General features: G+C 67.5%; 57 protein-coding genes (2 of these 57 running past the window's edge). 26 read left to right on the top strand and 31 right to left on the bottom strand.

What is annotated here, in order from left to right:
- From sppA to ACTHQV_RS04335, 3 genes are all read right to left on the bottom strand, one after another.
- Positions 1-830, bottom strand: the 5' end (the start) of a protein-coding gene (gene sppA, locus ACTHQV_RS04345; RefSeq protein ID WP_440488548.1) for a signal peptide peptidase SppA. 1,054 nt of this gene lie to the left of the window's left edge; 830 of the gene's 1,884 nt are visible here — the first part of the coding sequence; it begins with the start codon at positions 828-830; its stop codon lies off the left edge, out of view.
- A gap of 204 nt (positions 831-1,034) precedes the next feature.
- Positions 1,035-2,147, bottom strand: a complete 1,113-nt coding sequence (gene dnaN / locus ACTHQV_RS04340) for a DNA polymerase III subunit beta (protein WP_440488547.1) — start codon at positions 2,145-2,147, stop codon at positions 1,035-1,037.
- A gap of 163 nt (positions 2,148-2,310) precedes the next feature.
- Positions 2,311-2,970, bottom strand: a complete 660-nt coding sequence (locus tag ACTHQV_RS04335; RefSeq protein ID WP_440488546.1) for an outer membrane protein — start codon at positions 2,968-2,970, stop codon at positions 2,311-2,313.
- A 131-nt stretch (positions 2,971-3,101) separates the two neighbouring features.
- Here ACTHQV_RS04335 and ACTHQV_RS04330 point away from each other — a divergent pair, with 131 nt between their 5' ends.
- The 4 genes from ACTHQV_RS04330 (at position 3,102) to rlmN (ending at position 6,261) form a co-directional block, all read left to right on the top strand.
- Positions 3,102-3,767: a histidine phosphatase family protein gene (locus tag ACTHQV_RS04330; RefSeq protein ID WP_440488545.1), complete on the top strand. Its 666-nt coding sequence runs from the start codon at positions 3,102-3,104 to the stop codon at positions 3,765-3,767.
- A complete protein-coding gene (locus ACTHQV_RS04325; RefSeq protein WP_440488544.1) occupies positions 3,764-4,213 on the top strand; it encodes a hypothetical protein in 450 nt (149 codons plus the stop codon). Before ACTHQV_RS04330 ends, ACTHQV_RS04325 begins: the two co-directional genes overlap by 4 nt.
- Positions 4,214-4,426: 213 nt before the next feature.
- Positions 4,427-5,062 carry an NYN domain-containing protein gene (locus ACTHQV_RS04320; RefSeq protein ID WP_440488543.1) on the top strand — a complete coding sequence of 212 codons (636 nt, stop codon included), beginning with the start codon at positions 4,427-4,429 and terminating at the stop codon, positions 5,060-5,062.
- Positions 5,059-6,261, top strand: coding sequence for a 23S rRNA (adenine(2503)-C(2))-methyltransferase RlmN (gene rlmN / locus ACTHQV_RS04315; protein WP_440488542.1), 1,203 nt, complete (start codon positions 5,059-5,061; stop codon positions 6,259-6,261). Before ACTHQV_RS04320 ends, rlmN begins: the two co-directional genes overlap by 4 nt.
- A 51-nt stretch (positions 6,262-6,312) precedes the next feature.
- Here the strand turns inward: rlmN and ACTHQV_RS04310 are convergent, their stop codons facing one another.
- Positions 6,313-6,693: an HdeA/HdeB family chaperone gene (locus ACTHQV_RS04310; protein WP_440488541.1), complete on the bottom strand. Its 381-nt coding sequence runs from the start codon at positions 6,691-6,693 to the stop codon at positions 6,313-6,315.
- 160 nt (positions 6,694-6,853) lie between these two features.
- On the opposite strand from ACTHQV_RS04310, the gene ACTHQV_RS04305 reads away from it, so the two are divergent.
- Positions 6,854-7,672 carry a sulfite exporter TauE/SafE family protein gene (locus tag ACTHQV_RS04305; RefSeq protein ID WP_440488540.1) on the top strand — a complete coding sequence of 273 codons (819 nt, stop codon included), beginning with the start codon at positions 6,854-6,856 and terminating at the stop codon, positions 7,670-7,672.
- A 3-nt stretch (positions 7,673-7,675) separates the two neighbouring features.
- Here the strand turns inward: ACTHQV_RS04305 and ACTHQV_RS04300 are convergent, their stop codons facing one another.
- Positions 7,676-8,281, bottom strand: a complete 606-nt coding sequence (locus tag ACTHQV_RS04300) for a flavin reductase family protein (RefSeq protein ID WP_440488539.1) — start codon at positions 8,279-8,281, stop codon at positions 7,676-7,678.
- Between the two features lie 76 nt (positions 8,282-8,357).
- On the opposite strand from ACTHQV_RS04300, the gene ACTHQV_RS04295 reads away from it, so the two are divergent.
- Both ACTHQV_RS04295 and ACTHQV_RS04290 read left to right on the top strand, forming a co-directional pair.
- Positions 8,358-9,047, top strand: coding sequence for a cytochrome b/b6 domain-containing protein (locus tag ACTHQV_RS04295; protein WP_440488538.1), 690 nt, complete (start codon positions 8,358-8,360; stop codon positions 9,045-9,047).
- The gene (locus ACTHQV_RS04290) at positions 9,044-9,796 is read left to right on the top strand and encodes a molybdopterin-dependent oxidoreductase (protein ID WP_440488537.1); all 753 of its coding nucleotides are present in this window, start codon (positions 9,044-9,046) and stop codon (positions 9,794-9,796) included. The genes ACTHQV_RS04295 and ACTHQV_RS04290 overlap by 4 nt, the downstream gene beginning before the upstream one ends.
- Here ACTHQV_RS04290 and ACTHQV_RS04285 read toward each other — a convergent pair.
- The 5 genes from ACTHQV_RS04285 to ACTHQV_RS04265 all read right to left on the bottom strand — a co-directional run bounded on the left by ACTHQV_RS04285 (position 9,772) and on the right by ACTHQV_RS04265 (position 15,706).
- Entirely contained in the window at positions 9,772-10,869 is a 1,098-nt protein-coding gene (locus ACTHQV_RS04285; protein WP_440488536.1) for an NAD(P)/FAD-dependent oxidoreductase, read from the bottom strand. The two genes, ACTHQV_RS04290 and ACTHQV_RS04285, sit on opposite strands and share 25 nt — an antisense overlap.
- Positions 10,848-11,501 (bottom strand): methyltransferase domain-containing protein, encoded by a 654-nt coding sequence (locus ACTHQV_RS04280; RefSeq protein WP_440488878.1) that lies wholly within the window; start codon positions 11,499-11,501, stop codon positions 10,848-10,850. The genes ACTHQV_RS04285 and ACTHQV_RS04280 overlap by 22 nt, the downstream gene beginning before the upstream one ends.
- Positions 11,502-11,530: 29 nt before the next feature.
- Positions 11,531-12,610, bottom strand: coding sequence for a type III polyketide synthase (locus tag ACTHQV_RS04275; RefSeq protein WP_440488535.1), 1,080 nt, complete (start codon positions 12,608-12,610; stop codon positions 11,531-11,533).
- Between the two features lie 39 nt (positions 12,611-12,649).
- The gene (locus tag ACTHQV_RS04270; protein WP_440488534.1) at positions 12,650-13,258 is read right to left on the bottom strand and encodes a class I SAM-dependent methyltransferase; all 609 of its coding nucleotides are present in this window, start codon (positions 13,256-13,258) and stop codon (positions 12,650-12,652) included.
- Positions 13,259-13,417: 159 nt separating this feature from the next.
- The gene (locus ACTHQV_RS04265; protein ID WP_440488533.1) at positions 13,418-15,706 is read right to left on the bottom strand and encodes a CDC48 family AAA ATPase; all 2,289 of its coding nucleotides are present in this window, start codon (positions 15,704-15,706) and stop codon (positions 13,418-13,420) included.
- Positions 15,707-15,982: 276 nt separating this feature from the next.
- Between ACTHQV_RS04265 and ACTHQV_RS04260 the strand changes: the two genes are divergently transcribed.
- Positions 15,983-16,870 carry a LysR substrate-binding domain-containing protein gene (locus ACTHQV_RS04260; RefSeq protein ID WP_440488532.1) on the top strand — a complete coding sequence of 296 codons (888 nt, stop codon included), beginning with the start codon at positions 15,983-15,985 and terminating at the stop codon, positions 16,868-16,870.
- Positions 16,871-16,962: 92 nt separating this feature from the next.
- Here the strand turns inward: ACTHQV_RS04260 and ACTHQV_RS04255 are convergent, their stop codons facing one another.
- Positions 16,963-17,424, bottom strand: coding sequence for a peptidylprolyl isomerase (locus tag ACTHQV_RS04255; RefSeq protein WP_242120920.1), 462 nt, complete (start codon positions 17,422-17,424; stop codon positions 16,963-16,965).
- A gap of 125 nt (positions 17,425-17,549) precedes the next feature.
- Between ACTHQV_RS04255 and mgtE the strand changes: the two genes are divergently transcribed.
- Positions 17,550-18,941 carry a magnesium transporter gene (mgtE, locus tag ACTHQV_RS04250; RefSeq protein ID WP_440488531.1) on the top strand — a complete coding sequence of 464 codons (1,392 nt, stop codon included), beginning with the start codon at positions 17,550-17,552 and terminating at the stop codon, positions 18,939-18,941.
- Between the two features lie 31 nt (positions 18,942-18,972).
- Positions 18,973-19,371: a DUF1489 family protein gene (locus tag ACTHQV_RS04245; protein WP_440488530.1), complete on the top strand. Its 399-nt coding sequence runs from the start codon at positions 18,973-18,975 to the stop codon at positions 19,369-19,371.
- Positions 19,372-19,531: 160 nt separating this feature from the next.
- Here the strand turns inward: ACTHQV_RS04245 and msrA are convergent, their stop codons facing one another.
- From msrA to pabB, 5 genes are all read right to left on the bottom strand, one after another.
- Positions 19,532-20,185 (bottom strand): peptide-methionine (S)-S-oxide reductase MsrA, encoded by a 654-nt coding sequence (gene msrA, locus ACTHQV_RS04240; RefSeq protein ID WP_440488529.1) that lies wholly within the window; start codon positions 20,183-20,185, stop codon positions 19,532-19,534.
- A 60-nt stretch (positions 20,186-20,245) separates the two neighbouring features.
- Complete coding sequence (locus tag ACTHQV_RS04235) at positions 20,246-20,392, bottom strand: hypothetical protein (protein WP_440488528.1); 147 nt, start codon at positions 20,390-20,392, stop codon at positions 20,246-20,248.
- 150 nt (positions 20,393-20,542) lie between these two features.
- On the bottom strand, positions 20,543-21,706 hold the full coding sequence (locus tag ACTHQV_RS04230) for a GGDEF domain-containing protein (protein ID WP_440488527.1): 1,164 nt from the start codon (positions 21,704-21,706) through the stop codon (positions 20,543-20,545).
- An 88-nt stretch (positions 21,707-21,794) separates the two neighbouring features.
- The gene (locus ACTHQV_RS04225) at positions 21,795-22,994 is read right to left on the bottom strand and encodes a pyridoxal phosphate-dependent aminotransferase (RefSeq protein WP_440488526.1); all 1,200 of its coding nucleotides are present in this window, start codon (positions 22,992-22,994) and stop codon (positions 21,795-21,797) included.
- A 38-nt stretch (positions 22,995-23,032) separates the two neighbouring features.
- The gene (gene pabB, locus ACTHQV_RS04220) at positions 23,033-24,793 is read right to left on the bottom strand and encodes an aminodeoxychorismate synthase component I (protein ID WP_440488525.1); all 1,761 of its coding nucleotides are present in this window, start codon (positions 24,791-24,793) and stop codon (positions 23,033-23,035) included.
- A gap of 84 nt (positions 24,794-24,877) precedes the next feature.
- On the opposite strand from pabB, the gene ACTHQV_RS04215 reads away from it, so the two are divergent.
- The 9 genes from ACTHQV_RS04215 to ACTHQV_RS04175 all read left to right on the top strand — a co-directional run bounded on the left by ACTHQV_RS04215 (position 24,878) and on the right by ACTHQV_RS04175 (position 33,242).
- Positions 24,878-25,537 carry an MBL fold metallo-hydrolase gene (locus ACTHQV_RS04215; protein ID WP_440488524.1) on the top strand — a complete coding sequence of 220 codons (660 nt, stop codon included), beginning with the start codon at positions 24,878-24,880 and terminating at the stop codon, positions 25,535-25,537.
- A gap of 232 nt (positions 25,538-25,769) precedes the next feature.
- Positions 25,770-25,949, top strand: coding sequence for a 50S ribosomal protein L32 (gene rpmF, locus ACTHQV_RS04210; protein ID WP_110153286.1), 180 nt, complete (start codon positions 25,770-25,772; stop codon positions 25,947-25,949).
- 26 nt (positions 25,950-25,975) lie between these two features.
- The gene (gene plsX / locus ACTHQV_RS04205) at positions 25,976-27,007 is read left to right on the top strand and encodes a phosphate acyltransferase PlsX (protein ID WP_056455407.1); all 1,032 of its coding nucleotides are present in this window, start codon (positions 25,976-25,978) and stop codon (positions 27,005-27,007) included.
- Complete coding sequence (locus ACTHQV_RS04200; protein WP_440488523.1) at positions 27,004-27,972, top strand: beta-ketoacyl-ACP synthase III; 969 nt, start codon at positions 27,004-27,006, stop codon at positions 27,970-27,972. The genes plsX and ACTHQV_RS04200 overlap by 4 nt, the downstream gene beginning before the upstream one ends.
- Before the next feature lie 72 nt (positions 27,973-28,044).
- Positions 28,045-28,341, top strand: coding sequence for an integration host factor subunit alpha (locus ACTHQV_RS04195; RefSeq protein WP_440488522.1), 297 nt, complete (start codon positions 28,045-28,047; stop codon positions 28,339-28,341).
- A gap of 10 nt (positions 28,342-28,351) precedes the next feature.
- Positions 28,352-28,720, top strand: a complete 369-nt coding sequence (locus ACTHQV_RS04190) for a MerR family transcriptional regulator (protein WP_440488521.1) — start codon at positions 28,352-28,354, stop codon at positions 28,718-28,720.
- 67 nt (positions 28,721-28,787) lie between these two features.
- Positions 28,788-31,298 carry a penicillin-binding protein 1A gene (locus ACTHQV_RS04185; protein WP_440488520.1) on the top strand — a complete coding sequence of 837 codons (2,511 nt, stop codon included), beginning with the start codon at positions 28,788-28,790 and terminating at the stop codon, positions 31,296-31,298.
- Positions 31,299-31,354: 56 nt separating this feature from the next.
- Entirely contained in the window at positions 31,355-32,482 is a 1,128-nt protein-coding gene (gene prfB / locus ACTHQV_RS04180; RefSeq protein WP_440488519.1) for a peptide chain release factor 2, read from the top strand.
- A gap of 1 nt (position 32,483) precedes the next feature.
- A complete protein-coding gene (locus tag ACTHQV_RS04175) occupies positions 32,484-33,242 on the top strand; it encodes a class I SAM-dependent methyltransferase (protein ID WP_440488518.1) in 759 nt (252 codons plus the stop codon).
- A gap of 18 nt (positions 33,243-33,260) precedes the next feature.
- Here the strand turns inward: ACTHQV_RS04175 and ACTHQV_RS04170 are convergent, their stop codons facing one another.
- The 12 genes from ACTHQV_RS04170 to ACTHQV_RS04115 form a co-directional block, all read right to left on the bottom strand.
- Positions 33,261-34,688, bottom strand: a complete 1,428-nt coding sequence (locus ACTHQV_RS04170) for a TolC family protein (protein ID WP_440488517.1) — start codon at positions 34,686-34,688, stop codon at positions 33,261-33,263.
- On the bottom strand, positions 34,685-35,776 hold the full coding sequence (locus tag ACTHQV_RS04165) for an efflux RND transporter periplasmic adaptor subunit (protein ID WP_440488516.1): 1,092 nt from the start codon (positions 35,774-35,776) through the stop codon (positions 34,685-34,687). Before ACTHQV_RS04165 ends, ACTHQV_RS04170 begins: the two co-directional genes overlap by 4 nt.
- The gene (locus tag ACTHQV_RS04160; RefSeq protein ID WP_440488515.1) at positions 35,760-37,445 is read right to left on the bottom strand and encodes an ABC transporter transmembrane domain-containing protein; all 1,686 of its coding nucleotides are present in this window, start codon (positions 37,443-37,445) and stop codon (positions 35,760-35,762) included. Before ACTHQV_RS04160 ends, ACTHQV_RS04165 begins: the two co-directional genes overlap by 17 nt.
- Before the next feature lie 196 nt (positions 37,446-37,641).
- A complete protein-coding gene (locus ACTHQV_RS04155) occupies positions 37,642-38,055 on the bottom strand; it encodes a Na+/H+ antiporter subunit G (RefSeq protein WP_440488514.1) in 414 nt (137 codons plus the stop codon).
- A complete protein-coding gene (locus ACTHQV_RS04150) occupies positions 38,052-38,321 on the bottom strand; it encodes a K+/H+ antiporter subunit F (protein WP_440488513.1) in 270 nt (89 codons plus the stop codon). The genes ACTHQV_RS04155 and ACTHQV_RS04150 overlap by 4 nt, the downstream gene beginning before the upstream one ends.
- Positions 38,318-38,806 carry a Na+/H+ antiporter subunit E gene (locus ACTHQV_RS04145; RefSeq protein ID WP_440488512.1) on the bottom strand — a complete coding sequence of 163 codons (489 nt, stop codon included), beginning with the start codon at positions 38,804-38,806 and terminating at the stop codon, positions 38,318-38,320. The genes ACTHQV_RS04150 and ACTHQV_RS04145 overlap by 4 nt, the downstream gene beginning before the upstream one ends.
- On the bottom strand, positions 38,803-40,326 hold the full coding sequence (locus ACTHQV_RS04140) for a monovalent cation/H+ antiporter subunit D (protein ID WP_440488511.1): 1,524 nt from the start codon (positions 40,324-40,326) through the stop codon (positions 38,803-38,805). The genes ACTHQV_RS04145 and ACTHQV_RS04140 overlap by 4 nt, the downstream gene beginning before the upstream one ends.
- Positions 40,323-40,676: a Na+/H+ antiporter subunit C gene (locus tag ACTHQV_RS04135; protein WP_440488510.1), complete on the bottom strand. Its 354-nt coding sequence runs from the start codon at positions 40,674-40,676 to the stop codon at positions 40,323-40,325. The genes ACTHQV_RS04140 and ACTHQV_RS04135 overlap by 4 nt, the downstream gene beginning before the upstream one ends.
- The gene (locus tag ACTHQV_RS04130; protein WP_440488509.1) at positions 40,673-43,483 is read right to left on the bottom strand and encodes a monovalent cation/H+ antiporter subunit A; all 2,811 of its coding nucleotides are present in this window, start codon (positions 43,481-43,483) and stop codon (positions 40,673-40,675) included. Before ACTHQV_RS04130 ends, ACTHQV_RS04135 begins: the two co-directional genes overlap by 4 nt.
- A gap of 813 nt (positions 43,484-44,296) precedes the next feature.
- Complete coding sequence (locus ACTHQV_RS04125) at positions 44,297-45,166, bottom strand: MipA/OmpV family protein (protein ID WP_440488508.1); 870 nt, start codon at positions 45,164-45,166, stop codon at positions 44,297-44,299.
- A 68-nt stretch (positions 45,167-45,234) separates the two neighbouring features.
- Positions 45,235-45,648, bottom strand: coding sequence for a DUF2141 domain-containing protein (locus tag ACTHQV_RS04120; RefSeq protein WP_440488507.1), 414 nt, complete (start codon positions 45,646-45,648; stop codon positions 45,235-45,237).
- Entirely contained in the window at positions 45,590-46,402 is an 813-nt protein-coding gene (locus tag ACTHQV_RS04115; protein WP_440488506.1) for a sterol desaturase family protein, read from the bottom strand. Before ACTHQV_RS04115 ends, ACTHQV_RS04120 begins: the two co-directional genes overlap by 59 nt.
- A 115-nt stretch (positions 46,403-46,517) precedes the next feature.
- Here ACTHQV_RS04115 and crtY point away from each other — a divergent pair, with 115 nt between their 5' ends.
- The 4 genes from crtY to ACTHQV_RS04095 all read left to right on the top strand — a co-directional run bounded on the left by crtY (position 46,518) and on the right by ACTHQV_RS04095 (position 50,866).
- The gene (gene crtY / locus ACTHQV_RS04110) at positions 46,518-47,681 is read left to right on the top strand and encodes a lycopene beta-cyclase CrtY (protein WP_440488505.1); all 1,164 of its coding nucleotides are present in this window, start codon (positions 46,518-46,520) and stop codon (positions 47,679-47,681) included.
- The gene (locus ACTHQV_RS04105; protein ID WP_440488504.1) at positions 47,678-49,156 is read left to right on the top strand and encodes a phytoene desaturase; all 1,479 of its coding nucleotides are present in this window, start codon (positions 47,678-47,680) and stop codon (positions 49,154-49,156) included. Before crtY ends, ACTHQV_RS04105 begins: the two co-directional genes overlap by 4 nt.
- A 205-nt stretch (positions 49,157-49,361) precedes the next feature.
- Positions 49,362-49,943: a TIGR00730 family Rossman fold protein gene (locus tag ACTHQV_RS04100; protein ID WP_440488503.1), complete on the top strand. Its 582-nt coding sequence runs from the start codon at positions 49,362-49,364 to the stop codon at positions 49,941-49,943.
- Positions 49,940-50,866, top strand: a complete 927-nt coding sequence (locus ACTHQV_RS04095; RefSeq protein ID WP_440488502.1) for a phytoene/squalene synthase family protein — start codon at positions 49,940-49,942, stop codon at positions 50,864-50,866. The genes ACTHQV_RS04100 and ACTHQV_RS04095 overlap by 4 nt, the downstream gene beginning before the upstream one ends.
- Positions 50,867-51,037: 171 nt before the next feature.
- Here ACTHQV_RS04095 and ACTHQV_RS04090 read toward each other — a convergent pair whose 3' ends face one another.
- A complete protein-coding gene (locus ACTHQV_RS04090; protein WP_440488501.1) occupies positions 51,038-52,108 on the bottom strand; it encodes an AI-2E family transporter in 1,071 nt (356 codons plus the stop codon).
- 59 nt (positions 52,109-52,167) lie between these two features.
- On the bottom strand, positions 52,168-52,707 hold the full coding sequence (locus ACTHQV_RS04085) for a thiamine phosphate synthase (RefSeq protein WP_440488500.1): 540 nt from the start codon (positions 52,705-52,707) through the stop codon (positions 52,168-52,170).
- 22 nt (positions 52,708-52,729) lie between these two features.
- Here ACTHQV_RS04085 and ACTHQV_RS04080 point away from each other — a divergent pair, with 22 nt between their 5' ends.
- Together ACTHQV_RS04080 and ACTHQV_RS04075 are read left to right on the top strand one after the other, a co-directional pair.
- Positions 52,730-53,392, top strand: coding sequence for a YggS family pyridoxal phosphate-dependent enzyme (locus ACTHQV_RS04080; RefSeq protein WP_440488499.1), 663 nt, complete (start codon positions 52,730-52,732; stop codon positions 53,390-53,392).
- 17 nt (positions 53,393-53,409) lie between these two features.
- Positions 53,410-54,093 carry an HAD family hydrolase gene (locus ACTHQV_RS04075; RefSeq protein ID WP_440488498.1) on the top strand — a complete coding sequence of 228 codons (684 nt, stop codon included), beginning with the start codon at positions 53,410-53,412 and terminating at the stop codon, positions 54,091-54,093.
- Between the two features lie 40 nt (positions 54,094-54,133).
- On the opposite strand, the gene ACTHQV_RS04070 is transcribed toward ACTHQV_RS04075, so the two are convergent.
- Positions 54,134-54,814: a c-type cytochrome gene (locus tag ACTHQV_RS04070; protein ID WP_440488497.1), complete on the bottom strand. Its 681-nt coding sequence runs from the start codon at positions 54,812-54,814 to the stop codon at positions 54,134-54,136.
- Between the two features lie 115 nt (positions 54,815-54,929).
- Here ACTHQV_RS04070 and ACTHQV_RS04065 point away from each other — a divergent pair, with 115 nt between their 5' ends.
- Positions 54,930-54,999: the 5' portion of a prephenate dehydratase gene (locus tag ACTHQV_RS04065; RefSeq protein ID WP_440488496.1), read on the top strand. 821 nt of this gene lie beyond the right edge of the window; 70 of the gene's 891 nt are visible here — the first part of the coding sequence; its start codon is at positions 54,930-54,932; its stop codon lies off the right edge, out of view.

Genomic DNA, 54,999 nt, shown 5'->3' with positions numbered 1-54,999 from the left:
GCGGCGACGCGGTTGCCGAAGGCGATGCGGTCGCCGAGCTGGTCGACCAGCCCGCCGCGCAGATTGGCCTGAGCGATGTCGCCGCCCGCCGCCTGCACCGTTTCGGCGGGGCGGGTCAGGAAGGCGTCGAGCTGCGCCTTGGGCCGCGCCTTCTGCACCGCCGCGCGCCATTGGTCGAAGATCGCGCCGTAGAGCGCCTGGTTGGCGGCACGCGCGGGTTCGGACTGGTCGGCGCGGGTGAAGGGTTCGACCGCCGACTTGAACTGGCCGACGCGGTAGACATGGGCGTTGACGCCGAGCTTGTCGATCAGCCCCTTGTAATAGGGTTGCGACCCGCCGGGGCCGCGGAACAGCGTGCCGCCGAACGGATTTTCCCAGATCTCGCTGGCGTTCGACGCGATGCGATAGCCGCCATCGGTGTAGAGCGTGGCATAGGCGAGCACCGGCTTGCCCGACGCCCGGACCCGCGCGACCGCGTCGCCGACCTCGGCCAGCGCGGAGGGATAGCCGCCGGCGAACTTGTCGAGGTCGAGCACCACGACCTTGACCCGGGCATCGCCCTTTGCCGCGTCGAGCGCGCGGACGACGTCGCGAAGTCGCAGCTGCTGGGCGACCGGCTGGCCGCTCAGCACCGCGACCGGATCGGCCTCGGCGGGTTGTTCGACGATCGATCCCGACAGGTCGAGCAGCAGCGCGCCGTCGGTCACCCGCGTATTGGGGCGGCTCGATAGGGCAGCGAACAGACCGCCGAAGAACAGCAGCAGCAGGATCAGGACCAACGCGTCCTTGATCCCGACCAGCAGCTTCCACGCACCCCGGACCAGTTTCACGGCAATTCCTTCGTTTATCGTCTAGCGATAAATAGCCGGATGAAGGCCCGAGTAAAGTGGAGTCGGCACGGCTGCTTCGAACGGACTTCCCATAAACGTCATCTCAGCGAAGGCTGGGATCTCTCGCGGCAGACAGACCGTGCTATCACCGGAACATCCCAGCCTGCGCTGGGATGACGTGTTTGGCGGCGAAAAGACAGCGCGTCAGACGCGCATCGGCATCAGCACATAGAGCGCGGGCGAGGCGTCGTTCTCGCGGATCAGCGTCGGGGCGGCGGCGTCCGACAGGTGCACCTCGCACAGGTCGCTGTCGATCTGGCCGAGAATGTCGAGCAGATAGCGGCTGTTGAAGCCGATCTCGAACGGGAGCGCGGCATATTCGCCGGGCACTTCCTCCGCCGCCGCGCCGTTTTCGGGCGACGTCACCGACAGGGTGATCTTGTCGCGGTCGAGCGCCATCTTGACCGCGCGGGTCTTTTCGGTGGCGATGGTCGACACGCGGTCGACGCCTGCCATGAAGCTTTTCGGGTCGAGCTTCAGCAGCTTGTCGTTCGCGGTCGGGATGACGCGCGAATAATCGGGGAAGGTGCCGTCGATCAGCTTGCTGGTCAGGATCGCCTGTCCGAGATCGAAGCGGATCTTGCTGCCCGACAGCGACACGCCGACCGAACCGTCGACTTCGTCGAGCAACTTGCGCAGTTCGGCGACGCATTTGCGCGGCACGATGACGTCGGGCATCTTTTCCGCGCCTTCGGGGCGGTCAACGGTCATGCGGGCGAGGCGGTGGCCATCGGTCGCGGCGGCCTTCAGCACCGGTTTGCCGTCATTTTCGGCGACGTGGAGGAAGATACCGTTCAGATAATAGCGCGTTTCCTCGGTCGAGATCGCAAAGCGCGTTTTGTCGATGATCGCCTTCAGCGTGGTCGCGGGCAATTCGAATTGCGTCGGCAACTCGCCCTCGGCAATCACCGGGAAATCGTCGCGCGGCAGCGTCGCGAGGCTGAAGCGCGCGCGCCCGGCCACGACGGTCAGCCGACCTTCGGCCGCCGACAATTGGACCTGTGCGCCCTCGGGCAGCTTGCGGGCGATGTCGAACAGCGTGTGCGCCGACACGGTGATCGCGCCCGCCTGATCGATCGCCGCCGAAATCGTCTCGTCGATCTGGAGATCGAGGTCGGTCGCCATCAGGCGCAGCGTCGATTCGCCCGCCTCGATCAGCACGTTCGACAGGATGGGGATGGTATTGCGCCGCTCGACCACGGACTGGACGTGGCTGAGGCCCTTCAACAGGGTCGCGCGTTCGATCGTCGCCTTCATGATGTTCCCCTGCGCGGATGCGCTCGCACGCGGGCCGGCGGAATCGGCCGGCGCCGCTTTAGATCAACGCAGCATGTCTAGCGCAAAGAAAGGCCGGAGCAAGCCGCTCCGACCTTCCTCGTGCGTAACGGTTAGCGCATGGTTAACGCGCGCTAACCTTTTATCAGAAGCGGATGCCGACGCCGGCCACGACCTGATGCCGGTCGGTGTCGATGTCGAACTGCGACGTCGTGCTGCCGTCGATGCGCTGGAAGTCGGCGTTGTTGTAGTTCGAGTAGCGGTATTCGAGCTTGGCATAGGCGCGCGTGCCGATCGCCTGTTCGATGCCGGCACCCAGCCGATAGCCGTTCAGTTCGAAATTCTCGCGGCTGTCGACGGTGCCGTCGCTGGCCAGTACGTTCAGGCGGGCATTGGTGTAGCCGCCCTTCACATACGCAAGCGTGGTCGGCGCGACGAGCAGGCCGGCGCGCGCGCCGACATAGAGGTCGCGGCCGGTCGACACGCTGCCGAAGCCGAAGAAGTTCGGATCGGTCCGCGCGGTCTCCACCTTGCCGGTCGATCCGGTATACTCACCCTCGACACCGATCAGGAAGTTGCTGAGCGCGAAGTCGTAGCCGGCATCGACGCCGTAGAGCAGGCCGTTGACGGTCTGGTCGTCGCCGTCGAGGTCGGTATCCTGGGTGCTGCCCGGACGGATGCCGTCATAACCGGCGAGCGCGCCGACGCGGAAACCGGTGAAGGCCGGGTTCACGTCCTGCGCCATGGCGGGCGCGGCGGAAAGGGCAGTGCCGGCAGCGGCAAGACCGAGGATGAGGGTACGCATAGTCGAAACTCCATTGTCACCGCCCATATGGGCGCCGGGGTTCAATGGACGCATTGCCCGCGCGTTGCATGAACCTCACCTAAACAGCGAAAACCGTTGCATTCGCGCAACACGGGCTTGAAAGCAGGACCATGACGACCCATCCCCACGCCGCCCGCAAGGGACGCGACTTCATCGCCCGCCATGGCGAAACCGTGTATAATATCGCGCAGCGGATGCAGGGCGATCACCCGCATACCCCGCTGACTCGCAAGGGCTTCGCGCAGGCCGATGCGATGGGCGCGGCGCTGCGTGAATTGCTGGGGGCCAAGCCGAAGCTGACGTTGTGGGCATCGAGTGCCGGCCGCGCGCTGCAGACGCTGGCGATCATCGCCGAGCATCTCGAACTCGACTGGCATTCGGCGCGGCGCGACGACCGGCTGGTCGAGATCGGCATGGGCGAATGGTCGGGGCGCTATTATCACGAACTGACCGGGGCCGACGCCGACTTCCTCGATGTCGAGGCGCGGCTGTACCGCCGACCCGCCCCCGGTGGCGAATGGTATGACGCGATCGCGGCGCGGGTGGGCGCCTGGGCCAGCGATACCGACAATGATCCCGGCGACCGGCTGGTCATCATGCACGGCATGTCGAGCCGGGTGCTGCGCGGCGTGCTGACGGGCGCCGATGTGATGCCGCAGTTCGACGCGCCGGTCGCCCCCGATCTGCCGCAAGGGTCGATCGCGCTGATCGAGGGCGGGCACGAGGCGATCGCGCATTTGGGCAGCGGCGGGCCGTCGATGGCGGCGCCGGCTTGATCGCGCTGCTGCTGGCGGTAACGGCACCGCAGGCGATCGGCATCCACGCCCGCTGGGGCGCGTTTCGCGACGAGGCGCCGACGCGCTGCTATGCGATCAGCCGCCCGGTGCGTGGGCGTACCGGAACACCCTTCGCCAGCATCGGCAACTGGCCGGGCGCCGGTGCGCGGGGGCAGGTCCATGTCCGCCTGAGCCGCGCGCGCAACGACCGGGCGCGGGTGGTGCTGGCGATCGGCGAGCGGCGTTTCGAACTGAAGGCCGGGCGGATCGATGCATGGAGCCCCGACCCCGCCACCGACCGCGCGATCGTCGCGGCGATGCGCGGCGGACGGTCGATGAGCATCGAGAGCGTCGCCGAAAACGGTGCGCCGTTCGTCGACGTCTATGCGCTGGCAGGCGCGGCGACCGCGATCGACGCGGCGGCGTTGGGGTGCCTGCGGGGTTGATTTTTTCGACCGATCAACTAAGTGACCACGTATCAGGCCCCCGGCATGCCGTCTTGAGGCGCTCGAAAGAGCAGATATCAGCTCAAGGCCGATCCCGGGGGCAACCCATACCGGTATGGCGTTATGTCGACGGCTGTCGTGATCGATGGTGCGTATTTTCTGCGCCGATTCGGATATAGTTTCCCGCATCTTGACCGGAACGATCCGGCCCAGGTGGCATGGGCGGTCCTGTATCTTGCCGGCTGGCATCTGGCGATTAGGCATCGATCCGAACCGGTCGCAGTCGGTGACGTATCGAGCGGCTATCGGCCGACCGAATCCGCCAGCCTGTACCGCATCTTTTTCTATGACTGCCCGCCGTTAACTAAGCGGCTGCACCATCCGGTATCGCGGACCTCGCTGGACCTCGCCAAGACACCGACGGCCTTATTGCGTCAGGCGATCCATACGAAACTGCTCGACGCGCGAAAGGTCGCATTGCGGCTGGGCCGGTTGAACGAGGACGTCAGCTGGGTTCCGAAAGCGGACGCATTGCGTCGCTGGCTGGACGAAGGCTTCGTTCCGACCGATGCCGATTTTGAGATCAAGACCGTGCAGAAGGGCGTCGATATGCGCCTCGGTCTGGATGTTGCGGCGATGGCGTTCAAGCGCCAAGTCGACCAGATCATCCTGATCGCCGGCGACGCCGATTTCGTACCGGCTGCCAAACTCGCCCGACGCGAGGGCATCGATCTGGTACTGGACCCGATGGGCGGACGTGCGGCGCGCGATCTGCTCGACCATGTCGATGGCGTTCGAATGTGCCGAATGCTCGAACCCTCTGGCAATACCGAATGGCTGATTGCATGACCGTGACCTCCGAAATGCCCCCTATGCCGATTCCCGGCCATGTCGATCCCGTGCCCGTTCCGCGGCCACTGGCGCCGCGTCCCGATGGCCGCACCGATCTGGTCGGGCTGTCCAAGCCGGAGATTCGCGCCGCGCTCGAAGCCGCCGGCTTCGACGCGAAACAGGCCAAGTTGCGCGCCAAGCAAATCTGGCACTGGATCTACAATCGCGGCGCGACTGCATTTTCGGCGATGACCGATATCGCCAAGGCGCAGCATCCGACGCTGGACAGGCACTTCGTGATCGGCCGGCCCGATGTGAAGGAAGCGCAGGTGTCGAACGACGGCACGCGCAAATGGCTGCTGACCTCACCCGACGGGCAGGATTACGAGATGGTGTTCATCCCCGACGCCGATCGGGGCACGCTGTGCGTGTCGAGCCAGGTCGGCTGCACGCTCAACTGCACCTTCTGCCACACCGGCACGATGCGGCTGGTACGCAACCTGACGCCGGGCGAGATCGTCGGACAGGTGATGCTGGCGCGCGATGCGCTGGGCGAATGGCCGAGCCAGCCCGAGGGGCGGATGCTGACCAACATCGTGATGATGGGCATGGGCGAGCCGCTGTATAATTTCGATGCGGTGCGCGATGCGCTGAGCGTCGTGATGGACGGCGACGGGCTGGCGCTCAGCAAGCGGCGGATCACGCTCAGCACGTCGGGCGTGGTGCCGATGATGGCGCGGGCGGGCGAGGAGATCGGCGTGAACCTCGCCGTGTCGCTGCATGCGGTGACCAAGGAAGTGCGCGACGAGATCGTGCCGCTCAACCGCAAATACGGCATCGAGGAATTGTTGCAGGCGTGCGCCGATTATCCCGGCGCCAACAATGCGCGGCGCATCACGTTCGAATATGTGATGCTGAAGGACAAGAACGACAGCGACGACGATGCGCGCGAACTGGTGCGGTTGCTGCGCAAATATCAGCTGCCGGCGAAGGTCAATCTGATCCCGTTCAACCCGTGGCCGGGCGCGCCGTACGAATGTTCGACGCCCGAACGCATCCGCGCGTTCAGCGACATCGTGTTCGAAGGCGGCATCTCCGCCCCCGTCCGCCGGACGCGCGGGCAGGATATCGGCGCGGCGTGCGGGCAGCTGAAGACTGCGGCGGAAAAGAAGAGCCGGGCCGAGCGCGATCGCGAGGCGGCGGCGGTTGTCGGCTAATCTTTGCTGACCGCCGGCCCGGACGAACGCCATCGTCCGGGCCGTACGGGATCAGTGATTTTTCAGCGCGGCATGGACCGACTGGACGAAATGGTCGCCCGGACGCGCTTGGCAGCTGGCCACCACCGCCGGACGGATCGATTCGATCCCGGCGACGGTCAGGGTCGGATGCGGCTTGCCCTTCGGACCATAGTTGGCGGCGTAGCGGATCGCTTCGGGCTGGAAGCGTTCGTCGAGCGCGGTGAAGTCGCGGCAGCTGACGGTTTCGAGCTTCTTGCCGCTCTTGATGACGGCGATGGTGCGTTCGGTTCCGGCGCGGCCGGGCACCTCGGCGGCTTCGGCGACCCATGGCTTCTTGGCCTGCTGCGCCACGGCGACACTGCCGGTGGCGAGGGTGGAAGCTGCGACGACCGCGAGGAAAATCTTCTTCATGATGCCATCTCCTTTCCATGTGAGGCTTCCAGGAATCGCGTAAATCCGGGGATTGTTTCCCTTCCGGTCCGACATTACGAAGCTTTCATGCAAGGGCATGACAGGTCCTCGTATAGCATGAAGGAACGTTCATCCGGCGGGTGGTCCGGGGGCCGTGGCGATGGCGGCGGCTCCGCGAAACGGCCTCGACAGGCGGCGGCGGTTGCGCTCTAGCGGCGCGATGGTCGATCCCGTTTCCCTTGCTCTCGCTGCCGGTGCCGGCATGGTCGGCGGTGCGATGAATGCGCTGGCCGGGGGCGGTACGTTCGCGACGATGCCGGCGCTGATCGCGCTGGGGCTGCCCGGGTCGATCGCCAATGCGACATCGAACGTGGCGTTGCAGCCGGGCGCGATCGCCAGCGCCTGGGCCTATCGCCGGGGGCTGGGTCCGCTCGGCGGATTGCCGATCCGGCTGCTGGCGTCGATCACCTTCGTATCGGGGCTGGTCGGCAGCCTGTTGCTGGTATGGACGCCCAGCGACCTGTTCGACGTGATCGTACCTTGGTTGTTGCTGATCGCCTTCCTCGCCATCGCGACGGGCAAGCGCGCGGCGGTGTGGCTGCACGACCGGGTGACGATCGGGCCGGCGTCGCTGGTCGTCGCACAGGTGCTGCTCGGCATCTATGGCGGCTATTTCGGGGGCGGCGTCGGCATGATGGTCACCGCGACCTATGGCCTGCTCGCCGGGACCGATCCCAAATCGATGGCGGCACCGCGCACGCTGATGCTGGCCACCGCCAACAGCGCGGCGGCGATCGTGTTCGTCATCGGCGGCATGGTGGCATGGGCGGCGTGCGTGCCGATGCTGCTGGGCGGGATCCTTGGCGGCTGGCTGGGCGCGAAGCTGGGGGTGAAGCTGACCTCGGGACAGGTGCGGGCGTGGACGTTGCTGGTGACGTTCAGCGTGACGGTGGCGTTCTTCGTCCGCGCCTATCGCTAAGCGTCAGCGCGGCCGGCGTAGGTCGAAGCGTTCGCCGGGTTCGAAATAGTCCCCCGCCCCGCCGCCGCGGAGGATCGGATGGGCGCGTTCGGTGCGGTAGATGCCGTCGTCGAGCAGCGCCGGGTCGATATGGACCTGCACCACTTCGCCGAGCACCAGCCAGGTATCGATTTCGCCGCCCTCATGGTCGGTCAGGCGGACGATCTGGGTCGATCGGCACTCGAACTGGACCGGCGATCCGGCGACGCGCGGCGGAGTGACCATGGTCGAAGGAAGCGTGTCGAGCCCGGCGAGCGTGAACTCGTCGGCATCGGTCGTCGCCGAGGTCGCGTTCATCGCCTCTGCCTGCGCGCGGGTCGCGAGGTTCCAGACGAACTCGCCGGTCGCGCGGACATTGGCGAGCGTGTCCTTGGGCCCGGTCGAGGCAAAGCCGATGATCGGCGGGCGATAGTTGAAGGCGTTGAAGAAACTATAGGGTGCGAGATTGCGCTTCCCCTCCGCCGACACGCTGGCGATCCAGCCGATCGGACGCGGCGCGATGATCGCGTTGAACGGGTCGTGCGGCAGGCGATGGCCCTCGGCCGGTGCATAGGAATGGAAATCGGTCATGTCCCGCCAACGCACGATCTGCACCGATGGCGCAACCGTGCTTCGCAATCGGCACGATCCGGCCTAGATACAGGGGATGACGCGTTCGATCTATCGCCACCGGCTGGCCACGCGATTGTGGCACTGGATCAATGCGGTGGCGGTCGTCATCCTGATCGGCAGCGGCTTGATGATCCTGAACGCGCATCCCCGGCTCTATTGGGGGCGCTATGGTGCGAATTTCGACCATGCCTGGCTGACGTTCGACCGGTTTCCGGGATGGGTGACGATCCCGCAGAATTATAACCTGGCGCTGGCGCGCAATTGGCACCTGACCTTTGCGCTGGTGCTGGGGTTCGGCCTGCTGGCCTATATGGTCACGAGCCTCATCAACCGGCATTTCCAGCGCGACCTGCGCATCCGGCGCGGCGAATTGTCGCGGTCGCACCTGTTCGCCGATATCCGCGCGCATCTGGCGTTCCGCTTCCATGATCCGGAGGCGCCGGGCGACTACAACGTGCTCCAGAAACTCAGCTATGTGCTGGTGATCTTCGGGTTGTTGCCGCTGGTGATCCTGACCGGCATCGCGATGTCGCCGGGGCTGAACGCGGCGTTTCCGTGGCTGCTGGAGGTGCTCGGCGGGCGGCAGTCGGCGCGATCGATTCACTTCCTCGCCGCCAGCGGCATCACCCTGTTCGTGATCGTCCATCTGGTGCTGGTGATCCTGGCGGGGGCGGTGAACGAGATGCGCTCGATGGTCACCGGGCGCTGGCGGGTGCCCGAATGAGCCGGCTGCTGTCACGGCGATCCGCGCTGGTCGTGGGGGCGGGCGGGCTGGTCGCAGCGTGCGACCGGGTGGCGCAGTTGCCGGCGGCGCAGACGCTACTGGGCGGGGCGGAGGTCGCGCATCGCGGGTTGCAGCGGGCGATCACCGCGCGCGATGCACTGGCGGTCGAATATCGGCCGGAACAGCGCTCGCCGATCTTCCGTGCCAACGGGACCAACAATCCCAACACGCCCGATTACAACGCACATGCCGCGAACCGCTTCGCCGACTGGCGGGTGACGGTCGACGGGCTGGTCGCGCGGCCGCTGTCGCTGCGGCTCGATCAGATCCGGTCGATGCCGTCGCGCCAGCAGATCACCCGCCATGACTGCGTCGAGGGGTGGAGCGCGATCGGCAAATGGACCGGGCCGCGGCTGTCGCGCATCCTCGACCTTGCCGGGCTGCGGCCCGATGCGCGCTATCTGGTGTTCCACTGCGCCGATGCGATCGGCGGGCGGCCTTATTATGAATCGATCGATTTGGTCGATGCCTTTCACCCGCAGACGATTCTCGCCTGGGCGCTCAACGACCGGCTGCTCGGCGTGCCGAACGGAGCGCCGCTGCGGCTGCGGGTCGAGCGGCAGCTGGGGTACAAGCACGCCAAATATGTCGAGCGGATCGAGGCGGTGGCGTCGCTGAACCCCATTGCGGGCGGCGAGGGCGGCTTCTGGGAGGATGTCGCCGGTTACGACTGGTATGCTGGCATCTGATCGACACGGGTCCAGGCGGCCGCCTTGCCGACCAGCCATGGCATCCGCCCGCCGGCCAGTAGCAACGCACTGCCCCGCCGGTCTTCGGCGAGCGTCCTGAGCAGCCCAGCCAGCGCGATCGGGCGGCGGAGTGTAGCGGCGAGGTCGCGCTGATAGCCGATCGCCCCCGCTGCCCCCCGACGCTGCCACGCCGCGACCGCGCGCATCGCGCTGGCGATGGCGATGCCCATACCTTCGCCGGCGAGCGACGGGATCACCCCCGCCTGATCGCCCAGCCGGTACACGCCCACCTCGGTCGCGCGCGCACGCCAGCCATAGGGGACGTTCGCGACCGCATCGATCGTCGGGCTGGCGGCGAGATAGGCCAGCCGTTCGCCGAGTGCCGGACATTCGCTCGCCAGCAAGCGCAGCAGGCCGGGCAGATCGCCCGCCGCGCGCAGCCGCGACCGGCGCAACGCCATGCACAGATTGGCGCTGCCATCCTCCTGTACCACGAGCCCGCCATAGCCGCCGGCAAAGGCGTGGAGTTCGATTGCATCGCCGATCAGCCGGGTCAGCGCCGGATGCGGTCCAAGCCGGACCCGTACCCCCATTGCCGGGTCGGGGCCGGGATCGGCATCGCGGATCGCCCCGCGCAAGTCGTGCTTGCCGGTGGCGAGGAACAGCGTATCACCGGTAAGTCCGGCGCCGTCGGCGGTATGGAGGGTGCGTGCCTCTACCGACCGGATCGCCACGCCGCGTTCGACCCCTGCCCCTGCCGCCTGCGCCGTCTCCAGCAGCAGCGCATCGAGCCGCCGCCGCGACAGGCCGATGGCGGGGGCGGGCAGCGGGGCTTCGGATCGTCCGCGCCCGGCGAACAGCACGACGCGGCGGACGACATGGCCCGCGGGCTCGACCTCGATCTGCCGCAGCGATGCCAGCGTCCGCCACGACAGGAATCCGCCGCACAGCGCATCGGGTGTGCCGCGCGACCGCTCGAGCAGCACCGGGCGCGCCCCGCGGCGCGCCAGCAGCAGCGCCGCGACGGCGCCGGCCGGGCCGCCGCCCGCGATCAGCGCCGACGTTCGACGCATAGCCGGAAGGGAAAACGCCGCCGCATCTGCGCGTCCGCAATCCCCGCCTCGGCAAGGATCGGCGGCCATTCGGACGGGCGATAGGCGCGTGCGATCGACAGCGTGCCATCGGCGCGGACGATCGGATGCCAGCGCAGCAGCGTGGCGAGCAACGGATAGCCGCGATGCGCGAAGCGATGGCGGTGCAGATCGTTGACGAACCAGCCGTGCGCCGCCTCCCCCTCCATGAAGCGCAGGAAGGCGACCAGCTGGTCATGGGACATGTGATGTGCGACGAGGCTGGAGACGATCACGTCCCAGCCCTGCCCCGCCAGATCGGCATAGTCGCCGGTGCGGTAAGTGATCGGCAGGCCGGGCGGCGTATCGGCGCGGGCGATGGTTTCGCTGCGTGGGTTCAGGTCGATGCCGACCAGTTCCGCCTCCACCCCCTTGGCCGCAGCCCAGCGCGCGATCCGGCGCAGCATGTCGCCATCGCCGTATCCCACATCGAGCAGCTTCAGCCGATCGCCCCGCCGAGCGATCCCCGACAGGAAGGCGAGCGTCGGCCGCGCCGCCATCGTCACCCGGTTGACCCGCGCCAGATCGCGCAGCACCGCGGCATAGACGGCGGGGTCGAGCGCGGGATCGTCCATTGCCTCCTCGGCATGGACGCGCGCGAAGCTCACGCCGCGCTCCGGAAGCCGAAGCCTTCGGCGGCAAGGCCGGGGCCGAAGGCGAGCGCGATGCCGCTCGATACCGGTGGCCCGGCGAGCAGGTCGGCAAGGACGAACATCAGCGTCGCCGACGACATATTGCCGTTCGCCGCCAGCACGCCGCGCGAGGCGTTCAGCGCGTCGGGCGACAGTGACAGGCTGCGTTCGACCGCGTCGAGGATCGAGCGTCCGCCGGCATGGACCGCCCAGCCGTCGACCTCGCTGAGCGACCGCCCGCCGGTCGCCGCCGCCGCGAAACCGGGATCGGCAAGCGCGGTGGCGATGCGTGCCGGCACTTCGCCCGACAAATGCATCGCGAAGCCGGCATCGGTGATGTCCCAGCGGATCAGTTCGGCCGAATCGGGCAGCGCGGCAGCGAACGGTGTCTCGATCGCGACGCCGCACGCGTCGGTCGTCACCAGCGCCGCCGCCGCACCATCGCCGAATTGCAGCATCGCCAGCAACGGTTCGAGGGTCACCGCCGGTTGCAGGTGCAGCGTCGACAGCTCGACGGTGACGACCAGCACCCGCGCATCGGGTTCGGAACGGACGATGTGGCGCGCGCTGCGCAGCGCGGTGACGGCGGCGTAGCAACCCATGAAGCCGATCAGCAGCCGCTCGGTGGTGGGCGGCAGGCCGAGCCGCGCGGCGATGATCTGATCGATGCCGGGGGCAACGAAGCCGGTGCAGCTGGCCACAACGATATGGGTGATGGTGCCCAGCGGATGCTGCGCAGCAAGCCGTTCGATTGCGGACAGCGCCAGTGCCGGTGCGGCGTCGGCGTAGACGCGCATTCGCGCCGCGGTGCCGGGCATCGCATCGGCATAGAAGCCGCCCGGCGCGACCGGCGATCCGCCGTCGCTGCCGCGGGGCAATACCGACCAGCGTCGCCCGATCCCGGCACTCTCTACCATCCGGTCGAACAGCCGCGCCTCACGCAGCGGCAATCGCGCACGCGCCCAGTCGATAAACGCGTGATGGATGTCGTGGGTAGGCGTTGCGGTGGCGACCGCGTTGAGCCAGGCGACGGGCGCGGCGGATAAGGTCATCGCCGCATCAACGCACCGGCGGCGCAAAAGGCTACGACATCAGTCCTTCCACGCCCACCACAGCTGGGCGGGCGGCACGTTCCACCATTCCATGTCGTGATCGATCCGCGCGAATTGCCGGTCGAGGAAATCGCGGACGCGCGGGTTGAACTGATAGACGAGGAACGCGCCACCCGGCCGCAACACCGCCTGCGTCGCGGCGGCGATCTCGTCCCCCACTCCGGAGGGGAGCGTCGAGAAGGGCAGGCCCGACAGCACGTAATCGGCGTGCGGCTGGCCATGATCGGCGACGATCCGTTCGACATCGGCCGCCGATCCATGGACCGCCGAAAAGCGCGAATCGAGGATCGTGGCATTCAGATAGTCGATGAAATCGGGGTTGGTATCGATGACGATCAGTTGCGCATCGGGGGCGAGGCGTTCGAGGATCGGGCGGCAGAAGGTGCCGACGCCCGGACCATATTCGACCACGACCTTCGCATTGGCCCAGTCGATCGGGGCCAGCATCTTGCGGATCAGGCGGTTCGACGAGGGGATGACCGACCCGACCATTACCGGATGCTTCACGAAGCCACGGAGGAAAATGCCGGCCGGCGATGGTACGCCGCGCGGCTTCCGTCGGGTCGCGGCGTTGGAAGTCGTCGTCATGGAAATCCTCGAACGGATGGCCGGGCGGCCATGGTCATCGCGTCGTCGCAAAAGCGAAACGAACTTGCAAGCATATCGGTTTCGCTTCGGCGTTTCGGTCCGCCGCACGGTGTTCGATTTCGGCGCCGCCCCGCCACCGGCGGGACGGCGTGCCCGCCGCTATCCCTTCGGCCCCCGCCCCTCGACCATGCCCGGCGTGATGAAGCCAAGCGGTTGAATCGACAACGCATCCTGCTTCAACCGCGACGACATGGCGCGATATTCCTCCTCCATCTCGGGCGTCACCGAAGCGCGCGACTCGCCCAGCGCTGCCTCGAAATGGGCCATGGTCACCGCGCGGGTGTCGAGCGAGTCGCGCAGCGCGAACAGACCGGCACGGCGCACGACATCCTCGAGATCGGCGCCGGTGAAGCGGTCGGTCCGGCCGGCGACGACGTCGAGATCGACATCGTCGGCGAGCGGCATTTTCTGCGTCTGGATGCCGAGGATGCGCGCACGTCCCGCCCGGTCGGGCACGCCGACATAAATCAGTTCGTCGAAGCGGCCGGGACGCAGCAGCGCGGGGTCGACCATGTTCGGGCGGTTGGTCGCGCCGATCACCACGACCGACTGCAATTCCTCCAGTCCGTCCATCTCCGCCAGGATCGTGTTCACGACCCGCTCGGTCACCTGCGGCTCACCCAGGCCACCGCCGCGCGCGGGTACCAGTGAGTCGAGTTCGTCGATGAAGATGACGGTCGGCGCCACCTGCCGCGCGCGGGCGAACAGGCGGGTGATCTGCTGCTCGCTCTCGCCATACCATTTCGACAACAGGTCGCTCGACTTGGTGGCGATGAAGTTCGCCTCCGCCTCGCGCGCGACCGCCTTTGCCAGCAGCGTCTTGCCGGTGCCGGGCGGGCCATAGAGCAGGAACCCCTTGGCCGGACGGATGCCGAGCCGGCGGAAGGATTCAGGGCTTTTGAGCGGCAGCTCGACGCCTTCCTTCAGCTTCACCTGCGCGTCGTCGAGGCCACCGACATCATCCCAGCGGACGGTCGGGGCCTGCACCATCACCTCGCGCATCGCGCTCGGCTGCACACGCTTCAGCGCCTCGACGAAATCGTCGCGCGTCACCGACAGGCTGTCGAGCACGTCCTGCGGGATCGTGCCGGCCGACAGGTCGATGCGCGGCATGATCCGCCGCACCGAATCGATCGCCGCCTCGCGGGTCAGCGCCGCGAGGTCCGCGCCGACAAAGCCATAGGTGGTGCGCGACAGCTCGCCCAGATCGACATGTTCGTCGAGCGGCATGCCGCGGGTGTGGATGCCGAGGATCTCGCGCCGCCCGCGCTCGTCGGGCACGCCGACCACGATCTCGCGGTCGAACCGGCCGGGCCGGCGCAGCGCCTCGTCGATCGCCTCGGGCCGGTTGGTCGCGGCGATGACGACGATATTGGCGCGCGATTCAAGGCCATCCATCAGCGTCAGCAGCTGTGCGACCAGCCGCTTCTCGGCCTCGCCCGATACCTGGCCGCGCTTGGGCGCGATCGAATCGATTTCGTCGATGAACACGATCGAGGGCGATGCCTTGGTCGCCTCCTCGAACACCTCGCGCAGCCGCTTTTCGGACTCGCCATAGGCCGATCCCATGATCTCGGGACCGTTGACGAGGAAGAATTCGGCATCGGATTCGTTGGCGACGGCGCGGGCGAGGCGCGTCTTGCCGGTGCCGGGCGGCCCGTGCAGCAACACCCCCTTGGGCGGATCGACGCCCAAACGCTGGAACAGTTCGGGATAGCGCAAGGGCAGCTCGACCATCTCGCGCAGCTGGTCGATCGTCTGGCCCATTCCGCCGATATCGTCATAGGTGACGTCGGCGCGGCGAGTCTCGCGCGGCTCCTCATATTCCGAGCGCAGCTCGATCTCGGTCGATTCGTCGATATGCACGACGCCCTTGGGCGTGGCGGAGACGACGAGCAGGCGGATTTCCTGCAGTGAGAAGGCGGGGGCGTTCACATAGCGGCGGACATTGGGCGACAGATTGTCGACCCGCTGGTGGCCGGTGGTGGCGACGATATCGCCCTGGCACAGCGGCCGCCCGAAAAAGGTGCGCTTCAAGGCATTCGACGATCCCTGTAGTCGCAAATTCTGCTGGGCGGGGGCAAAGACGACGCGGGTGGCGGGGCGCGATTCGGCTTTCCGCACCTCGACCTGATCGCCCGATCCCACCCCGGCATTGGCGCGCTGCAACCCGTCGATGCGGACGATGTCGAGGCCCTCGTCCTCGGGGTAGGGCGCGATGGCGCGGGCCGGCGTCGTCTTCTTGCCGACGATCTCGACCACATCGCCTTCGTTGATGCCGAGCAGCGCCATGACCGAGCGCGGGAGATGGGCGATGCCGCGTCCGCTATCCTCGGGCCGGGCATTCGCCACCTGCAACCGCCGTCCGCCTGTTTCGCTGTCCGCCATGCATTCCGTCCCGCTGACCGATTCCGAACGGCGGATATGGGCGGTGCAATGCTGGTCACAAGGCGAAAAAAAAGGCCGATCGCAAAGGACCGGCCGGAAAGTTTTTAGGAGAGGATGCCTGAAAGGCACGCTCTATGTGCAGTGCGGCGCACTTTGTTGCAAGTGCGAACGCGGCAATCGATATTGCAAAAACTGCAATGGTTAATTTCGGCGGTGGTTGCAACGGAGACGATCGCGGTGCAGCGTGCGCCGCACCGCAACCAGATAGGGACCCGGATGCGCCGCCTTCCCCCACTCACCGCCATCGAAGCGTTCGTCCACGTCGCGCGGCTGGGATCGGTCAAGCTGGCCGCCGACGAACTGGCGCTGTCGTCACCCGCGCTCAGCCGTCGGGTACAGGCACTCGAACGCTTCATCGGCAAGCCGTTGTTCGAACGCCGGCATCAGGCGCTGCGGCTGAACGACGATGGTGAGCGGCTGCTGGCGCTGCTGTCGGGGGCGCTCGACACGCTGTCCGACGCGGTCGAGCAGATGTCGGGCGCAGTGGAGGTGCTGCGGCTGCGGCTCGGCGTGCTGCCGCTGTTCGCGATCCAGCGGCTGATGCCGCGCATGGGCGACCTGAAGGACAAGCATCCCGAACTGCATCTCGATTTCGATACCGCGCATCATGGCCTCGGCCGGCTGGGTGAGGGCATCGACGTCGCGATCGTGCTCGATCATGCGATCGACCCAGCGCTCTATGCCCGGCGGCTCGATCGCAACCGCGTCTATGCCATTGCCGGGCGGGCGCTGATCGACCGGTCGCCGATCACCGATCCGGCGCAGCTGGCGCAGCATACCGCGCTGATCCACCGCGACATGCCCGATACCTTTGCCGACTGGATGCACGCCGCAGGGCTGCCCGATTTGGAGCCGGCGGCGATCGACCGGTTCGATTCGGGGACGCTGATGCTGGAGGCCGCCGCACAGGGGCTGGGTGTCGCCTTCATGCTCGAATCGCATTTCGAGACGGCGCGCGACGACCGGCTGGTGCCGCTGTTCGACCGCGCGGTCGATTCGACCTACAGCCACTGGTTCGTGTGCCGCCCGCGCATGTTGCAGCAGCGGCCGGTGAAGCTGTTCCACGACTGGCTGGTACAGGCGCTGGGCGCACCGGCGGAGTAAGAGAAGGCCGGCGTCTTGACCGTGCCCCCGCACAGGCGGGGTTCGGCATTTCCACAACTCCCCCCGCCGCATGGCAGCGGGGGGCGAAACGCTTACGCTTCGCTGCGCGCGGTCACGATCTTGCCCGGATTGCGCGGCGGTTCGCCTTTGGGCAGCGCGTCGACGGCGTCCATGCCGCTCTCGACCACGCCCCACACCGTGTACTGGCGGTCGAGGAAGGTCGCATCGTCGAGGCAGATGAAGAACTGGCTGTTGGCCGAGTTCGGGTCCATCGTCCGTGCCATCGAGCACACGCCACGAACGTGCGGCTCGGCGTTGAACTCCTGCTTGAGGTTCGGTTCCTTCGATCCGCCGGTGCCGTCGCCGCGACCGCCATCGCCGCCCTGCGCCATGAAGCCGTCGATCACGCGGTGGAACGGTACGCCGTCATAGAAACCCGAATCGGCGAGCTTGACGATGCGTTCTACATGGTTCGGCGCCAGATCGGGGCGCAGCTTGATCCGCACTTCGCCGGTGTCGAGCGTCATCACGAGCGTGCTGGGGGTATCGGCCATTAAAAGCTCCTTGAAAGTCGGGGCCTAGCTAGGGTGCCGGAACCGCACTGGCAACCGCACAGGGTTTGCACGGCGGTGCAGCATGGCTACAGCGTTGCGACGCACGCGGCAGGAGGGTTGCAGCCATGACCGAACTCGACCTTCCCGACGCGACCAGCGAACTGGACGAGGACGACCGGCTGAAGCCCGAATTCGTCCGCGCCGTCTGCGAGGCGGTCGATCGCGGCGACGACGAGGCGGCGCGCGAGCTGGTCGAACCGCTCCACCCCGCCGACCTTGCCGACCTGTTCGAACTGGTGCCGGGCGAACAGCGCGCGGCATTGGCGGCGGCGATCGCCGAGCGGCTGAACGGCGACGTCCTCGCCGAAATGAACGACTGGGTGCGCGAGGCAGTGATCGACGCGCTGACCGCGACCCAGGTCGCCGACCTTGCCGCACAGCTCGACACCGACGATGCGGTCGCGATCATCGAGGACCTCGACGATGCCGAACAGCGCGCGGTGCTGCGCGCGCTCGACCCCGACGATCGTGCCGCGATCGAGGAGGCGCTGTCCTACCCCGAGGAATCCGCCGGCCGCCTGATGCAGCGCGAGCTGGTCGCGGTGCCCGAACACTGGACCGTCGGCGACGCGCTCGACTATCTGCGTGCCGACGAGGCGCTGACCACCGATTTCTGGGAAATCTTCGTGGTCGATCCGGCGCATCGCCCGGTCGGCACCTGCCAGTTGTCGTGGATCCTGCGCACGCCGCGATCGGTCGCGATCAGCGACGTGATGGCGCGCGAACAGACGCTGATCCCGGTCGACATGGATCAGGAAGAGGTGGCGCTGCGCTTCCAGAAATATGCGCTGATCTCCGCCGCGGTCGTCGATGGCAGCGGGCGGCTGGTCGGCATGATCACCGTCGACGACGTGGTCCACATCATCCAGGCCGAGGCGGGCGAGGACGCGCTGCTGTTGTCGGGTGCGGGCGAAGGCGACATCAACGAACCGATCCGCGATTCGTACAAGGCGCGGGTCCGCTGGCTCATCACCAACCTCATCACCGCGCTGCTGCCGGCGACGATCATCGGCGCGTTCGGGGCGACCATCGACCGGATGGTGACGCTGGCGGCACTAATGCCGATCGTCGCCGGCCTCGGCGGCAATGCCGGCACGCAGACCATGGCGGTCACCGTCCGCGCGCTCGCCACCAATCAGCTGACCCAGTCGAACACGTTGCGCGCGATCCGGCGCGAGATGGTGATCGCGCTGATGAACGGCGCGACCGTCGCCGCGCTGATCGGGACCGGCGTCACCCTGTGGTTCGGCAATCCGGGGCTCGGCACGGTGATCGGCACGGCGATGCTGCTCAACGTCGTCATCGCCGGGTTCGCCGGAGTCTTCGTGCCGCTGACGCTCGACCGGTTCAATGCCGATCCGGCGGTGGCCTCGTCGATCTTCGTGACGATGACGACCGATTCGATGGGGTTCCTGGTATTTCTGGGACTTGCGACCGTGAGCGGGCTTACTGGTTGAGGCCGGCGGCTGCGCTTCCCATCTGGGGCGCGTGCCGTTGCATCTGACCAAAGTCGCCTTTGCCATCGAATCGGTCGAACAGCTGGCCGACCGGTTGGCGCTGCGCCATGCCGAGGGCGGGGCGCTGACCACCCGCTACCTGCCGAAACGCGCCGCCGAGATCGAGGGCGGGTCGCTGTTCTGGATATTGAAACACCGGCTGGTCGCGCGCTCGCCGATCCTCGGCTTCGGCGAGGCGGAGGGCGGGCGTGTCGCGATCCATCTCGGGCCGAAGCTGGTGCTGGTCGAGGCGCGGCCCAAACGCGCACATCAGGGGTGGCGCTATCTGGAAGAGGCCGACGCCCCGGCCGATCTGGGCGGCGAGGGCAGCGGCGCCGATGAACTGCCGCCGCGCCTTATCGGTGAGCTGATGGCTTTGGGGCTGCTGTAGCAAGAGTGGTTCGCGCGGATACGCGGAGGAGGTTGCGGCTCCCGGCCGTTCCGCGTCAGCGAACCCTTCCATCCTTAAGTCAGCAAGCGGAAGGATCGATCGCTGCGCGATCCGGTTGCAGCGTACGCAACTTCTCAGCGCCTCTGCGCGAAACCCTCTTCTACCCCACCAACCGCGGATATGCCGCCTTTGCCGCTGCAACCTTCGGCTTATCCCAGCGCACGATGTACGGATGCGACGGATTCCGCCGGGCGAAGTCTTGGTGATAGCCCTCTGCCGGATAGAAGGCGCCGGTTTCCACCTTCGTCGCGATCGGTTTGGGGAACGCCTTCGCCTGCGTCAGCTGCGCGATATAGCGCCGCGCGACCGCCGCCTGCGCCGGGGTCTGTGGAAAGATCGCCGAGCGATAGCTGGGACCGCGATCGGGATATTGCCCGTCGACCTGCGTGGGATCGTGCGCGACCGAGAAATACAAGCGCAGCAACGTGCCGTAGCTGACGACACGCGGGTTATAGGTGATGCGGATCGCCTCGGCATGGCCGGTGCGTTCGGTCGATACCTGGTCGTAAGTCGCGGTGGCGCGGGTGCCGCCGGCATAGCCGCTGACGACCGATTTCACGCCCTTCACCCGTTCGAACACCGCCTCCATGCCCCAGAAACAGCCACCCGCCAGCACGGCGGTAGCCAGGCCGGGGGTCGGCGGCACATCGGTGGCGATAGCGGGCACCGGCACCGCGCGTTCGGCGGTGGCGGGCGGGATCGCCAGCGCGGCGGCGATACCGATCGCGGCGATCGACAGGGGCAGGGACTTCATGGCCGGTTCCTCGAGAGACGAACCGTTGGAAGATGGGGGGCGGCGAGGCGTCCCGCCAGATCAGCCGATGCGTTCGACGACCGCCGGTGCGGGACGGACCGACTTCGCATCACTGGGATCGGCGACCTGCACCGCGACCAGCGCGACCGCGCCCAGTGCGAAGCCGCTGATGAAATGGCGAAGGAACCCGGTGCGCTTGCTCGTCATCTGCCTCATCCTCTTGCCGGACCGCGCACCCCGATGGGGCGCAGCAGCGGATCGATCGCCATCGCGGCGGACGACCCGGTTTGTCAGCGGCAAGATATAGTTGGTGGCGGTGAACCGATGCTGGCGCGTCCGTTCATCTCCTGCACAGCCTCAACCATGTTGCGCCTGCGAAATCAAGGGCGTGGAGGGGTGCGTTTCGGCAACGCTGCGTTGCGCGGACGGTGCGGTGATGCGGTTGCGCTGCTTGACCGCGTACATGTCGCGATCGGCCTCGGCGATCAGGTCGGTGATCCGGTCGAGCGATCCGATCGCGCTGCCGATGCTGAGCGCGACCGGTAGGTCGGGCGGTGCGATTGCGGTCATCGCATGGGCATAACGCACGGCGATGGCGGCGGCGGTGGCATCGGCCCCCGCCTGATCGGCACCGGGCAGGACGCAGACGAATTCGTCCCCACCCCAACGAAAGACCAGCGCCCCCTTGGGCAACGCCGCCGCGGTCGCGCGGACCAGCGCGACCAGCGCCGCATCGCCCGCCGCATGGCCGCACCGGTCGTTGAGCGGCTTGAACTGGTCGAGATCGATCATCAGCACCGCGCCCTCGCCCCGCCACTTCGCCAGCCGCCGGTCGAATCCGGCGCGGTTGAGCGCGTCGGTCAGCGGATCGCGCTCCAGTAGCCGGGAGAGCAGCTGATGCCCGCGCTCGGCATCCATGGTCAGCAGCGATACGCCGCGAAACAGGATGAACGAGATCGGCAGCACCGTCAGCCACGCCGCCAGTCCCTGTTTCAGTCCCGTCAGGCTGGTGCCGATATCACCGCTATAGGCCGACCATGAGCGCGCGACGAACAGCGGCACGGTCGGCGCGAACAGCGCGACGACGATCCATGCGGTATGCAGCGATTCGCGCCGTGCCAGCCGGATCGCGATCAGCGTGATCGCCAGATCGAACAGCGCACGCAGGCTGCTGAGATAGCCGACCCGGAACCCCAGTTCAGTGACATCGACCGAAAAGAACAACGGGATCGCCGCGACCAGCGCGGTGGCGAGGATCAGCCGGTTGCTGCTGTCCGGATCGGCGAAGCTGCGCAGCCCGATGAAGATCGCGGCATAGGCGACCACCGCCAGCGGATTGCCCAGCCAGACGATATAGTCGCCGCCGCCCGCCTCGCGGTACACCGCCGCCCCGGCGGTGATGCCGAGCAGGATATGCCCGAACCCCCACCATGCCGCCCAGTTGTCGAATCGGCCGGTCGCCCACGGCACGACATGGATGAAGCCGGCAACGATCGATGCCAGCGCAACCATGACGTACATCGTGGAAAGATCGAGCAAACCATCCTCACTATCGCGAACGATCCCGCGATAGACGGGGATGGACTAATAGTCCGTTTATTCTACGGACTTACTTCAACGCGGCACAGGCAGTACGGATACGGGCGCATGCCTCGCGCAGCAATTCGTCCGACGTCGCATAGCTGATCCGCATCGCCGGGGAGAGGCCGAACGCCGCCCCCTGCACCGCCGCGACCTTGGCATCCTCCAGCAGATAGCCGACGAAATCCTCGTCGGTGTCGATCCGGCGGCCATCCGGCGTCGACTTGCCGATCAGCCCCGACAGTTCGGGATAGACGTAGAAGGCGCCCTCGGGCGTCGGACAGGTCACGCCATCGATCGCGTTGAGTTCGGCGACGACCAGGTCGCGGCGACGCTGGAACGCGGCATTGCGCTCGGCCAGGAACGACTGGTCGCCGTTCAGCGCGGCGACGGCGGCGGCCTGCGCGATCGAACAAGGGTTGCTGGTCGATTGCGACTGCAGCTTGGCCATCGCCTTGATCAGCCACGCCGCACCGCCGGCATAGCCGATGCGCCAGCCGGTCATCGCATAGGCCTTCGAACAGCCGTTCACGGTCAGCGTCCGATCGTACAGCGTCGGGTTCACCCCCGCGATCGTCGCGAATTCGAAACCCGGATAGACGATGTGTTCGTACATATCGTCGGCGAAGATCCACACATGCGGATGCCGCTCCAGCACCTTGCCTAGCTCGCGCAGTTCGGCTCGGGTATAGCCCGCCCCGGTCGGGTTGGACGGGGAGTTCAGGATCACCCACTTGGTGCGTTCGGTGATCGCCGCGTCGAGCTGTTCGGGGGTGATCTTGTAGTTCTGGTCGGCGCCCGCCGCGATGAACACCGGCGTGCCGCCCGCGAACTGCACGACATCGGGATAGCTGACCCAATAGGGCGCGGGTACGATCACCTCGTCGCCGGCATCGACCGTCGCGACCAGCGCGTTGAACAGCGTGTGCTTGCCGCCGACATTCACGCTGATCTGACTCGCGGCATAGGTCAGGCCGTTGTCGCGCTTGAACTTCGCGGCGATCGCGTCCTTCAGCTCGGCGGTACCGTCGACGTTCGTGTACTTGGTCTTGCCGGCGCGGATCGCCTCGATCGCGGCGTCCTTGACGAAATCGGGCGTGTCGAAATCGGGTTCGCCCGCCCCCAGCCCAATCACGTCGACGCCCTGCCGCTTCAGTTCGAGCACCTTCGACGTGATGGCGAGGGTCGGCGACGGATTGATGCGGTCGAGCGCGGCGGAGGGCTTCATGGGACGTCCGATGCTGAGAAGGAACAGGTGCCGCGCCCTTAGCCGCCCCGTTCCCCGTCCGCAACCAGCCGCGCATGAATCAATCCGCGAACCGCGTTGCCGATGAAAAATCCTTGCGCGAGATCGGCCAAGGTCAATGGCATCTCGACCGCTTCACCGCGCGCGATCAGGTCCGCGCGCAGCACGCTCGGCAACAGCCCGCGATCGATCGGCGGGGTCAGCAACTGCCCCCCCTCCCCGGCGGCCACGAAAATCGACGTAAAGCTGCCCTCGGTCAGCTCGCCATCGGGACGGGTGAAGATCGTTTCGAAACAGCCCGGCGGCGGCGCGGGCCAGAAGCGGCGATCGCTGGTTTTGTGCGCGATGCGCAGGTCGGCACCGGACAGCGGCAGGGGCGCGACCGCGACCGCCACCGGCCCGGCAGGCGCGACCGGCAGCGGCGCGACGTCGACGGCGATCGCCCCCGATCGTGACAGCAGCAACCGGATGCGCGAGGGATTGCGCAGGCGAAAGGTCGCCGCCTGCAATTCGTTGCGCGTCGCATGCCGGTCGAACGCGAACCCCAGCCGCCGCGCACTCTCGGTCAGCCGCGCGATATGACGTTCGAGCAGCGCGATACCGTCCAGTGGATCGAACGCCATCGTTTCGACCAGGTCGAACCGCGCCGGCGGCACGCCGAGGAACCGTGCCTTGGCGAGGCATTCGCTCCATTCTTCGGCTGGTTGCGAATCGGCGACGATCCCCGACCCCAATCCCAGCGTCGCATGGGTCGCTTGGGCGGGCAGGTACAGGGTGCGGATCGCGACATTGAACGCCGCGTCGCCGGTGCCGTCGATCCAGCCGATCGCCCCGGTATAGATGCCGCGCGCGCGATCCTCGATCGCGTCGATCGCCTCCATCGCCCGCTTCTTGGGCGCGCCGGTGATCGATCCACAGGGAAACAGCGCCGCCAGCGCATCGACCGCGGTCTTGCCCGGCGACAGTTCGGCGGTGACCGATGACACCAGTTGGTGGATGCTGGGATAGGTTTCCACGACGAACTGCTCGGGCACGCGCACGCTGCCCGCCACGCCGACGCGCGACAGGTCGTTGCGCATCAGGTCGACGATCATCAGATTTTCGGCACGCTGCTTGGGATCGGTAGCGAGGGCATGCGCGGCGGCGGCATCGCGCGCCGGGGCGGGATCGCGTGCCGCGGTGCCCTTCATCGGCCGCGTCGTGATTCGCCGCCCCTCGACCGCGAAGAACAATTCGGGCGAGAAGGACAGGAGCCAGTCTTCGCCGGTCCACACCATCGCGCCATGCCCCGCTGCCGCGCGCGGCCGGATTGCGGCATAGAGCGCCAGCGGATCGCCCGCGACCGGGACTCTCGCGCCGAAAGTCAGGTTCGCCTGATAGAGATCGCCCGCCGCGATCAGGTCGAGCACGGCCCGGCATTGCGCGGCATGGCGATCGGCGTCGATCGACGGTTCCACCTCGCCGATCCATCCGCCCGCCGCATCGGGCAGCGCCGTCGCGACATCGACCGGTTCGGCCGCGTCGAACACACCGAACCACAGCAGCGGCGCGCTGCCGCTGCGCGCGTGCAGCCCCGGCACCAGCGCTGCGCCGGCTTCATACTGGAGGTAGCCTGCGACCGACGCACCTTCGCCGATCGCCGCCGACAGTTCGGCGAGCGCCGCCGGCACCACCTGCACATCGTCGGCGCGGATGACGCGGACCGGCGCCTGATACAGCGTCGCCGATCCACCCGGCCGGGCATCGTCGAACAGCACGAAAGGCCGGGTCGGATCAAACATCGCCAACGCTTGCCGCGTGCCGCGGCGCGGGGCAAGCGCCGAACCGCGCTTTGTCGTTACGGCTTTCGCGGGTAAGGCGGCATCATGACCCCATCTCCGATCCGTGCCGCGATCATCCCGGTGACCCCGCTCCAGCAGAATTGCACCTTGCTGTGGTGTACGAAGACGATGCGCGGCGCATTCGTCGATCCCGGCGGCGACTTGCCGCGGCTCATCGCCGCTGCCGAGCAGCACGGGGTGCATATCGAAAAGATCCTGCTGACTCATGGCCATATCGATCATTGCGGCGAGGCCGGGCCGCTAGCCAAGCAATTGGGCGTGCCGATCGAGGGGCCGCACGAGGCGGATCGGTTCTGGATCGCGCGGCTGGACGAGGACGGCAAGCGCTGGGGCCTGCGCGGTGTGCCGTTCGAACCCGACCGCTGGCTGGTTGAGGGCGACACGGTGAGCGTCGGCGAGGCGAGCTTCGCCGTGTACGAGACCCCGGGCCATACGCCGGGCCATGTCATCTTCCACCACGCAGACGCGAAGTTCGCGCTGGTCGGCGACGTGCTGTTCCAGGGGTCGATCGGCCGCACCGACTTTCCGTTGTCGGATACGCAGGCGCTGATCGATTCGGTCGTCACCAAGCTGTGGCCACTCGGCGACGATATCGCCTTCGTGCCCGGCCATGGTCCCGGCAGCACCTTCGGCCACGAACGCCGGACCAATCCATTCGTCGGGGACGCCGCGCTGGCAGGATAGGCTGCTCGCTATCCTTGCCTTCGCAGGGATAGGATGACAGCGCCTGCGTGCATTCCGGCAACCCGAAGCTTGCAACCTTTCGCGAAAACGCTATAGGCGCGGTTCGCTTCGCGACCAGCCTGTCTGCCGGTCCGGCGGGTCGCCGGTCGCGAAAAGCGGTCGGGCACTTGCCTGGGCCGCGTCGTCAGTTGGTGGCGAAACCAAGTGATACCCAAGTGATAAAGGTGCCGAAATGGCAGTTCCCAAGAGAAAGACCACGCCCTCCAAGCGCGGTATGCGTCGCAGCCACGATTCGCTGAGCGTCGAGTCGTTCCAGGAATGCCCGAACTGTGGCGAACTGAAGCGTCCGCACAATCTGTGCAACGCCTGCGGCCATTATAACGGTCGCGAAGTCGTCTCGGTCGAAGCGTAACCGCCAGACCGGACAGGGAAGCACGCATGGCCGACGGGTCCTGGATCGCCATCGATGCGATGGGCGGTGACGAAGGGCTTGCCACCATGCTGGCGGGCGTCGCCCATGCGCGACGCCGCCACGAATCGATGCGGTTCCTGCTGGTCGGGGACGAAGCAGCGATTCGCGCGGGGCTCGAATCGCACCCGAACCTGTCCGCCGCGTCGGAAATCGTCCACGCCCCCGAAGTCGTCGGTTCGTCGGACAAGCCCAGCCAGGCGATCCGCCGCGCCAAGACGACGTCGATGGGCGTCGCCATCGGCCTGGTAAAGCAAGGCCGTGCCGCCGCCGCGGTATCGGCGGGCAATACCGGCGCGCTGATGGCGATGGCGAAGCTGGCGCTGCGCACCATGCCGGGCATCGATCGCCCGGCACTGGCGGCGCTGCTGCCCAGTCTCGGCGACAACGATCTGGTCATGCTCGACCTCGGCGCCAATGCCGAGTGCGATGCGCGCAACCTTGTCCAGTTCGCGGTGATGGGCGCGGCCTATGCCCGTACCGCGCTTGACCTCGAATCGCCCCGCGTCGCGTTGCTGAACATCGGCACCGAGGAGCTGAAGGGTATCGACAGCGTCCGCGAGGCGGCGGCGATCCTGCGCGCCTCGCCGCATCTGCCGATGACCTTTTCGGGCTATATCGAGGGCGATCGCCTGTCGCGCGGACAGGTCGATGTCGTCGTGTGCGACGGCTTTTCCGGCAATATCGCGCTGAAGACCGCTGAGGGCACCGCGCGATTCGTCGCCGACCTGCTCAAGCGCGCCTTCCGCTCGTCGATCCGGTCGAAGATCGGGTTCCTGATCTCGCGCCCGGCGACCGAATTGCTGCGCCATCACCTCGACCCCAACAACCATAATGGCGCGGTCTTTCTCGGCCTCAACGGGCTGGTGGTAAAAAGCCATGGCAGCGCGAACGAGGCCGGCGTGTCCAACGCGATCCAGGTCGCGGCCAAGATGGTCCGCGACGACCTGACCCGCAGCATCGCCAGCGATCTGGCGGCGATCGAGGCGCGCGCGGCATGATCCGTTCGGTCGTCACCGGCACCGGTTCGGCGCTGCCGGCGCAGCGCGTGTCGAACGCGGAACTGGCCGAGCGCGTCGACACCTCCGACGAATGGATCGTCGAGCGTACCGGCATCCGCTTCCGCCATATCGCCGCCGAGCATGAGACGACGGCCACCCTTGCCGCCAATGCCGCGCGCGCGGCGATCGCGGCGGCCGGGATCGAGGCGCAGGCGATCGACCTGATCGTGCTGGCGACCGCCACCCCCGACCAGACCTTTCCCGCGACCGCGACCAAGGTGCAGGCGATGCTCGGCATCGACGACTGTGTCGCGTTCGACGTGGCGGCGGTGTGTTCGGGCTTTCTCTATGCGGTGCAGGTCGCCGATGCGATGCTGCGCACCGGTATCCACCACCGGGCGCTGGTGATTGGAGCCGAGACATTCAGCCGCCTCCTCGACTGGGAAGACCGCACGACCTGCGTCCTGTTCGGCGATGGCGCGGGCGCGATCGTGCTCGAGGGGCAGGACAGCGACGGCGACAGCCCGCGCGGCATCCTCGCCATCCGCCTGCATGCCGATGGCCGCCACAACGGCCTGCTCTATGTCGACGGCGGTCCGTCGACCACCGGCACCGTCGGCAAGCTGCGCATGAAGGGCAAGGAAGTGTTCCGCCATGCGGTGGTCAACCTTGCGGGCGTCATGGGCGAATCGCTGGAACTTGCGGGACTTACCCCGGAGGATGTCGACTGGGTCGTGCCGCACCAGGCCAATGCCCGCATTCTCGACGCGACCGCGCGCAAGCTGGGCCTGGCGCCCGAAAAGGTCGTGGTGACCGTCGACATTCATGCCAACACCTCCGCCGCGTCGGTTCCGCTCGCATTGGACGTCGCGACGCGCGACGGACGCATCCAGCCGGGCGACATCGTCGTGCTGGAGGCGATGGGGGGTGGCTTTACCTGGGGCGCCGCCGTAGTGCGTTGGTAATCCTTTAGTATTTTTGAATCTTCGTATACGCTGTGCTAGCGGACGCGGTGTAGACGAAAAAGGATTTCTCCAATGGTTTCCGATGGTACGCTGACCCGCGCCGACCTCGCCGAAGAAATGCATCGTGAGATCGGTCTGTCGCGTGCCGATTCCGCGCGCGTCGTCGAACAGATTCTCGACCATATGTGCGATGCGCTGGCCGAGGGGGAGAACGTCAAGATCTCGGGCTTCGGCAGCTTCGTGTTGCGCGACAAGGGCGAGCGGATCGGCCGCAACCCCAAGACCGGCATCGAAGTGCCGATCGCACCGCGCCGCGTGCTCACCTTCCGCGCCAGCCAAATGATGCGCGACCGCATCGTCGCCAACTGAACGGAAGCGGTTGCCACCCCCGGTCGACAAATCCGCCACCGCCTATCGCACGATCGGCGAGGTAGCGCGCGACCTGGGGGTGCCGCAGCACCGTCTGCGCTATTGGGAAGGGCGGTTCCCGCAGATCCGCCCGCTGACCCGCGCCGGCGACCGCCGCTATTACCGGCCTGAGGACGTGGCGCTGCTGCGCCGCATCCAGACGCTGCTCGGCGAACAGGGCTATAGCGTGCGCGGCGTGCAGCAATTGCTGGCGCAGGAGGCGAAGGCGCCGGCGGTCCCCGTCGCCCCGATCCCGCGCCGTGCCGCGCGGATCACCGAACTGCGCGCGATACGCTCGCTGCTCGCCGATGCGCTGGCGGCGGACGGCGCGGCGGACTAGCGACCGGCGCGCCGCCGATCCACGCACCGCTTTCCCCCACGCCCAAACCTGCTAAACCGCGCGGGCGATGAGCGTATCCGATACCGACACCACCCCCGCTTTGTCCCGGCGGGCCCGTTTCGCCCGCATCCGGCGACGGTGGTGGTTCCGCCTGCCAGCCATTGCCCTGTTGCTGGCCGGGATCGGCGTGTTCTTGATCTGGCTGCTGCTGTGGCGCACCCTGCCGTCGGTCGATTCGCTGCGCGCCTATGAACCGCCGCTGCCGACCAATGTCCGGGGAATCGAGGGCGATCCGATCCACAGCTATGCCCGCGAACGGCGCGTGCAGCTGTCCTATGCCGAATATCCGCCGTTGCTGGTCCGTGCGTTCCTCGCCGCCGAGGACCGGACCTTCTTCGAACATCACGGCGTCGACTATCCCGGCATCGCCTCGGCGATCCTGACCAATTTGCGCAACGACGGCCGCCCGATCGGGGCGTCGACGATCACGCAACAGGTCGCCAAGAACCTGCTGCTGACCAACGAAGTAAGCTATGTCCGGAAAGCGAAGGAAGCCTTGCTCGCCTACCGGATCGAAGATGCACTGACCAAGCAGCAGATTCTCGAACTCTATCTCAACCAGATCGCGCTCGGCCGGAACGCCTTCGGCGTCGAGGCGGCGTCGCATGCCTATTTCGGCAAGGAACTGCGCGAGCTGACCCTGCCGCAAATGGCCTATCTGGCGATCCTGCCCAAGGGACCGTCGAACTACACGCCCGAACGCGGATATGACCGCGCGATCACCCGCCGCAACTGGGTGCTGGGCGAAATGGAGCGCAACGGCTTCATCACGCCCACCCAGCGCGCTGCCGCCATCGCCCAGCCGCTCGGCACCATCCCGCGCCAGACGCCGCGCCAGGAAACGGCGGGCGGTTATTTCATCGAGGAAGTCCGTCGCCAGTTGCTGGGCCAGTTCGGCGAGAATGCCAAGGACGGGCCGTACAGCGTCTATGCCGGCGGCCTGTGGGTCCGCACCTCGCTCGACCCGAAGATTCAGCAGGATGCGCAGGACGCACTGCGCAGCGGTCTCATCCGCTTCGATTCGGGGCGTGGCTGGTCGGGGCCGCTCAACAAGCCACGCGCGACGATCGACGGCGACAATTGGCAGCAGGCGCTGCTCAACACCAATATCGGCGTCGATTATCAGGACTGGCAGGCGGCGATCGTCATCGACAAGGATGCGAGCGAGGCGCGGATCGGCTTTGCCGACGGTCGCACCGGCACGCTGCCACGCGGCAATGCGCAGATGCCGGTTCGCGGCGGCACCGGCAACGCGTTCGGCGCGATCCAGCGCGGCGACATCCTGGCGGTGGCGCCGACAGGTGGCGTCTGGTCGCTACGCTCGGTCCCGCGCGTGTCGGGCGGGATGGTGGTCGAAGACCCGCGCACCGGCCGCATCCTCGCCATGCAGGGCGGGTTCGACAGCCGCATCCAGTCGTTCAACCGCGCGACACAGGCGATGCGCCAGCCCGGATCGACGATCAAGCCGATCGTCTATGCCGCCGCGCTGGAGGCGGGGATGACCCCGGCATCGATCATCGTCGACGGCCCGTTCTGCGTGAATCAGGGCGGTCGGCTGGGCCAGAAATGCTTCCGCAACTTCGGCGGCGGCGGTGCGGGACCGCACACCATGCGCTGGGGCATCGAACAGTCGCGCAACCTGATGACGGTGCGCGCCGCCGCCCAGACCGGCATGGACAAGGTCAACGACCTGATCCAGCGCGTCGGCATCAGCGATGAGAAGTTTCCGCCCTATCTTTCCTATGCGCTGGGTGCGGGTGAGACGACGGTGCTGCGCATGGTCAACGCCTATTCGATCCTCGCCAATCAGGGCCGCGAGCTGAAGCCGACGGTCATCGATTTCGTGCAGGACCGCCGCGGCAAGGTGATCCTGCCTGCCAACTGGCGCGCCTGCGACGGCTGCAACGCGCCCGACTGGGACGGCAAGCCGATGCCGCGGCCGCAGATCAAGTCGCGCCAGGTCATGGACGCGATGAGCGCCTACCAGATGGTCCATATCATGGAGGGAGTAATCCAGCGCGGCACCGCCACCACGCTGCGCGACCTGAACCGCCCGATCATGGGCAAGACCGGCACCTCGACCGGTCCGACCGATGTCTGGTTCGTCGGCGGCACGCCGCAGATGATCGCCGGCCTCTATCTGGGCTTCGACAGCCCCCGCAACCTCGGCGGCTATGCACAGGGCGGGACGATCGCGGCACCGATCTACAAGACGTTTGCGGTCAAGGCGTATCAGGACATGGAGGTGCTGCCGTTCCGCGCGCCTACCGGCATCCGCATGGTCCGCATCGACCGCGCCAGCGGCCGCCCGGTCTATGGCGCATGGCCGACCATCGATCCGAAGGCGGCGGTGATCTGGGAAGCGTTCAAGCCCGAGACCGAGGCGCGCCGCGCCACCGGGCGGCTGGGCGAAGCACGCGCGCCGGTGACCCGCGATCCGACCCGTACCGCACCGACACAGCAACAGGCGCAGCCGCGCGACAGCGACTTCTTGCAACGCGAAGGGGGAATCTACTAGCGCGGCCCCTATATCGGCGGCATTCCCTTCGATTCAGATTTTTCCGGAGTTTTCCCATGCGCGCCGAAGCGCAAGCCCATGTAGACAAGATCAACGATGCGCTCTCGCTGCTGCGCCGCTTCCTCGACTGGGACCGCGCGTTGCGCCGACTCGACGAGCTGAACGCGCGCGTCGAGGATCAGGCGCTGTGGAACGATCCCAAGGCCGCGCAGGAAGTGATGCGCGAACGCCGCCGGCTGGACGAGGCGATCACCGCCACCCGCACCATCGAGCGTGACCTCGCCGACACCGTCGAACTGATCGAGATGGCCGACGAAGAGGGCGATGTGGAGATGGCTGACGAAGGCGTCGCCAACCTCGCCGAACTCGCCAAGCGCGCCGATCACGACAAGGTACAGGCGCTGCTGTCGGGCGAAGCCGATGCCAACGACACTTATATCGAGATCAACGCCGGCGCCGGCGGGACCGAGAGCCAGGATTGGGCGGGCATGCTGCAACGCATGTACACCCGCTGGGCCGAACGGCGCGGGCTGAAGGTCGAACTGGTCGACCAGCATTCGGGCGAACAGGCCGGCATCAAGTCGGCGACGCTGCTGCTGAAGGGCGAGAATGCGTACGGCTTCGCCAAGACCGAGGGCGGCGTCCACCGGCTGGTCCGCATCAGCCCCTATGACAGCGCGGCGCGGCGGCACACCTCGTTCGCGAGCGTGTGGGTCTATCCGGTGATCGACGACAATATCGAAGTCGAATATAACGAAAGCGACCTGCGCATCGACACCTATCGCGCGTCGGGTGCCGGTGGTCAGCACATCAACACCACCGATTCGGCAGTACGCATCACCCATATCCCGACCGGCATCGTCGTGCAGTGTCAGAACCAGCGTTCGCAGCACAAGAACAAGGCCGAGGCCTATAACCAGCTACGCGCGCGCCTGTACGAACGCGAGCTGGCGATCCGCGAGGCGGAGGCCAATGCCGAGAATGCGACCAAGACCGATATCGGCTGGGGCCATCAGATCCGGTCCTACGTGCTGCAGCCGTATCAGATGGTGAAGGACCTGCGCACCGGCGTCGTCTCGACCGCACCGGGCGACGTGCTCGACGGCGCGCTCGACCCGTTCATGGCGGCGGCGCTGTCGCAGCGGGTGACCGGCGAGAAGGTCGATGTCGAGGATGTCGACTGAGATGCGCCGCGTCCTCCCGGCCCTGTTGTTGTTGCTGACCGGCTGCGATGCGACGCAGCCGAGTGCGGTCGCCAATGGACAGCGGGAGGACCGCCATGACTTTCCCAAGGCCGACCGGCCGGTCGCGACGATCGTGTCGGCGCGCTGGTCGACAGAGGAAATGCGCGACCGGCTGAACGAGGCCGAACTGGTGATGGACCGCGCCGGCATCGCGCCGGGTATGACCGTCGCCGATATCGGCGCGGGCGAGGGCTATTACACGATCCGTCTGGCACAGCGCGTCGGGCCGGACGGCCGGGTGCTGGCCGAGGACATCATCCCGCAGATCCGCGACGCGCTGGCGCAGCGCGTGGCGCGCGAACGGCTCGACAATGTCAGCGTGCGGCTAGGCGAACCCGATGACGCGAAGCTGCCGGCCAACAGCTTCGACCGGGTGCTGATGGTCCATATGTACCATGAGATCGCCGAGCCCTACGCTTTCCTGTGGAACCTACGCCCATCGCTGCGCACCGGTGGACAGGTGGTGGTGGTCGACGCCGATCGTCCGACCCAGAATCACGGCACCCCGCCCGCGCTGCTGAAATGCGAATTCGAAGCGGTCGGCTACCGGATGGTCGAGTTGCAGAAAATGCCATCGGCCGGCGGCTATATCGCGATGTTCACGCCCGAGGGCGCACGACCGGCCCCCGACAAAATCGTGCCGTGCCGCGTACCCTCCCCCACGCCCAGCGCTAGCCCGAGCGGCAACCACAAGGGCTGATACCAGCCCCGCCTCCCGTCAGGGAACGAGCCCCAGTGCCGCGCGGTCGGCGGTGGCGGCGGCCAGTTCGGCGCGGGCGGCGGCAATCCGCGCCTGCGCGTCGATCAGGCGGACGCGCGCGTCGTTCGCCGTTTCCTCGCGCTGGTTGACGAGGAAGAAGTCGCTCGACCCCAGTTCGAACCGGCGACGTTCGGCGGCGGCCAGCCGTTCGGCCAGTTGCCGTTCCTGATCGGCGATCGCCGCCAGCTGTTCGGCCGCGCCGACACCGATCGCGATCCCCTCCACCTCCACCGCGATCTGGTCGCGCAGGAAGCGGCTGCGCGCCGACAGCGCGTCCAGTTCGGCCTGCGCCTCGACGATGCGCCCCTTGGCCGCGCGGTTCTGGAGCGGCAACGAGAAGCGGAAACCCACCGCCGCCTCCAGCGGGGTGCGCGATGGGCCGCCCAGCCCGACCGGGCCGACATCCTTGCCGACCTCGCCGCGCAGGTCGAGCCGCGGGCGCAGGTCGTTCGCGGCCAGCGCCAGCCGTGCCGTCCCCTGATCGATCCGGGTCAGCAGCACCTGAAGATCGGGGCGGCGCTGCACGAAATCGCCGCGGGCGACGACCGCGACGCCGCCCAGCGCGCCGATATCGGTCGGCAGCCGCTCCGGCCCGACCAGCACCGGCTCACCCGCCGCGTCGCGATAATAGAGCGACAGCGCGTTGGCGGCGGCCGCGAAATCCCCCTCGGCGCGTACCACGAGGGCGCGGCGGCGGACCAGGTTCTGATCATTCTCTGCCAACAGGATCTCGGGCCGCGCGCCCAGCTGGACCTGCCGCGCCAGCCCGCCGCGCCGGCTTTCCGACAGGGCCAGCAGATCGCGATAGGCGCGCAGCCGCAGCCCGGCGGCGACCCAGTTCTGATAGGCGTCGATCGCGCGGCGCTGCACGCCGATCGCCACCGCCCCGCGTTCGAACTGCGCGATGTCGATATCGCCCGCCGCCAGCGTCCGCTTCGTCCGCCGTTCGTCGATCAGCCGGTCGCGCAGCAGCGCATAAAGCGCGCCGACCTTCACCTCGCCCAGCCGGTTGGTGTATTGCTCGTCCTCATAGATCGGGAAGTCGCCACGGCTGACGCGGTAATTGCCATAGGCATAGCCGCCATTGCCGGCCAATGGCTGCGTCGCCCGCCCGGTGACATAGGTGCCGTCATAGTAACCGAGCGCGCGCGAACGCCCCTCGGCATCGAACACCGTGTCGAACGCGCCATCGGCGGTGATCGCGCGGCCCTCGGCGGAGCGGACTTTGGCCAGCGCCTCGACAATCTGCGGCGCGGCGCGGGCCGAGGCACGCAGCACCTCGTCGAGCGTCAGCGGCGCGGCGGCGGGCGCCGGGGTCGTGGGTGGCAGCGGCGTGGGCACGAGCGGAAGCTGCGCGGCGAGCAGTACGGGCAAAAGGCGGATCATTTGGGCTTGCCCGCCTTGGTCGCGGCCTTCTTGTCCTCGTCCTGCTTGTCGCCGGCCTGACCGCTCTGCCCCTTGTCGGTCGCGACCTGCCCGAATTCGAGCGGGAAGTCGTTCAGCTGCCGCCACAATTCATAGCCGACGGTCACCGTCTCACCCTGTACCCAGCCCTGCACCTTGCCACCCAGCCGGACGAAGCGCCGTTCGGGCCAAGCGGGCTTGCCCGGCGCCGGTTCGACGAGGATACGGAACAGCCCCTGCGCATTGGCATTGGGATCGATCGTGCGGACGCGCCCGTCGAAAAAGCCGTAGGCGACCGATGGCCAACCGCTGAACTGGATCGCCGGCCAGCCTTCGAATTCCAGCCGCACCGGCCGCCCGGGCCGCAGCAGCGGCACGTCGCGGCCATCGATCAGCAATTCGACCGCGCGCTCGACCCGTTCGGGCGCGACCACCGCCAGCACCGTCCCCGCCGACACCAGCGCCCCGCCGGTCGCGGCGTTCAGATTCTGGATGCGGCCATCGCGCGGCGCACGGACCAGCTGTGCCGATTGCCGGTTCAACTGCACATCGATCCGGTTCAGCTTGGCACGTGATTCGGCGAGTTTGGCCCCCGATTCGGCCACCTTGATCTGGGCTTGTTCGTAATCGCGGCGCGATGCCAGGCCTTCGGAATAAAGTTGCCGCATCCGGCCGACATCGATCCCTGCTACCGCCTGCGACTGTTGCACCGATGCGATCTCGGCCAGCACCTGCGCGCGTTCGGCGGCCAGCCGCGACAGCAGATTGGGATCGAGGTCGACGATGCGCGCGATCGGGTCGCCGCGCGTCACGTGCTGGCCGTCATGAACATACCAGCGTTCGACCCGGCCGGGCACCAGCGCCGTTACCTCCTGCGCGCGGTCCTCGGGATCGAGCGAGACGACCTGCCCGCGGCCCTGCGCGGTCTGCACCCACGGCACGAAGAACAGGACGAACACCGCTGCGGCGATGCCGACCGCCAGCATCCACGCGACGGCAACCGCGACGCGCGGCGGGCGCAGCGTGGCGAGTGTGCGGAAATGCGCCATGGTTTCAGGCGGATGCGACATCTTCACCCTCCTGGTTGGCGGCGGCCTGCAGATCGGCGAGCCGTTCGAACCGGCGTTGCCGGGTCAGGCCGAGATGGAGATAGCCGTCGAGCGTCAGATCCTCGGGCCGGCCGGTACATAGCAGCACGGTCGTACCATGCGCCTTGAGCAGCCGCAGCGCCGCGACCAGCCGTTCGGGCGGCAACAGGTCGAACAGCTGGCCGAGCAGCAACAGTTTCGGACGGACCAGCAGCGCATTGGCGAGCTTGAGCGCCATCGTTTCGCCGACGCTCAAGGGGTAGCCGGTCGATCCCAGTTGCGTGTCCAGCCCCTTGGGCAGGCTGGCGAGGCGGCGTTCCAGCCCGACCGTGCCCAGCGCCTCCATCGCCACCGCGTCGAGTTCGTTGGAGGCGAGGCGGAGATATTCGCGGATCGTCGCCTCGACGATGGTCGAGCGGTCGAGCACGGTCACGTCCGAGCGCAGCCGGTACATGTCGAACGAGCCGAGGTCGGCCCCGCCGATGCGGACCAGCCCGCGTTCGGGCAGCACATGGCGTTTGAACAGCATCGCCAGCCGCCGTTCGGCTCCCGGCTCGGCGACGGTGACCAGCTGTTCGCCCGCCGCCAACGTCAGGTCATAGCGGGCATCGTCGAACACCACGTCGGTCAGCTTGACCGCCCCGTCGCGCGGACCATGATCGCCGCGCACCGTCGGTTCCTGCGGAATCGAGAACAGCAGCGACAATTCCTCCGAACTGGCGACCAGGTCGTAGAAGGTGTCGAGATACCAGCCGAATTGGGAAATGCCGTAAAAGACCCCCGACAGGATCAGCTCGGCGGCGACCAGCTGCCCCAGCGACAATTGCCCGCGCAGGATCAGCATCCCGCCCAGCAGCAACAGCCCGGCACTCGCCAGCGCATAGATCAGCAGGAACGCGACCGTCTGCGCGAACTGATAACGGAAATAGCGGCGATGGGTGGCGACATAGGCGGCGGTCATCGCCTCCGACCGATGCATCGCGAAATCGAGATGGCGCGCCGATTTATAGAAGCCGTTCGACCCGCCGACGCTTTCCAGCCAGCGTGCGGCATTGTGCTTGGCATGGCTGAGCGCCACCGCCCCGCCGATCGCGCCCCGCCGCCACAGCAGCCAGACGACCAGCAGCGCCGCGACCAGCACCGCGTTGAAGGCGAGGAAGACCGGATGATAGAAGCTGGTGATGGTCAGGCCGATCACCGCCTGCAACACGATGGTGAAGGCACCGATCACCAGGCTCGGCACCGATTTCTGGACGACGACCAGATCGAAGAAGCGGTTGAACAGGTCGCCACGATTGCCATCGGCGAAGAACGGGTCCTGCGCATGGACCGCGCGCAGCGTGACCTCGGCGACGACCCGTGCGAACAGGCGGCGTTCGAACGCCGCCATGATCCACACCCGAAGCGCACTGAGCGCCGCGACCATCAGCAGCAGGAGGAGCAGGACGCCCGACAGCGCCCAGAGCGGGGCGGGCATCGCAGTGTTCGCGACGCTGTTGATGAGCAGCTGGACCGAGATCGGCGTGGCCAGCGCCAGCAGGCTGATCGCGATGGTATAGACGATGCCGAGCCGCACATAGGCCGAATCCGGCCCGATGATCTGCGACATCCAGCCGATCGCATCCCGGAACCCCAGTCGTTGCGTCGCCAAAACACACCCCTTTTGCTACGCCCCCGGCCCATTGACATGGCCGCGCGGCGCGACGTTCGTTCCCCTCCCCGATGACGGACCACCCCTGATCCATGCCGCTACAGCGTAACGACATATCATCGAGCCGGGCAATCCGATTTATGATGGATCGCCGATCCTGAAGGGCTATGGCACGGTGGGCTACGTTCCGACCGGGTCAGCTGTTCGCGGTCGATGCCGGCGTATCGCGGGCGGGTGCCTCGAACGTCGCCCAGTCGCCCTCCGCATCCGGGCGGGGCGGCGGTCCGGCGATGCCGACAGGCTCGTTCGCCGCACCGCTGCGCAGGCGGTGGAGATGGACCTTCGCGATCATGTTCGCGGCGATCGGCGCGGTCAGGAACAGGAACAACGAGATCAGCAGTTCGTGCGCGCTCCACACCCCCAGCTGCGTCTGGAAATAGACGACCGAGGCGAGCAGCAGCGCGCCCAGGCCCAGCGTCGTCGCCTTGGTCGGGCCATGCAGCCGCTCCATCGTCGTCGGCAGTCGCACCAGCCCCCAGCTGCCGATCAGCGCAAAGCCTGCGCCCAGCAGCGACAGCGCGACGACGACGATCTCGGCCAGCGTCTTCATTCGACGATATCCCCGCGCAGCACGAACTTGCAGTAGGCGATGGTGCTGACGAACCCGACCATCGCCAGCAACAGCGCCGCTTCGAAATAGGTGGCGTTGCCGCCGATCATGCCGATCAGCACGATCAGCGCGATGGCGTTGATGACCATCGTGTCGAGCGCGACGATCCGGTCGCCCAGCCCCGGCCCGCGCAACAGCCGCCAGCCATTGAGGGTCAGCGCCAACGCGATGCAGCCCGCGGCGATATGAAGCGCGATGACGATCATGCGAAAATCCGTTGCAGTCGTGCTTCGTAGCGCGCTTTGATCCACGCGACCTCCGCCGCCGGATCGGCGGCGTCGAGGGCATGGACCAGCAGGAACCGGCCATCGGCCGATACGTCCGCCGACACGGTGCCCGGCGTCAGGCTGATCGTGCCGGCCAGCATCGTGATCGCCTCGGGCGTGGTCAGGTCGATCGGCACCACCAGCCAGCGGGCGCGCAGATCGGCATTGCGGCGAAGCAGGATCAGCGCCGCCACTTGGAAATTGGCGACGACGATGTCGAACAGCACGATCGCCAGATAGCCGACCAATGCCCGGCCGAAGCGCACCCGCGGCCGGGCGGGCCAGAACGGCTCAGTGAATTTGGGCAGCACCAGCGCGAAGAACCCGCCCAGCACGATGCCACCGACCGTGACGCGGTTGGCCATCAGCAGCCACACGATCAGCAGCATCGCCGACAGCGCCGGATGGGGCAGCAGCCGCCTCATCGGGCCGCGCCCAGGATCGCGGCGACGTATCGCTCGGGCGCCATCACCTGCCGTGCGGCGGCGTCGGTCTGTTCGGTCACCCATCCGGCGGCCACGGCCAGCACCGCCGACAGCGTGAGGAGCACCACCGGCGCGGCGAATTCGGCGGCGGACCGCGCGGTCCCGGCAATGGCGTCGGCCTCGGCCGGTGGCGCTTTCCAGAACAAGGTCGATCCGGTCCGCGAAAAACCGATCACCCCGATCAGCGTCGTGGCGAGGATCGTCGCCCAGACCGCCTGCCACCCCGGCGCGCCGAAACTGGCGTTCAGGATCAGCAGCTTGCCGATGAAGCCCGCCAGCGGTGGCAGCCCGACCGCCGCGATCGCCGTGATCAGGTATAGCAGCGCTGCCGCGTCCTGTCCGGCAAAGCGCGGCGCGGGCACGATCGCATCGGCATATTGCCCGCGCCGCCGCAGCGTCACGTCGGCGACGAGGAACAGCGCCGCCCCGGCCAGCGTCGCCTGCACCAGATAATAGAGTGCTGCGGCCAGCGTCGCCTCACGCCACGGCGCCACTGCCAGCAGCAGCGTGCCGGTCGAGGCCAGCACCGCGAACGCCGCCTGCTCGCGCAAACCCCGCGCCGCCAGCACGCCGATGAAGCCGAGCATCGCACCCGCCATCGCCGCGGGCAGCAGCCACGGCGCCGGCACCCATGCCGCGGCTCCCGCCCCGCTCCCGAACAGCAGCGGCACCGTCCGGATCGTCGCATAGACGCCGACCTTGGTCATGATCGCGAACAGCGCGGCGACCACCGGCATCGTCGCCGCATAGGTGCGCGGCAGCCACAGATGGATCGGCACCACCGCCGCCTTCAGCGCGAATACCGTCATCAGCAGCAGTGCAGCGATGCGCAGCAATCCTTGGTCTTCGCTGCTGAGCGTCGCGATCCGCCGGGCGAGATCGGCCATGTTGAGCGTCGCGGTCAGGCCGTAGAACAGCCCGAGCGCGATCAGGAACAGCGCCGATCCGACGATGTTGACCACGACATAGGCCACCCCCGCCTTCAACCGCAGCGCCCCCTGTCCGTGCAGCATCAGGCCATAGGAGGCGATCAACATCACTTCGAAGAAGACGAACAGGTTGAACAGGTCGCCGGTCAGGAACGCACCGTTCAGCCCCATCAGCTGGAAGTGGAACAGCGGGTGGAAATGCCAGCCGCGGCGATCGGCGGCGGTGACGATCGCATGGCCGAGCACCACCAGCGCCAGCACGGCCGAGAGCAGAAGCATCGTCGCCGACAGCCGGTCGAGCACCAGCACGATGCCGAACGGCGGGGCCCACGATCCCAGCGCATAGCTGCGGATCGCATCGTCCTGCGCCATGGCGAACAGCGCGATCGCCACCGCCAGCATCGCGATACATCCGCCGATCGACAGGATCACGCTGAACACCCGCCGCCGCCGCATCAGCAGCATGGTGAACGGCGCGACGATCGCCGGCACGATGATCGGCGCGATCAACAGATGGTCGGCCGCGGTCATGCGTCGTCCTTCCCATCCGGGTCGGCGCGGCCGTCGACCTGATCCGATCCGGTTTCGAGGAAGCTGCGCAGGCTCAGGATCACGGTCAGCGCAGTCATGCCGAAGGTGATGACGATCGCGGTCAGCACCAGCGCCTGCGGCAGCGGATCGGCATAGTCGGTCACCCCCTTCGCCCAGAGCGGCGGGCGGTCGACGACCAACCGCCCGACCGCGAACAGGAACAGGTTGACCGCATAGGACAACAGCGTCAGCCCCAGCACGACCTGAAACGTCCGGCCCCGAAGCGCCAGATAGATGCCGCCCGCGACCAGCACCGCGATCGCCGAGGCGACGAGGAATTCGAGGCTCATGGCGCACCCTCCCCATCGTGGCGCGCGGCACGCTGCGCGACATGGGCGAGCTGCGCCAGCGCCATCAGCACCGCACCCACCACGACGCAGGCGACGCCGAGATCGAACAGCATCGCCGTCGCCAGCTCGACCTCGCCGATCAGCGGCACATGGAAATAGCCGAAGCTGCTGGTCAGGAACGGCGCCCCGAACAGCAACGAGCCGAGGCCGGTCGCGCTGGCGATCAGCACGCCGGCGCCGATCAGCGCATGCTCGCCGAACTTGCGCCGTTCGTCGGTCCAGTCGAAGCCCGAGGCGAGATATTGCAGCAGGATCGCGATCGAAAAGACCAGCGCGGCGATGAACCCGCCGCCCGGCTGGTTATGCCCGCGCAGAAAGATATAGCTGCCGACCAACAGCGCCAGCGGCAGCAGCAGCCGCGTCGCCATCACGAACATCATCGGGTGCCGTTCGGGCGAATGCGGATCGCCCGACCGCCAGTTCCGCAGCCGCCGCCCCGCCACCCCGCGCGCCGCCGGTTCCAGCAGCGCATAGATGGCAAGCCCGGCAATCCCCAGCACGATGATCTCACCCAGCGTATCGAAGCCGCGAAAATCGACGAGGATGACGTTCACGACATTGGTGCCGCCGCCGCCCGAATAGCTATTGTCCCAATGAAAGCGCGATATGCCGTCGCGCACCGGGCGGGTCAGCACCGCCCATGCCAGCCAGCCCGCGCCGAGCCCCCCCGCAACCGCGATCGCCCCGTCGCGCACACGGCGTGGCACACTCGACAGGCGCGGCGGGCTGCCCGGCAGCAGATGCAGCGCCAGCAGCAGCAGCAGGATCGTCACCACCTCCACCGAGATCTGCGTCAGCGCAAGGTCGGGCGCGGACAGGTGCACGAACGCCAGCGCGATGACGAGGCCGATGACGCTGATGAAGATCAGCGCCAGGTACCGCCGCCGGTCGACCACGACCACCGCGCCGGTCGCCACCACCAGCGCGCCCCAGGCGACGATCGCCACCGCCGGGGCCGGCGTCGTCGCGCCATCCCCGGCCGGCACCGCATGGGACCACCCCGCCTCGACCCCCAATGCGATGGCGACGACGAACAGCACCGCCAGATACCGTTGCAGCGATGCGGCATGGATCGTCCCCGACACCCGCCGCAACCCGACGACGGCCCCCGCCATCGCCGCATCGAACAGCCGCTTGGCATCGGGCGCGGGGATGCGCGCCACGACCCCGGCGACCGACCGATAGCGCCACAGCAGCACGATCGCGCCCAACACTGCACAGATGCTCATCCACAGCGCGGGATTGACGCCATGCCACAGCGCCAGATCCAGCACCGGCGGCGCATCCCCGGTCACCGCCCCGCTCGCCGCTGCCACGATCGGCCCGGCCAGCGTCATCGGTACCAGCCCCAGCACCAGCGCCGCCAGCGCGAGGATCGCCGGCGGCACGAGCAGCGACGCCCCCGGATCGTGCGGCGCCGCGACGTCGCCGGTTCGCCGCGCCCCGAAATGCAGCGCGACCGCATAACGCAGCGCATAGGCCGCCGACAGCAGCGCGGCGATCGTCGCCAGCACCGGCACCAGCGGCACCGGTTCCGCGAACCCGGCATGGGTGCTCGCCTCCAGCATCATCTCTTTCGACACGAACCCGCCCAGCGGCGGCAGTCCGGCCATGGCGGCAGCGGCGAGCACGCCCAGCGTCGCGGTCAGCGGCATGATCGCCGCCAGCCCGCCCAGCCGGCGGATGTCGCGCGTGCCCGTTTCGTGGTCGACGATGCCAGCATGCATGAACAGCGCCGCCTTGAACGCGGCGTGGTTCAGCAGGTGGAACACCGCCGCACTCACCGCCGCGCCGGTGCCGAACCCCAGCAGCATGACCATCAGCCCCAGTTGGCTGATCGTCGAATAGGCGAGGATCGCCTTCAGATCATGGCGGAACAGCGCGACCCCCGCGCCGAACACCATCGTCGCCAGCCCGACCGGCACGACGATGCCGAACCACCATGGGCTGCCCGCCAGCACCGGCCACAGCCGCGCGAGCAGGAACACCCCCGCCTTCACCATCGTCGCCGAATGGAGATAGGCGCTGACCGGCGTCGGCGCGGCCATCGCGTGCGGCAGCCAGAAATGGAACGGAAACTGCGCCGATTTGGTGAAGGCGCCGATCAGGATCAGCACCAGCAACGCCGGGTATAGCGGCGACGCCTGCACCGCATCGGCGCGGGTCAGGATGGTGGCGAGGTCGTAGCTGCCCGCCGCCTTGCCCAGCAGCACCATGCCGCCGATCAGCGCCAGCCCGCCGCCGCCGGTGATGGTCAGCGCCATCCGCGCCCCCTGCCGCGCCGCCGCCTGCTCGCGCCAGAAGCCGATCAGCAGGAACGAGGCTAGGCTGGTCAGTTCCCAAAAGATCAGCATCAACAAGATGTTGCGCGACAGGGCGATGCCGATCATCGCCCCCTGGAACAGCATCAGGAACGACAGGAACCGCCCCATCGGCTCGGACTTCGCCAGATAGCCCTGCGCATAGATCACGACCAGCAGGCCGATGCCGAGGATCAGCCCGGCGAACAGCAGCGCCAGCGGATCGAGCCACAGCGCCAGATCGAGGCCCAGCACCGGCACCCACGCGATCGTCAGCCGCGGCCCCGCCCCCGCCAACGCGGCCTGCGCCTGCGACAGCAACACCGCCAGTCCGGCGGCACTCGCCGACGCGGCGATCGTGACCTGCGCGCCCCGCCCCGCCCGCCGGTTCGCCAGCAACAGCAGCACCGCGACGAACGGCAGCGACAACAGGATCAGCAACGCCATCCGCCACCTCCCGCCTGCACCGATCGACCTTCAGCCAGAACGTCGCCGAACCTTCCCACGCTGGAAGGGAGAGGCCGAACCGCCCCCGTGCGAGCGCGAGCCATGCGATCGTCCGCCGCACCATATCCCTGCGGAGACGAGACCTCCGCGAACATTGACCGCACCGGGTCCCCGCGAAGGCGGGGAACCAGGGCCACACCCCCAAGCGTCTGTTTTGCTTGGCTCTGGACCCCCGCCTTCGCGGGGGTACGGGGTCCTGGGAGACGTGAATGGCTTTCGCCGAGGCCTCGCAGATGCGAGAAGCCAGTACGCCGGACGCAAGCCGTTATGGCGCGCAGTTCCGGCCCCCTGCCTTGGCGAGACCACTGCGATAGTCCGCCGCACCGTGTCCCCGCGAAGGCGGGGACCCAGAGCGACAAGCGCAGGCCGTCGTTTTGCTTGCCCCTCGCCTCCCGCCTTCGCAGGGGCACGGGAGGATGCCACGATAGGCCGACGGCTTTGGCAGGCGTCCCGTCTTCATCGGGGTACCAACGGATCCTGCGGCAGGCGAAGTCTGTTCGTCGCGCCCCCGTCCCGACGGTTGCGCCGATCCCGCCCAAACAGCGACCGGCACCGGCAACCACGGCCGCCCAGCCCTCGACACATCGCAACGAAACAGTTCGATCGGACAATCCGATGCTCCGGGCAGCAGGGTTCACCGCTGGCGGCCCGACCAGCGCAACGACCCTGCCCGCCCCCGACCGGGACGGACACCCGGCGTCGAAACTGCCCGATCGACCGCCACGGCACAAGCCGCTTCGGCAGCGCCCGCGATCAGAAGCTGTAGGCGATGCCGACCGCGCCCAACCACTGGTTGCTCGACCCGTTGCGCGCGACGATCGGGCTGTCGGCGAAATCGTTCAGCAGCTTGCGATAGACGACGGTGCCGAACAGCTGCCAGCCCGAGCGCAGGTCGCCGCTGATCGAGCGACCGCCCAGCACGCCTAGCGTCCAGTTCTTCCACCCGCCGCGCGCGTTATAGACCGGCAGGCCGCTTGCCAGCGACTGGGCCGGGGTGATCGAGAAATAGCTGTCGGCATAGCCTTCGCCGACCCGCTCGGCGGACACGATCACCCCGGCGATGGCGCGGGTGCTGAGCGGCGTCACGTAATTGATCGTCGGGGCCAGCACGGTCGACTTGTGCCCGCCGCCAACATCCTTGCGATAGCTTAGCGACGCCGACAGCCGGTCGAATTGCGAGGTGACGACCCCGGTCTTGCCGATGCCGACATAGCCGCCCAGCTCGATCGCGGTATCGACGGTGCCGAGCGCCCGGACCTGCGCGTCGTCAATGCCCTTGGTCGTGTTGCGGTTCAGGTTCACGACCGCGATCGGCCCCGCCTGGAAATCCCAGGTCGGACCGATGCCGTCGGGGATCAGGTCGACGCTGATCCGGTTGCCCGCTAGCAGGAAGTTGAAGCCGGAGACGCGGCCGGTCGCGGCCGGCACCGGGCTGAACGAATAATCGTCCGACCCTTCGTAATCGGGCAGCACCGCCGCCCCCAGCCCGACGACATAGAAATCGGCACCGGTATCGGTGTTCGGCAGCGACGATGCGGGCACCGCCGGCGTCGCCGCTTCCTGTCCGAAGGCGGGCGTGGCGAGGGCGGCGGCGGTCAGGACGGCGGCGAGAATGGCGCGCAAGGGCGTGGCTCCGAGAAAATATTACTGCCCCGTAACGCTATCCCGCCCGCTTCGGTCCGTGCCGGATACTAGAGCAGATAGCGAATCCGCACCTGTTGCATGGTTACATCACCCGCCAGCGGGAATTCCGATGCGCTGAACTTGGGCGGGCCGAACCGGATCGCCGGGTTGCGCGAAAAGCCGAATCCCTCGCGCGGAATGCCGGCAAAGGTGTCGAGCTTCGCATTGTCGTTCTCGTCATGGATCACCGACACGGCATAGTCGCCGCGCCCTAGCCCGGCGATGCGCACCCCGCGCGCCGCCGCCGGAACGCTGCGGGTCACGGCGTTGCGATCGTCGGTGCAGCCCGGAAAATTCTCGGGATCGGCGGTCAGGCAGAACAGGATCGTGCCCTTGGTCGACCGCAGGTCGCTGACCCGGACGTCAAGCGTGCCGGTCGGCATGGCCCCCGGCAGCGTCGCCAGCGCGAGTGCCGCCAGCACGATTCGCCCGACGCGCGACGCGCGCACGTTCCTTCTCGAAATCGCCGAGACCGCCATCGGTGCCGCACAACCGGTCCCAGAAGCGGAAATAGAGCCCGAAATTGCAGCCATAGCGCTCATGATGCCTCTGATGATGGCTGGCGGTAATCAGCCAGCCGCCCAATCGCCCCGCCCACATGAATCGCGGGAACATTTCCCACCCCATATGGTTGGTGACGCCCATAACCGTCATGATCGTCAGCACCAATGCCAGTGCGCCGACATGGATCGGAATGACGAACACCAGTAGCGGAATTACCACAGCACCGGTTAAGGCTTCGATCGGGTGGAACGCCATCGCCGCCCACGCCGTCGGCGGGCGGCTGGCATGGTGCACGGCATGCGCGATGCGAAACCATTTCGGCCGGTGCATCCAGCGATGCGTCCAATAGAACCACGTATCGTGCGCGAAGAGATACAGCAGCACCGACAGCGGCAGATACCATAAGGGATAAGCGTGGACGTCGCGGTAGATCAGCGTCCAGCCGCGATGCTCCCACCCCCAGGCGACCACGCCCGCCGGCACGCCATAGATCGCGGCGGACAGCAGCGACCATCGGATTTCCTTCGCGATCTGCGCATCCAGCCCACGGTACAGCCCCGGATGCTTGCTGCGCGTCGCCAAGGCGAACCCCGCCGACGCCAGCAGATAGCGGACGCCGACGATCACCGTCATCGCCACGGCGGACAGGAGGATAGCCAGCGGGATCGACATGGGTGGCGCTGTAGCGGATTGCGGCGGGGGATGACACCCCAGATCCGTCCCGCAGGCGGGTACGAATTTTTCGGTAGCGTTTGCCAGCCCATGCCCGCTCCCCTAGGGCATCCCCATGCCAACCATCCATCACTGCGACCTCGCCATCGTCGGCGGTGGCCTTGCCGGCGCGCTCATCGCGCTGGCGGCGGCGAGGCGGCGGCCCGATGCGCGGATCCGCCTGATCGAGGGCGCGGCGCATTTCGGCGGCAACCATGTCTGGTCGTTCTTCGGCAGCGACGTGTCGGACGAACACCGCGCGCTGGTCGCGCCGCTCGTCGCGCATGCGTGGCGCGGCTACGACATCGCCTTTCCCGCGCATGCCCGCACGCTCGACACCGCTTATTATTCGATCACCTCCGAACGACTCGACACCGTCCTGCGCCAGACGCTGTCGCCCGAGACGCTGATGGCATCGGCGCGCGTGCTTGGGGCCAGCCCGACCGCCGTCGTCCTCGCCGATGGCGACCGGGTCGAGGCGCAGGGCGTGATCGACTGTCGCGGGCCGGGCGATACGTCGCTGCTCGATCTCGGCTGGCAGAAGTTCATGGGGATGGAGCTCGTCACCGACGACCTGCACGGCGTCGAACGCCCGATCGTCATGGACGGATCGGTCGAGCAGATCGACGGCTATCGCTTCGTCTACACCCTGCCGTTCGACGCATCGACGCTGTTCGTCGAGGATACCTATTACAGCGACACCCCCGATCTCGATACGCAGGCGCTGGCCGGCCGCATCGCCGGTTACGCACAGGCGCAGGGCTGGAACATCGCGCGGGTCGGCCGCAGCGAGACCGGGGTGCTGCCGGTCGCGATGGGCGGCGATTTCGAGGAATATTGGCGCTCGGGCGGCAATCGCGTGGCGAAGGGCGGGATGCGCGCCGGGCTGTTCCATCCGCTGACCGGCTATTCGCTGCCCGATGCGGTGCGGTTGGCGCATCTGGTCGCCGAGAGCGGCGACTGGTCGGGCGGCGCGCTGCACACGCTGACCCATGATTATGCCGCGACATTGTGGCGACAGCGGCGATTCTACCGGATGCTGGCGACGATGTTGTTCCGTGCCGCCGATCCGGCGGAACGCTACCGCGTGCTCGAACGCTTCTACCGGCTGGATGCGGGACTGGTCGGACGTTTCTATGCCGGCGGGTCGACGCTGTTCGACAAGATGCGGGTGCTGACAGGCAAACCGCCGGTACCGATTGGACGTGCGGTACAGGCGTTGATGGGGAGACAGGGGTGAAGACGGCAGCCGTTATCGGCGCGGGGTTCGGCGGCCTTGCGCTCGCCATCCGCCTGCAATCCGCCGGGGTCCAGACGACGCTGGTCGAAGGCCGCGACAAGCCCGGCGGCCGCGCCTATTACTGGGAACGCGACGGCTTCGTCTTCGATGCCGGCCCGACCGTCATCACCGCGCCCGAAGCGCTGCAGGAATTGTGGCAGCTGACCGGTCGCGACATGGCCGAGGACGTGACGCTGCAGGCGGTGTCGCCCTTCTACCGGCTCAACTGGCCCGACGGCACCAATTTCGACTATACCAACGACGACACGCTGCTGCGCTCCGAAATCGCCAAGCTCGATCCGGGCGACATCGCCGGCTATGCCCGCTTCCTCGAATATTCGGCGGGCGTGTACGAGGAAGGCTATGTGAAGCTCGGCCATGTGCCGTTCCTCGACTTCGCCTCGATGATCAAGGCCGCGCCGGCGCTCGCCAAATATCAGGCGTGGCGATCGGTCTATTCGATCGTGTCGTCGTTCGTGAAGAACGAGAAGCTCCGCCAGGCGCTGTCGTTCCACACTTTGCTGGTCGGCGGCGATCCGATGAAGACCAGCAGCATCTACGCACTGATCCACAAGCTGGAGCGCGATGGCGGCGTGTGGTTCGCGCAGGGCGGCACCAACAAGCTGGTCGCCGGCATGGTCCGCCTGTTCGAGAAGCTGGGCGGGACGCTGATCCTGAACGATCCGGTCGAGCGTATCGACACGCTCGGCGACCGTGCGACCGGCGTCACGACCAAGAGCGGCGTAGTGATCGGTGCCGACATGGTCGCGACCAATGCCGACCTGATGCACAGCTACAAGGACCTGCTGTCGGGATCGCGCAGCGCGCAGCGCAAGGCCAAGCGGCTGGAGCGCAAGCGATTCTCGCCGTCGCTGTTCGTCGTCCATTTCGGCATCAAGGGCACGTGGCCGGGCATCCCGCACCACATGATCCTGTTCGGTCCGCGCTACAAAGGGCTGCTTGCCGACATTTACGACCATGGCGTGCTGTCGGAGGATTTCTCGCTCTATCTCCACCACCCGACCGTCACCGACCCGTCGATGGCGCCGGAGGGGCATTCGACCTTCTACGCGCTGTGCCCGGTGCCGCACACCGGCAAATTCCCGGTCGACTGGGACCAGATCGGCCCGATCCTCGAGAAGCGCATCCTCGACGAGGTCGGCCGCCGCCTGATCCCCGATATCCACGAGCGGATCGTCACCAAGTTCAGCTATATGCCGAGTGACTTCACCCGCGACCTGAACGCGTATCAGGGATCGGCCTTCTCGCTCGAGCCGATCCTGACGCAGAGCGCATACTTCCGCGCGCACAACCGCGACGACGATATCCCGAACCTGTATGTGGTCGGCGCAGGCACGCATCCGGGCGCGGGGATTCCGGGCGTGGTCGGCAGCGCCAAGGCGACGGCCGCACTGATGCTGGGTGGCGAGGACTGAGCCCTTACTCCCAGAAAATCCGTTCGGTTCGAGCAGCTTCGAGCAAAGTCGAGAAGCGTCCGTCGAGAACGCCCCGTTTGGGGCAACCCCTTCTCGACTGCGGTTCTCGACAGGCTCGAACCTGCGCTCGAAGCGAACGGAGAGGAGGAGGGTAGGCCAGCCCCCCGCTTGCCCCCCACCCCCCGATCGCCTACCGCTCCCCACCATGAAGCGCCTGGCCATCTATTGCGGGTCCGCGACCCCCGCCGATCCCGTCTATATCGACTCCGCCCGCGCCGTCGGCCGCGCGCTTGCCGAACGCGGCATCGGCGTCGTCTACGGCGGCGGTCGCCTCGGCCTGATGGGCGCGGTCGCCGATGGCGCGATCGACGCCGGGGGCGAGGTGATCGGCGTTATCCCCACCGCACTGGTCAAGGCGGAGGCAGCACACAAGGGCCTCACTGAACTCCATGTCGTCGACACGATGCACCAGCGCAAACAGGCGTTCACTGACCTGTCCGACGGCTTCGTCACCATCCCCGGCGGCACCGGCACCATGGACGAATTGTGGGAGGCGATGAGCTGGGCGCAGCTCGGCTATCATGCCAAGCCGGTCGGGCTGCTCAACACCGCCGGCTATTACGACCATCTGATCGCCTTCGTGGAAAAAATGGCCGAGGTCGGCTTCATGCGGCCGATGCACCGCGACATCCTGCTGGTCGCCGACACGCTCGACACCTTGCTCGACAAGATGGCCGCGCACACGCCCGTACCGGCGATCATCCATATGAGCAGCAAGGACCTTTGATCCCGCCCCGCGCCGAACTCGTCGCGCATGCCCGCGACACGATCGCGCGCGGCTCGAAAAGTTTCGCGGCGGCCAGCAAGCTGTTCGACCCGGTCACCCGCGAACGCGCCTGGCTGCTCTATGCCTGGTGCCGGGCGTGCGACGACCTCGCCGACGGGCAGGATATGGGTCACGGCATGCAGCGGCTCGACGATGCGCCCGCCCGCTTGCTGTTGATCCGCGAGCGTACCGCAGCAGCACTGGCCGGGCAACCGACCGGCGATCCCGCCTTCGACGCGCTGGGCGTCGTCGCTGCCGAAGTCGGCCTGCCGCACGCGCTGGTGTACGATGTCATCGACGGGTTCCAGCTCGACGCCGATGGCTGGCAACCGGTGACCGAGGGCGATCTCTACCAATATTGCTATCACGTCGCCGGCGCGGTCGGCGGGCTGATGGCGGTGGTGATGGGCGTGCCGGCGCAGGACAAGGACACGCTCGACCGCGCCTGCGATCTCGGCCTCGCCTTCCAGCTTGCCAATATCGCCCGCGACGTGCGCGAGGATGCCGATGCCGGCCGCTGCTACCTGCCGCGCGACTGGCTGGCTGAACAGGGCATCGACCCGGCCGATCCGATGGCGACACCCGACAAGGTGGCGGTCCTCGCCCGGCGAATGGCGGTACGCGCCGCGCTCCATGAGGACAGCGCCCGGATCGGCGCGGCGCGGCTGCCGTGGCGCTCAGCCTGGGCGGTGCTCGCCGCCGCCGACATCTATGGCGGCATCGTCCGGAAAGTCGCCGCCGCCGGCCCCGCCGCATGGGACCGGCGTCAGACGACGTCGAAAGCCGAAAAGATCGCCGCCATCGCCCGCGCCTTCATCGCCGCCCGCTGGCGGCCGGCATGCGAAACCCCGCGCGACCCGGCGCTGTGGACACGCACCGCCTGATGTTACCGTATCCCCGCGCAGGCGGGGATCCAGAGCCACAAGCGCAGACCGTTGTTTTGCTTGGCTCTGGACACCCGCCTGCGCGGGGGTACGGATCAGTTCTCGGATAAGATACGGACCTGCGCAGCCGTCTCGCTCACGTTCGGAATGACATAGGCTCGCCCGCAGGAATCACTCCTCTTCCTCCTTCACCTTGTCCGTCGCCACGGTGATGTCGCGCCCCAGCAACGCCTGCACGTAAATCCGCTGCACCAGCACGAACACGACGATCGTCAGCGGCGCCGCCAACAGCACGCCGATGAACCCGAACATCAGCCCCATGCCGATGACCGAGAACAACAGCACGGCTGGCGGCACGTCGACGGCATGCTTCTGGACGATCGGTTGCAGGATGTTGCCTTGGATCTGCTGGACGATCAGGAACACGACGATCGTCCACAACGCGGTCGACGGCGATACGGTAAACGCCAGCATCACCGCCGGCACCCCGGCGATGATCGGCCCGACATAGGGCACGACGTCCAGCAACCCGGCGATCAGCCCCAGCCCGATCGCCGCCGGCACGCCCAGCAGCCACAATCCGGTCCCGGTAAGCACCGCGACGACGACGATCGCCACCGCCTCGCCCTTCATCCAGCCGCGCAGGCCGCCGGCAGCATCGTCCACCGCCTTGCGCGCGACCAGTTCGGCCTTGGGCGGCACCAGCTTCACCAGCCCCCGGCGATACAGTTCGGGATCGGCCGCCAGGAAGATCGCCCCGACCAGCACCAGCACCGCATCCGACAGCCCCGACCCGATCGACAGGACATAGGTGCCCGCGCGCGACATGATCGTCGACAAGTCGCTGCTCCCCTGCGACAGCAGGTCGCGCGCCGGCTCGCCCAGTCCCCAGCTCTCCAGCTGCCGCTGGATCGCCTGCAGCGCGGGCGGAATCTGCTCACGGATCGTGTCGAACTGTTCGACCAGCTGCGCGCCGAAGCCATAGAAGATGCCGATCACGATCCCCAGCAACAGGATGATCGACGCCGCCAGCGCCAGCCCGCGCGGCAGCCGCGTCCATTTCTGGATGCGCCGCGCGACCGCGCTGAACAGCACCGCGATCACCGTCGCCGCGAACACCAGCAGCACCAGCCGCATCATCGATATCAGCAGCCATCCGGCGCCGACGATCGCCAGTACCATCACCGTCATCGCCGCGACCCGGCCATAGCTCGGGCCTTGCCGTTCCGTTTCGCCGTGCATCGTCGATCCCCTTTGTGCGTGAACGGACAAAGGCTGCGCGGCGTTCCGGTTCGCCCGCGTTACGATCGATTGGCGATCGGGCGGGGGGCTGACCACGCATCGATCGCCGCCCAGCCGGCAATGCCCGGCAACGTCCGCGCGCGCCGCTCGGTCATCCCGCCCAGCGCGATGACCGGCAGGCGCGCTCCGCGGATCAGCATCGCGAACCGGATGCGGCCAAGCGGTCTCGCGCCGGGATGCGAACGGGTGGCGAACACGGGGGAGACGAAGGTTGCATCGACCCCCGCGCGCTCGGCAGCGATGCGTTCGCGCACCGAATGCACCGGCCGCGTCGCCAATCCGTTGTTCTTCCGCGCCTTCCTTCCATGGACGCCATCGGCACCCGGCAGAAACGGTCCGGCGACCAGCAGCGTCAGCCGCCGTGCGCGTGCGATCCGCCGCACCTGCGCAAACATCCGCCGTCTTTTTCCTTCGGGCGTAGCATATTGGCGAAAGACGATACCGCTGCCACGTGGCAACTTCGCCACCTTCGCCGCCACGTCGCCCAGCCGCTCGTCGGTCATCATCCAGCGGCGCGGCAAAGGGTGGCGGGGACGCATGACCGCCTCTATAGCGCGCGCGATGACTAAAACCGAAGCCCCGCTGACCGCCATTCGCGACCGGATCGCCCATGCCGAATCGATCGCGCGCCGGGACGCAGGCGCGACGACGCTGATCGCGGTCAGCAAGACCCACGACGCCGCCACCATCCAGCCGCTGATCGACGCCGGACAGCGCGTGTTCGGCGAAAACCGGGTACAGGAAGCGCAGGCGAAATGGCCCGCGCTACAAGACGTTACGCCCGGCATCGAACTGCATCTCGTCGGGCAGCTACAATCGAACAAGGCCGAGGACGCGGTCCGCCTGTTCGACGCGATCCATTCGGTCGACCGCCCGTCACTGGTCGCGGCACTGGCAAAGGCGATCGACAAGACCGGCCGTGCGCCGGCCTGCTTCATCCAGGTCGATATCGGCGACGAACCGCAAAAGGGCGGCTGCGCGCTGTCGGACCTGCCGGCGCTGCTCGCCGAGGCGAAGGCGGCGGGTCTGCCGGTTGCCGGGCTGATGTGCGTGCCCCCCGCCGGGCTCGACGCCGCCCCCTATTTCGCTCTCACCGCCAAACTCGCCCGCGACAACGGCCTGACCGGGCTCAGCATGGGCATGTCCGACGATTTCGCAACCGCCGTGACGCTCGGCGCCACCCATGTCCGCGTCGGTTCGGCGCTGTTCGGCCCACGCGGCTGATCCTTTCGGAGCTTCTGATGACCCGTCCGCAAGCCTTGTTGTTCGATTTCGACGGCGTGCTGCTGGAAAGCGAATTCGCCGGCAACCGCCAGATCGCCGAGTTCCTCACCCAAGCCGGCCACCCGACCAGCGCCGCCGATTCGATGGCCAATTTCATGGGCCTGTCGGGCACCCACTTCACCCAGGCGATCGAACGCTGGGTCGGCGGACCGATCCCGGCGGGTTTCTTCGAAGCCCGTGCGGTCGAGGATGCGCGTGTGCTGGAGGAAGGCGTCGAGGCGGTGGCCGGCGCGATCGCCTTCGTCCGCTCGCTCCCCGCCGATCTGCCGCGCGCGATCGTCTCGTCGAGCACGACTCACTGGATTGCCACGCACCTGCGCCATCTCGGAATCGCCGACGCGTTCGGCGATCACATCTATAGTGGCAAAGAGCATGTCGCGAACGGCAAGCCCGCCCCCGACCTGTATCTCTACGGGGCGCGGCAACTGGGCGTGCCGATCGAGCAATGCGCGATCCTCGAAGACTCGCCGGTCGGCGTCACCGGCGCGGTCGCCTCGGGCGCGCGCGTCATCGGCCTGTGCGCGGGATCGCATTGCGGCGTCGGCCATGACCAACGCCTGCGCGAACTGGGCGTAACCGAAATCGCGCACGGCTTCGACGAGGTTGCCCGGTTGCTGGGGCTGGAGCCGGCCACGGCCTGACCTGCCCGACCTGCGAGCCGGGGCAACGAACCGCCCTGCGTTACTCGCCCTTCTTCGCCGCCTGTTCCGCCGCCGCCGGATCGACCGACGGTGCCCCCGACGCAGGGGTCGCGGCGTTCACGATGTCGGCGGTATTGGCGGTTGCGCCCTCCTCGACATTCGCGACGCCCGCATCCGCCGGAGCGGCGTCGGCGGCCGGGGCGGCGGGCAGCGGCAGGTTCGAGCCCTGCGAATTCAGATAGGCGATGACGTTCGCACGGTCCTCGGCACTGCCCAGACCCGCAAAGGTCATCTTGGTCCCCGGCGCATACTTACGCGGGCTGGTCAGCCACGCATTCATCGCCTCGAAGTCCCAGTTGCCCGGAATGCCGGTCAGCGCGCTCGAATAGGCGAAGCCGGGGATATGGCCGTGCTTCTTGCCGATCACGCCCCACAGGTTCGGGCCGATGCCATTCGCGCCGCCCTGGTTGACCGTGTGACAGGCCGCACATTTCTTGAAGACTTCCGCGCCCTTGGCGACGTCTGCGGTCGCCAGCAGCGTCGCGATCGGCACCGCCGCCGCACTACCGCCGCCGCCGGCCTCGGCCGCGCCCTCGACCGGATAGCCGGGCTTTTCCGGCGGGCCGGAATGGAAGATCATGCCACTGGCGATGGACAGCCCGAGGGCCGCGGCACATCCGGCCAATACCCAACCCGCGATCGTGTTCGTCCGGTCGTCCATGCGCTGCGCCGTCTCGCCTAAGATGGTTTTGTTTGGGGCCATGCTTAGAGGCGGCATGCCGGACTGGCAAGACAGGCTTGCCGGTTGCCGTTTCGGGGGATAATCGCCGCCCCCCATGCATAAGTACGCCGCACCGGCGCGTCCCCTTGTCGCGCAGATGACCGAAGCCGCCGCCCGCGAACCGC

The organism is Sphingomonas sp. SAFR-052 (assembly GCF_051965015.1).
Lineage (GTDB): Bacteria > Pseudomonadota > Alphaproteobacteria > Sphingomonadales > Sphingomonadaceae > Sphingomonas.
Note: the sequence above shows the minus strand (reverse complement) of the source record. Positions and strands in the feature narration are given on the sequence as shown.

What these genes read in the sequence shown, in the direction of transcription:
- ACTHQV_RS04090 (WP_440488501.1), bottom strand. Translation starts at nt 52,108, where the DNA reads ATGCACGGCGAAACGGAACGGCAAGGCCCGAGCTATGGCCGGGTCGCG.
- ACTHQV_RS04255 (WP_242120920.1), bottom strand. Translation starts at nt 17,424, where the DNA reads ATGGCCGATACCCCCAGCACGCTCGTGATGACGCTCGACACCGGCGAA.
- ACTHQV_RS04195 (WP_440488522.1), top strand. Translation starts at nt 28,045, where the DNA reads ATGGTTTCCGATGGTACGCTGACCCGCGCCGACCTCGCCGAAGAAATG.
- ACTHQV_RS04145 (WP_440488512.1), bottom strand. Translation starts at nt 38,806, where the DNA reads ATGAGGCGGCTGCTGCCCCATCCGGCGCTGTCGGCGATGCTGCTGATC.
- ACTHQV_RS04295 (WP_440488538.1), top strand. Translation starts at nt 8,358, where the DNA reads ATGACGCGTTCGATCTATCGCCACCGGCTGGCCACGCGATTGTGGCAC.
- ACTHQV_RS04290 (WP_440488537.1), top strand. Translation starts at nt 9,044, where the DNA reads ATGAGCCGGCTGCTGTCACGGCGATCCGCGCTGGTCGTGGGGGCGGGC.
- crtY (WP_440488505.1), top strand. Translation starts at nt 46,518, where the DNA reads ATGCCAACCATCCATCACTGCGACCTCGCCATCGTCGGCGGTGGCCTT.
- ACTHQV_RS04155 (WP_440488514.1), bottom strand. Translation starts at nt 38,055, where the DNA reads ATGAAGACGCTGGCCGAGATCGTCGTCGTCGCGCTGTCGCTGCTGGGC.
- ACTHQV_RS04150 (WP_440488513.1), bottom strand. Translation starts at nt 38,321, where the DNA reads ATGATCGTCATCGCGCTTCATATCGCCGCGGGCTGCATCGCGTTGGCG.
- ACTHQV_RS04170 (WP_440488517.1), bottom strand. Translation starts at nt 34,688, where the DNA reads ATGATCCGCCTTTTGCCCGTACTGCTCGCCGCGCAGCTTCCGCTCGTG.
- ACTHQV_RS04285 (WP_440488536.1), bottom strand. Translation starts at nt 10,869, where the DNA reads ATGCGTCGAACGTCGGCGCTGATCGCGGGCGGCGGCCCGGCCGGCGCC.
- ACTHQV_RS04335 (WP_440488546.1), bottom strand. Translation starts at nt 2,970, where the DNA reads ATGCGTACCCTCATCCTCGGTCTTGCCGCTGCCGGCACTGCCCTTTCC.
- ACTHQV_RS04115 (WP_440488506.1), bottom strand. Translation starts at nt 46,402, where the DNA reads ATGTCGATCCCGCTGGCTATCCTCCTGTCCGCCGTGGCGATGACGGTG.
- ACTHQV_RS04100 (WP_440488503.1), top strand. Translation starts at nt 49,362, where the DNA reads ATGAAGCGCCTGGCCATCTATTGCGGGTCCGCGACCCCCGCCGATCCC.
- ACTHQV_RS04215 (WP_440488524.1), top strand. Translation starts at nt 24,878, where the DNA reads ATGACCCCATCTCCGATCCGTGCCGCGATCATCCCGGTGACCCCGCTC.
- rpmF (WP_110153286.1), top strand. Translation starts at nt 25,770, where the DNA reads ATGGCAGTTCCCAAGAGAAAGACCACGCCCTCCAAGCGCGGTATGCGT.
- pabB (WP_440488525.1), bottom strand. Translation starts at nt 24,793, where the DNA reads ATGTTTGATCCGACCCGGCCTTTCGTGCTGTTCGACGATGCCCGGCCG.
- ACTHQV_RS04175 (WP_440488518.1), top strand. Translation starts at nt 32,484, where the DNA reads ATGCGCCGCGTCCTCCCGGCCCTGTTGTTGTTGCTGACCGGCTGCGAT.
- msrA (WP_440488529.1), bottom strand. Translation starts at nt 20,185, where the DNA reads ATGAAGTCCCTGCCCCTGTCGATCGCCGCGATCGGTATCGCCGCCGCG.
- ACTHQV_RS04130 (WP_440488509.1), bottom strand. Translation starts at nt 43,483, where the DNA reads ATGGCGTTGCTGATCCTGTTGTCGCTGCCGTTCGTCGCGGTGCTGCTG.
- plsX (WP_056455407.1), top strand. Translation starts at nt 25,976, where the DNA reads ATGGCCGACGGGTCCTGGATCGCCATCGATGCGATGGGCGGTGACGAA.
- ACTHQV_RS04135 (WP_440488510.1), bottom strand. Translation starts at nt 40,676, where the DNA reads ATGAGCCTCGAATTCCTCGTCGCCTCGGCGATCGCGGTGCTGGTCGCG.
- ACTHQV_RS04300 (WP_440488539.1), bottom strand. Translation starts at nt 8,281, where the DNA reads ATGACCGATTTCCATTCCTATGCACCGGCCGAGGGCCATCGCCTGCCG.
- dnaN (WP_440488547.1), bottom strand. Translation starts at nt 2,147, where the DNA reads ATGAAGGCGACGATCGAACGCGCGACCCTGTTGAAGGGCCTCAGCCAC.
- ACTHQV_RS04280 (WP_440488878.1), bottom strand. Translation starts at nt 11,501, where the DNA reads ATGGACGATCCCGCGCTCGACCCCGCCGTCTATGCCGCGGTGCTGCGC.
- ACTHQV_RS04140 (WP_440488511.1), bottom strand. Translation starts at nt 40,326, where the DNA reads ATGACCGCGGCCGACCATCTGTTGATCGCGCCGATCATCGTGCCGGCG.
- ACTHQV_RS04070 (WP_440488497.1), bottom strand. Translation starts at nt 54,814, where the DNA reads ATGGACGACCGGACGAACACGATCGCGGGTTGGGTATTGGCCGGATGT.
- ACTHQV_RS04330 (WP_440488545.1), top strand. Translation starts at nt 3,102, where the DNA reads ATGACGACCCATCCCCACGCCGCCCGCAAGGGACGCGACTTCATCGCC.
- ACTHQV_RS04165 (WP_440488516.1), bottom strand. Translation starts at nt 35,776, where the DNA reads ATGTCGCATCCGCCTGAAACCATGGCGCATTTCCGCACACTCGCCACG.
- ACTHQV_RS04265 (WP_440488533.1), bottom strand. Translation starts at nt 15,706, where the DNA reads ATGGCGGACAGCGAAACAGGCGGACGGCGGTTGCAGGTGGCGAATGCC.
- ACTHQV_RS04085 (WP_440488500.1), bottom strand. Translation starts at nt 52,707, where the DNA reads ATGCGTCCCCGCCACCCTTTGCCGCGCCGCTGGATGATGACCGACGAG.
- ACTHQV_RS04200 (WP_440488523.1), top strand. Translation starts at nt 27,004, where the DNA reads ATGATCCGTTCGGTCGTCACCGGCACCGGTTCGGCGCTGCCGGCGCAG.
- mgtE (WP_440488531.1), top strand. Translation starts at nt 17,550, where the DNA reads ATGACCGAACTCGACCTTCCCGACGCGACCAGCGAACTGGACGAGGAC.
- ACTHQV_RS04305 (WP_440488540.1), top strand. Translation starts at nt 6,854, where the DNA reads ATGGCGGCGGCTCCGCGAAACGGCCTCGACAGGCGGCGGCGGTTGCGC.
- ACTHQV_RS04235 (WP_440488528.1), bottom strand. Translation starts at nt 20,392, where the DNA reads ATGACGAGCAAGCGCACCGGGTTCCTTCGCCATTTCATCAGCGGCTTC.
- ACTHQV_RS04310 (WP_440488541.1), bottom strand. Translation starts at nt 6,693, where the DNA reads ATGAAGAAGATTTTCCTCGCGGTCGTCGCAGCTTCCACCCTCGCCACC.
- prfB (WP_440488519.1), top strand. Translation starts at nt 31,355, where the DNA reads ATGCGCGCCGAAGCGCAAGCCCATGTAGACAAGATCAACGATGCGCTC.
- ACTHQV_RS04230 (WP_440488527.1), bottom strand. Translation starts at nt 21,706, where the DNA reads ATGTACGTCATGGTTGCGCTGGCATCGATCGTTGCCGGCTTCATCCAT.
- ACTHQV_RS04080 (WP_440488499.1), top strand. Translation starts at nt 52,730, where the DNA reads ATGACTAAAACCGAAGCCCCGCTGACCGCCATTCGCGACCGGATCGCC.
- ACTHQV_RS04075 (WP_440488498.1), top strand. Translation starts at nt 53,410, where the DNA reads ATGACCCGTCCGCAAGCCTTGTTGTTCGATTTCGACGGCGTGCTGCTG.
- rlmN (WP_440488542.1), top strand. Translation starts at nt 5,059, where the DNA reads ATGACCGTGACCTCCGAAATGCCCCCTATGCCGATTCCCGGCCATGTC.
- ACTHQV_RS04260 (WP_440488532.1), top strand. Translation starts at nt 15,983, where the DNA reads ATGCGCCGCCTTCCCCCACTCACCGCCATCGAAGCGTTCGTCCACGTC.
- ACTHQV_RS04185 (WP_440488520.1), top strand. Translation starts at nt 28,788, where the DNA reads ATGAGCGTATCCGATACCGACACCACCCCCGCTTTGTCCCGGCGGGCC.
- ACTHQV_RS04275 (WP_440488535.1), bottom strand. Translation starts at nt 12,610, where the DNA reads ATGACCTTATCCGCCGCGCCCGTCGCCTGGCTCAACGCGGTCGCCACC.
- ACTHQV_RS04225 (WP_440488526.1), bottom strand. Translation starts at nt 22,994, where the DNA reads ATGAAGCCCTCCGCCGCGCTCGACCGCATCAATCCGTCGCCGACCCTC.
- ACTHQV_RS04270 (WP_440488534.1), bottom strand. Translation starts at nt 13,258, where the DNA reads ATGACGACGACTTCCAACGCCGCGACCCGACGGAAGCCGCGCGGCGTA.